The sequence below is a fragment of the Blastochloris tepida genome (assembly GCF_003966715.1).
Lineage (GTDB): Bacteria > Pseudomonadota > Alphaproteobacteria > Rhizobiales > Xanthobacteraceae > Blastochloris > Blastochloris tepida.
In genome coordinates, this window is the sequence record NZ_AP018907.1 from 2824735 (window position 1) to 2882405 (window position 57671).

At 69.3% G+C, this 57671-nt stretch carries 41 protein-coding genes and 1 CRISPR repeat array (1 of these 42 running past the window's edge); of the genes, 25 read left to right on the top strand and 16 right to left on the bottom strand.

Going from position 1 to position 57671, the window contains the following annotated elements; genetic code table 11:
- Positions 1–2665, bottom strand: partial view of a bifunctional diguanylate cyclase/phosphodiesterase gene (locus tag BLTE_RS12845; protein ID WP_126401075.1) — the 5' portion only. Its footprint begins 2 nt before the window's first position; 2665 of the gene's 2667 nt are visible here — the first part of the coding sequence; its start codon is at positions 2663–2665; its stop codon straddles the left edge of the window (only 1 of its three bases is visible, at position 1).
- Positions 2666–3244: 579 nt separating this feature from the next.
- On the opposite strand from BLTE_RS12845, the gene BLTE_RS12850 reads away from it, so the two are divergent.
- The 5 genes from BLTE_RS12850 (at position 3245) to msrP (ending at position 10067) form a co-directional block, all read left to right on the top strand.
- Complete coding sequence (locus BLTE_RS12850) at positions 3245–4447, top strand: pyridoxal phosphate-dependent aminotransferase (protein WP_126401076.1); 1203 nt, start codon at positions 3245–3247, stop codon at positions 4445–4447.
- A 100-nt stretch (positions 4448–4547) separates the two neighbouring features.
- On the top strand, positions 4548–5036 hold the full coding sequence (locus tag BLTE_RS12855) for a DUF992 domain-containing protein (protein WP_126401077.1): 489 nt from the start codon (positions 4548–4550) through the stop codon (positions 5034–5036).
- 273 nt (positions 5037–5309) lie between these two features.
- On the top strand, positions 5310–7367 hold the full coding sequence (locus tag BLTE_RS12860) for an elongation factor G (protein ID WP_126401078.1): 2058 nt from the start codon (positions 5310–5312) through the stop codon (positions 7365–7367).
- A 351-nt stretch (positions 7368–7718) separates the two neighbouring features.
- The gene (locus tag BLTE_RS12865; RefSeq protein ID WP_126399672.1) at positions 7719–8687 is read left to right on the top strand and encodes an IS110 family RNA-guided transposase; all 969 of its coding nucleotides are present in this window, start codon (positions 7719–7721) and stop codon (positions 8685–8687) included.
- A 372-nt stretch (positions 8688–9059) separates the two neighbouring features.
- A complete protein-coding gene (msrP, locus tag BLTE_RS12870) occupies positions 9060–10067 on the top strand; it encodes a protein-methionine-sulfoxide reductase catalytic subunit MsrP (RefSeq protein WP_126401079.1) in 1008 nt (335 codons plus the stop codon).
- A gap of 200 nt (positions 10068–10267) precedes the next feature.
- On the opposite strand, the gene BLTE_RS12875 is transcribed toward msrP, so the two are convergent.
- The 3 genes from BLTE_RS12875 to BLTE_RS12885 form a co-directional block, all read right to left on the bottom strand.
- Complete coding sequence (locus BLTE_RS12875; RefSeq protein ID WP_126401080.1) at positions 10268–11155, bottom strand: LysR family transcriptional regulator; 888 nt, start codon at positions 11153–11155, stop codon at positions 10268–10270.
- 190 nt (positions 11156–11345) lie between these two features.
- Positions 11346–12308, bottom strand: coding sequence for a thioredoxin-disulfide reductase (gene trxB, locus BLTE_RS12880; RefSeq protein ID WP_126401081.1), 963 nt, complete (start codon positions 12306–12308; stop codon positions 11346–11348).
- On the bottom strand, positions 12305–13414 hold the full coding sequence (locus BLTE_RS12885) for a mitochondrial fission ELM1 family protein (RefSeq protein ID WP_126401082.1): 1110 nt from the start codon (positions 13412–13414) through the stop codon (positions 12305–12307). Before BLTE_RS12885 ends, trxB begins: the two co-directional genes overlap by 4 nt.
- A 259-nt stretch (positions 13415–13673) precedes the next feature.
- On the opposite strand from BLTE_RS12885, the gene BLTE_RS12890 reads away from it, so the two are divergent.
- On the top strand, positions 13674–14156 hold the full coding sequence (locus BLTE_RS12890; protein WP_126401083.1) for an Lrp/AsnC family transcriptional regulator: 483 nt from the start codon (positions 13674–13676) through the stop codon (positions 14154–14156).
- A 112-nt stretch (positions 14157–14268) separates the two neighbouring features.
- Here BLTE_RS12890 and BLTE_RS12895 read toward each other — a convergent pair whose 3' ends face one another.
- A complete protein-coding gene (locus BLTE_RS12895) occupies positions 14269–14793 on the bottom strand; it encodes a GtrA family protein (protein WP_244599990.1) in 525 nt (174 codons plus the stop codon).
- Positions 14794–14835: 42 nt separating this feature from the next.
- Between BLTE_RS12895 and carB the strand changes: the two genes are divergently transcribed.
- The 5 genes from carB to BLTE_RS12920 all read left to right on the top strand — a co-directional run bounded on the left by carB (position 14836) and on the right by BLTE_RS12920 (position 22918).
- Positions 14836–18300, top strand: a complete 3465-nt coding sequence (gene carB / locus BLTE_RS12900; protein ID WP_126401084.1) for a carbamoyl-phosphate synthase large subunit — start codon at positions 14836–14838, stop codon at positions 18298–18300.
- Positions 18301–18552: 252 nt separating this feature from the next.
- Positions 18553–19029 carry a transcription elongation factor GreA gene (greA, locus tag BLTE_RS12905; RefSeq protein ID WP_126401085.1) on the top strand — a complete coding sequence of 159 codons (477 nt, stop codon included), beginning with the start codon at positions 18553–18555 and terminating at the stop codon, positions 19027–19029.
- Between the two features lie 62 nt (positions 19030–19091).
- Positions 19092–19604 carry a hypothetical protein gene (locus BLTE_RS12910; protein ID WP_126401086.1) on the top strand — a complete coding sequence of 171 codons (513 nt, stop codon included), beginning with the start codon at positions 19092–19094 and terminating at the stop codon, positions 19602–19604.
- Positions 19605–20001: 397 nt separating this feature from the next.
- On the top strand, positions 20002–21261 hold the full coding sequence (locus tag BLTE_RS12915) for a cyclopropane fatty acid synthase (RefSeq protein WP_126401087.1): 1260 nt from the start codon (positions 20002–20004) through the stop codon (positions 21259–21261).
- A gap of 166 nt (positions 21262–21427) precedes the next feature.
- A complete protein-coding gene (locus BLTE_RS12920; RefSeq protein ID WP_126401088.1) occupies positions 21428–22918 on the top strand; it encodes a replicative DNA helicase in 1491 nt (496 codons plus the stop codon).
- A 126-nt stretch (positions 22919–23044) separates the two neighbouring features.
- Here BLTE_RS12920 and BLTE_RS12925 read toward each other — a convergent pair whose 3' ends face one another.
- The gene (locus tag BLTE_RS12925; protein WP_126401089.1) at positions 23045–24145 is read right to left on the bottom strand and encodes an AI-2E family transporter; all 1101 of its coding nucleotides are present in this window, start codon (positions 24143–24145) and stop codon (positions 23045–23047) included.
- Positions 24146–24403: 258 nt separating this feature from the next.
- Here BLTE_RS12925 and BLTE_RS12930 point away from each other — a divergent pair, with 258 nt between their 5' ends.
- The 11 genes from BLTE_RS12930 (at position 24404) to BLTE_RS12980 (ending at position 37240) form a co-directional block, all read left to right on the top strand.
- Positions 24404–24868 carry a Na+/H+ antiporter subunit E gene (locus BLTE_RS12930; protein ID WP_160140609.1) on the top strand — a complete coding sequence of 155 codons (465 nt, stop codon included), beginning with the start codon at positions 24404–24406 and terminating at the stop codon, positions 24866–24868.
- A complete protein-coding gene (locus tag BLTE_RS12935) occupies positions 24861–25130 on the top strand; it encodes an MrpF/PhaF family protein (protein WP_126401091.1) in 270 nt (89 codons plus the stop codon). Before BLTE_RS12930 ends, BLTE_RS12935 begins: the two co-directional genes overlap by 8 nt.
- On the top strand, positions 25127–25447 hold the full coding sequence (locus BLTE_RS12940) for a monovalent cation/H(+) antiporter subunit G (RefSeq protein WP_126401092.1): 321 nt from the start codon (positions 25127–25129) through the stop codon (positions 25445–25447). Before BLTE_RS12935 ends, BLTE_RS12940 begins: the two co-directional genes overlap by 4 nt.
- Positions 25444–26406 carry a hydrogenase subunit MbhD domain-containing protein gene (locus BLTE_RS12945; protein WP_126401093.1) on the top strand — a complete coding sequence of 321 codons (963 nt, stop codon included), beginning with the start codon at positions 25444–25446 and terminating at the stop codon, positions 26404–26406. Before BLTE_RS12940 ends, BLTE_RS12945 begins: the two co-directional genes overlap by 4 nt.
- Positions 26403–26705, top strand: coding sequence for an NADH-quinone oxidoreductase subunit K (locus tag BLTE_RS12950; protein WP_126401094.1), 303 nt, complete (start codon positions 26403–26405; stop codon positions 26703–26705). The genes BLTE_RS12945 and BLTE_RS12950 overlap by 4 nt, the downstream gene beginning before the upstream one ends.
- On the top strand, positions 26705–28219 hold the full coding sequence (locus BLTE_RS12955) for a complex I subunit 5 family protein (protein ID WP_126401095.1): 1515 nt from the start codon (positions 26705–26707) through the stop codon (positions 28217–28219). Before BLTE_RS12950 ends, BLTE_RS12955 begins: the two co-directional genes overlap by 1 nt.
- The gene (locus BLTE_RS12960; protein WP_126401096.1) at positions 28216–29838 is read left to right on the top strand and encodes a complex I subunit 5 family protein; all 1623 of its coding nucleotides are present in this window, start codon (positions 28216–28218) and stop codon (positions 29836–29838) included. The genes BLTE_RS12955 and BLTE_RS12960 overlap by 4 nt, the downstream gene beginning before the upstream one ends.
- A gap of 709 nt (positions 29839–30547) precedes the next feature.
- The gene (locus BLTE_RS12965) at positions 30548–31066 is read left to right on the top strand and encodes a DUF1269 domain-containing protein (protein ID WP_126401097.1); all 519 of its coding nucleotides are present in this window, start codon (positions 30548–30550) and stop codon (positions 31064–31066) included.
- Between the two features lie 221 nt (positions 31067–31287).
- Positions 31288–32322 (top strand): efflux RND transporter periplasmic adaptor subunit, encoded by a 1035-nt coding sequence (locus BLTE_RS12970; RefSeq protein WP_244600231.1) that lies wholly within the window; start codon positions 31288–31290, stop codon positions 32320–32322.
- Positions 32319–35390, top strand: a complete 3072-nt coding sequence (locus tag BLTE_RS12975; RefSeq protein WP_280177353.1) for an efflux RND transporter permease subunit — start codon at positions 32319–32321, stop codon at positions 35388–35390. The genes BLTE_RS12970 and BLTE_RS12975 overlap by 4 nt, the downstream gene beginning before the upstream one ends.
- 179 nt (positions 35391–35569) lie before the next feature.
- A complete protein-coding gene (locus BLTE_RS12980) occupies positions 35570–37240 on the top strand; it encodes a DUF3300 domain-containing protein (protein WP_126401099.1) in 1671 nt (556 codons plus the stop codon).
- Between the two features lie 267 nt (positions 37241–37507).
- Here the strand turns inward: BLTE_RS12980 and BLTE_RS12985 are convergent, their stop codons facing one another.
- Positions 37508–37984, bottom strand: a complete 477-nt coding sequence (locus tag BLTE_RS12985; RefSeq protein ID WP_126401100.1) for a hypothetical protein — start codon at positions 37982–37984, stop codon at positions 37508–37510.
- 266 nt (positions 37985–38250) lie between these two features.
- Here BLTE_RS12985 and BLTE_RS12990 point away from each other — a divergent pair, with 266 nt between their 5' ends.
- On the top strand, positions 38251–38673 hold the full coding sequence (locus tag BLTE_RS12990; protein WP_342211493.1) for a winged helix-turn-helix domain-containing protein: 423 nt from the start codon (positions 38251–38253) through the stop codon (positions 38671–38673).
- A 136-nt stretch (positions 38674–38809) separates the two neighbouring features.
- Positions 38810–39418 carry a LysE family translocator gene (locus BLTE_RS12995; RefSeq protein ID WP_126401101.1) on the top strand — a complete coding sequence of 203 codons (609 nt, stop codon included), beginning with the start codon at positions 38810–38812 and terminating at the stop codon, positions 39416–39418.
- A 58-nt stretch (positions 39419–39476) separates the two neighbouring features.
- Here BLTE_RS12995 and BLTE_RS13000 read toward each other — a convergent pair whose 3' ends face one another.
- Positions 39477–40445 (bottom strand): IS110 family RNA-guided transposase, encoded by a 969-nt coding sequence (locus tag BLTE_RS13000; protein WP_126400477.1) that lies wholly within the window; start codon positions 40443–40445, stop codon positions 39477–39479.
- 275 nt (positions 40446–40720) lie between these two features.
- Complete coding sequence (bluB, locus tag BLTE_RS13005) at positions 40721–41443, bottom strand: 5,6-dimethylbenzimidazole synthase (RefSeq protein ID WP_244599991.1); 723 nt, start codon at positions 41441–41443, stop codon at positions 40721–40723.
- A gap of 653 nt (positions 41444–42096) precedes the next feature.
- Here bluB and BLTE_RS13010 point away from each other — a divergent pair.
- The gene (locus BLTE_RS13010) at positions 42097–42660 is read left to right on the top strand and encodes a type II toxin-antitoxin system HicB family antitoxin (RefSeq protein WP_160140610.1); all 564 of its coding nucleotides are present in this window, start codon (positions 42097–42099) and stop codon (positions 42658–42660) included.
- A 94-nt stretch (positions 42661–42754) separates the two neighbouring features.
- Positions 42755–46648: direct repeats of the CRISPR family, unit length 37 nt; unit sequence GCTTCAATGAGGCCCGAGCGTGAAGCTCGGGAGTGGC.
- 575 nt (positions 46649–47223) lie between these two features.
- Here the strand turns inward: BLTE_RS13010 and cas2 are convergent.
- The 7 genes from cas2 to BLTE_RS13045 all read right to left on the bottom strand — a co-directional run bounded on the left by cas2 (position 47224) and on the right by BLTE_RS13045 (position 57463).
- Positions 47224–47529: a CRISPR-associated endonuclease Cas2 gene (gene cas2 / locus BLTE_RS13015; protein WP_126401103.1), complete on the bottom strand. Its 306-nt coding sequence runs from the start codon at positions 47527–47529 to the stop codon at positions 47224–47226.
- A gap of 6 nt (positions 47530–47535) precedes the next feature.
- A complete protein-coding gene (gene cas4g/cas1g, locus BLTE_RS13020; RefSeq protein WP_126401104.1) occupies positions 47536–49320 on the bottom strand; it encodes a CRISPR-associated endonuclease Cas4g/Cas1g in 1785 nt (594 codons plus the stop codon).
- Between the two features lie 89 nt (positions 49321–49409).
- Entirely contained in the window at positions 49410–50417 is a 1008-nt protein-coding gene (locus tag BLTE_RS13025; protein ID WP_126401105.1) for a type I-G CRISPR-associated protein, Cas3-extension family, read from the bottom strand.
- Positions 50414–53509: a type I-G CRISPR-associated helicase/endonuclease Cas3g gene (gene cas3g / locus BLTE_RS13030; RefSeq protein WP_126401106.1), complete on the bottom strand. Its 3096-nt coding sequence runs from the start codon at positions 53507–53509 to the stop codon at positions 50414–50416. Before cas3g ends, BLTE_RS13025 begins: the two co-directional genes overlap by 4 nt.
- The gene (gene csb2 / locus BLTE_RS13035) at positions 53506–55008 is read right to left on the bottom strand and encodes a type I-G CRISPR-associated protein Csb2 (RefSeq protein ID WP_126401107.1); all 1503 of its coding nucleotides are present in this window, start codon (positions 55006–55008) and stop codon (positions 53506–53508) included. Before csb2 ends, cas3g begins: the two co-directional genes overlap by 4 nt.
- Positions 55005–56231: a type I-G CRISPR-associated RAMP protein Csb1/Cas7g gene (gene cas7g, locus BLTE_RS13040; RefSeq protein WP_126401108.1), complete on the bottom strand. Its 1227-nt coding sequence runs from the start codon at positions 56229–56231 to the stop codon at positions 55005–55007. Before cas7g ends, csb2 begins: the two co-directional genes overlap by 4 nt.
- 251 nt (positions 56232–56482) lie before the next feature.
- A complete protein-coding gene (locus BLTE_RS13045) occupies positions 56483–57463 on the bottom strand; it encodes a helix-turn-helix transcriptional regulator (protein WP_126401109.1) in 981 nt (326 codons plus the stop codon).
- Positions 57464–57671 lie beyond the last annotated feature (208 nt).

The window sequence follows — 57671 nt, forward strand, 5'->3', positions numbered from 1 at the left end:
ATCCGCCCGCCGCCTTCGACAGGCCCCATTTCTCGATGATGCCGGCGATCTCGTCGGCCGGCACGGCGCCGGAGAACAGGAAGCCCTGCGCCTCGTCGCAGCCCAGCGCCGCCAGGAACTCGCACTGATAGTCGGACTCGACGCCCTCGGCGGTGGTGGTCATGCCGAGCGCGCGGGCGATCGACACCACCGCCTGCACGATGACCACGCGGTCGGTGCCGTGCACCAGATCGGCGACGAAGGAGCGGTCGATCTTCACCTTGTCGAAGGGGAAGGTGCGCAGATAGCTCAGGGACGAATAGCCGGTCCCGAAATCGTCCATGGCGATGCGCACGCCGAGCGCCTTCAGCCGGCGCAGGGTGGCGATGGTGTTCTCATTGTCCTCGAGCACGATCTGCTCGGTGATTTCGAGCTCCAGGCGGTGCGGCGCCAGCCCGGTTGCGGCCAGCAGGTGCTCGATCCGCTCGCCGAGATCGGGGGCGAGCAGCTGCACCGGCGACAGGTTGACGGCGATCTTGAGCTCGCCGGGCCAGCGGGCGGCCTCGCGGCAGGCGGCGTCGAGCGCCCATTCGCCGATCGGCATGATCAGTCCGGTGTCCTCGGCGACCGGGATGAACAGGCCCGGCGGGATGAGGCCCTTGACCGGGTGGCGCCAGCGGGCCAGCGCCTCGAAGCCGGCCACGCAATCGTCCTGCAGATCGATGATCGGCTGGTAGTGCAGCTCCAGCTCGCCGCGCTCGATGGCGGTGCGCAGATCGGTCTCGATCTCGCGCCGGTCGTTGAGCTCGGTGCTCATGGCGTGGCTGTAGAAGCGGAAGGTGCCGCGGCTGTCGGCCTTCACCGCATAGAGCGCGAGATCGGCGGCCACCAGCAGATCGTCGACATTGCGCCCGTCGCCGGGGCCCATGGCGATGCCGATGCTGGCGCCGGTGCGCACCTTGTAGCCGTCGATGTCGAAGGGCGGGCCGATGCAGTCGAGCAGGCGCTGCGCCATATCGCCGACCTCGGCGCGCGAACCGGCCGCGGGCACCAGGATCGAGAACTCGTCGCCGCCGAGCCGCGCCAGCAGCACGCCGGGCTCGACCACCTGCTTCAGCCGGCCGCCGACCTCCTGCAGCAGCAGATCGCCGATGCGGTGGCCGAGCGTGTCGTTGATCACCTTGAAGCGGTCGAGATCGAGGAACATCACGGCGAAGCCCGGCGCCTCGGGATCGTCGCGCAGCGTGGCGTAGGCGCTGCAGATCTCCTCCAGCCGGGCGCGGAAGACGCGGCGGTTGGGCAGGTTGGTCAGCGGGTCTTCCGAGGCGAGGCGGGCGACGTGGGTTTCCGCCTCGCGCCGCTTGGTGATGTCGGTGAAGGTCTGCACGAGGCCGCCATCCGGCAGCGGCGCGCTGCGGATCTCGATGACCGTGCCGTTGGCCATCCGCCGCTCGGAGATCGCGCAATGGGGCGACGCCCAAGGCTGGCCGCCCTCGCCTGCCTCCAGGCCGCCATGCGCGGCCGCCGGATGCAGGGCGCTGTTGCGGGCCTGATAGGCCATCAGCTCGTCGAAGCGCGGCGGCGTCTTGATGAACTGCGGCGGCAGATCGAGCAGCTCGCCGCACTTGGCGTTGATGATCGGGATCTCGAGATCCTTGGTGATCAGCATGATGCCCTGGCTCATGTTCTCCAGGGTCAGATGCAGCTGCTCGGCCTTCTGGCGGGCCTTGGCCTCGGCCTGCAGGATGTTCCGCACGGCGATGAGGATCAGCACCGTCAGCACGAGGCCGACAATGGCGTTCAGCCGCAGATTGGCGGCCGAGCCGGCATAGACGGCGCGCAGATCGGTGCTGACGCTCATCCACAGCGGCTGGCCGCGGACGTGGCGGAAGGTGACGAGGCGCCGGTTGCCGGAGGCGGAATCGGTCTCCTCGAAGGTGACCATCCCGGCGCTGCGGGCGAGAGACACGAACCGGGTGCCGTTCAGATCCTCGCCGAGCGCGAACCCGTCGGCGCTGCCGCCGGAGGAGCGCACGATGCCGTCATTGCCCACCAGCGCGATCGACACCGACGAGCCGAAATCGATCTTGTTGTAGAAATTGGTCAGATGCTCCGGCTTCAGCGAGGCCACGACCACGCCGCCGAGCGAGCCGTCGCTGTTGAGAAAGCGCCGCGTGACTTGGACCGACCACTGCCGGCTGACGCGGCCGACGACCGGCTTGCTGATGAACAGCCGGTCCTCGGGACTGTTGAGGTGGACGCGGTAATGCTCGCGGTCGCTGAGATCGAGCGGCGGCGCGGGCTGCGGTCCGGCATTGGAGGCGCGCATGATGCCGTTGGCATCGATGATCGCAACCTGAACGATGATCTCGCTCAGTACGTCGGTGGTGCTGACGATGGTGTGGAAATCGGTGGTGTCCTTGCGGGTCTCGATGGTGCGGCGGAGGTAAAGGAGCGCCTTGTCGATCTCGCCGATCGAGCGCAGCACGTTCTCCTCGAACACCATCGAGAAGTTTTCGTTGGTGCGGACGGCCTCGCGCAGATCGCTGCGCAGGTCGTCGGAATATTTCAGGAAGATGCCGGCCCACAGCATGACGATGAGCGCCAGGCCGAAGACGGCCGAACTGCGCCAGTTGGCCAGTCGTTTGGCTACAAGCCGCGGCAGATGTTTGAGGCGCCGTCTCATCAGCGAATGCCGTGTCATGCTCCCGTGCAGCGGCATGATCCGCCCCGGCGCTTAACATCGAGTACATGATCATATTATTCGGAAATTAATGTAAACGAGAAATTAATGGCATGAATAGTTTTTATTCGCGGAAATACAACCTCGCGCGGCCGGCAGTTCGCCGGGCCGGCGATACACAAAATTGCCATGAATGCCTGATCCTGCCGGTAGCATCCAACGGCACGGGTCGAGTCTCGACACGTCTTGCCGCGAAAGACCGGCAATTCCGTCAACCGTCCGGACTGGTTTTACAACCAACGCGAGCGGATTCCGGGGCGCAGACGGCGCCGGTGGTCCGCCGCCGGACCAGTTGATTTCCCCGGCATTCCGGCCCACCCCCCTGCCCAGCCTCACCCTGCCCGGTCGTCCCGGCCCGCCACCTCGACCGGGATCGTTTCGGCGCCGGCCGGCGGATTTGGTGAGGGTTTTCCTTGCCTGCCCCTGCGGCTGAGACTAGGGATGCTGGTTCGCGCCGGTTGCGGTGAAGCACCGGACGGGCGTCGCCAAATCCCTTTCCCCCAGCCTTGCAGGAGTGCCGCCATGGGCTTCCTCGCCGACAGTCTGTCGCGCATCAAGCCGTCCGCCACCATCATGCTGACCCAGATGGCGCGGGAGCTGAAGGCAAAGGGCAAGGACGTCATCTCGCTGTCGGTCGGCGAGCCGGATTTCGACACGCCCGACAACATCAAGGAGGCGGCGATCGCCGCCATCCGCCGCGGCGAGACCAAGTATTCGCCGGTGCCGGGCATTCCCGAGCTGCGCGAGGCGGTGTCGCAGAAGTTCAAGCGCGAGAACGGGCTCGACTACAAGCCGAGCCAGGTCATCGTCGGCACCGGCGGCAAGCACGTCATCTTCAACGCCCTGATGGCGACGCTGAACCCCGGCGACGAGGTGATCTGCGTCGCGCCCTATTGGGTGAGCTATCCCGAGATGGTGGCGCTGTGCGGCGGCACCCCGGTGATCGTGTCGGCGACGCAGGCGCACGATTTCCGCCTCCAGCCCGAGGATCTCGAGCGCGTCATCACCCCGCGCACCAAGTGGATCATCCTGAATTCGCCGTCGAACCCGTCCGGCGCCGCCTACAGCCGCGCCGAGCTGAAGGCGCTCACCGACGTGCTGATGCGCCACCCGCAGGTGTGGGTGCTGTCGGACGACATCTACGAGCACCTGACCTACGGCGATTTCGAGTTCGTCACCGCCGCCCAGGTCGAGCCCGGCCTCTACGACCGGACGCTGACCATGAACGGCGTCTCCAAGACCTATGCGATGACCGGCTGGCGCATCGGCTATGCCGGCGCGCCCGAGCGGCTGATCAAGGCGATGGACCTGATCCAGGGCCAGCAGACCTCGGGTACCTCGACCATCTCGCAATGGGCGGCGGTCGAGGCCCTGTCCGGCCCGCAGGACTGCATTCCGCGGTTCAAGACCGCCTTCCAGCGCCGCCGCGACCTCGCAGTGTCGATGCTGAACCAGGCCACCGGCCTCAAGTGCCCGACCCCGGAGGGCGCGTTCTACGTCTATCCGTCCTGCGCCGGGCTGATCGGCAAGAAGACTCCCGGCGGCAAGGTGATCGCCACGGACGAGGACTTCGTGATGGAGCTTCTCGCCACCGAGGGCGTGGCCACCGTGCACGGCTCCTCGTTCGGGCTCGGGCCGAACTTCCGGGTGTCGTACGCCACCTCCGACGAGAAGCTGGAGGAGGCCTGCCGGCGCATCCAGCGCTTCGCGGCGTCGCTGACGTAACAGGCCGGCGGCGCGGGCTTGACCGCAGCCGCCGAATGGCGAAAGTCCAACCCTGCCGCGCATTCATCCACCCAGCGGCGCCGTTTTCAGGAGGCTTCCCATGCTGCGTCGTCTCACCCCTGCCGCCGTGGCGGGCGCGGTTCTCGCTCTGTCCCAGCTTGCCGCGCCGTCGGCCGCGCTCGCCCAGTCGCGGGCCGAGGTCGGCGTGCTCGAATGCGTCTCCACCGGCGCGACCGGCTTCATCGTCGGCTCGATTCGCGACGTCACCTGCACCTTCCGGCCGAACCCGAGGGTCAAGGCGCAGCCCGAGAAGTATGTCGGCACCATCCGCCGGTTCGGGCTCGACCTGGGCGTCACCGAGCGGACGGTGATGGTGTGGAGCGTGTTCGCGCCCACCGTCAATATCGGCCGCGGCGACCTCGTGGGCGACTATGCCGGCGTCTCCGGTCAGGCGACGGTCGGCGCCGGCGTCGGCGCCAATGTGCTGCTCGGCGGCTCCAACAAGACGATCTCGCTGCAGCCGCTCAGCGTCGAGGGCTCGCTCGGCCTCAACATCGCGCTCGGCGTCGCCGACCTCGAGCTGCGTTGACCGGCCCGGCGCCAGTCTTCCGCAAGACGCCACGATTCGAGGAACCCGCCGCAAGGCGGGTTCTTTGCTTTCGGCACGGAGCCGACTCCGGTCCCCTTCGACCTCCGGCATGGCCGGTTCTGGTGCGCGACTAAGTGTTTGCCCGCCGCCACGGTGCGGAGAGGTCCGCTTGCACCGGCCGCGACAGCCTGAAACGATAGCACCCCCCGACGCAGTTTTAGGCGCCTAGCCCGCCGCTTCATCGGTTCCTGGCGGGCAGCGGAGGTGGTTCACATGTCGAACAATGGCAACAACGGAACGAAGAGCCCCAGATGCATTGCAGTGGTGGGGCCGTTCCAGAGCGGCAAGACGACGCTGCTCGAAGCGATCCTGGCCCGAACCGGCGCCATCCAGCGCCAGGGCTCGGTCGACACCGGCTCAACCGTCGGTGACGGCTCCAAGGAATCCCGCCTCCACAAGATGAGCGTGGAGGTCAGCGTCGCCTCCACCGCCTTCCTGAACGAGAGCTACACCTTCATCGACTGTCCCGGGTCGGTGGAGTTCCTGCACGACATGCGCGCCGCCCTGCCGGCGGTCGATGCGGCGATCGTGGTGTGCGAGGCCGACGAGCGCAAGCTGCCGCAACTCTCCATGGTGCTGCGCGAGATCGAGGAACTCGGCGTGCCGCACATGCTGTTCCTCAACAAGATCGACAAGGCGGACAAGCGCGTCCAGGAGACGCTCGCGGTGCTGCAGCCGGCGAGCCGCCTGCCGCTGCTGCTGCGCCAGATCCCGATCTGGCGGGACGGCATCGTCGTCGGCTATGTCGACCTCGCGCTGGAGCGGGCGTTCGTCTATCGCGAGCATTCGGCCTCGCAGGTGGTGCCGCTCGAAGGCGACGACCTGATGCGCGAGAAGGAAGCGCGCTTCCAGATGCTGGAGACGCTGGCCGACCACGACGACGCGCTGATGGAGCAGTTGCTCGAGGAGATCGAGCCGCCGCGCGACCGCGTGTTCGACGACCTCGCCAAGGAGCTGCGCGAGGGACAGGTGACGCCGGTGCTGCTGGGCTCGGCCCTGCACGGCAACGGCATCCAGCGCCTGCTGAAGGCGCTGCGCCACGAGGTCTGCGGCCTCGACGACACGCTGAAGCGGCTCGGCGCCCCCGCCAATGGCAGCGACGCGGTCGGCTATGTGCAGAAGACGCTGCACACCAGCCATGGCGGCAAGATGTCGATCGTGCGCGTGCTCAGCGGCCAGGTCGCCGACGGCACCATGCTGATGGGCGCCAAGGGCGAGGCCGCCCGCGTCTCCGGCGTGTTCAAGCTGCACGGCCAGCATATCGAGAAGCGCGGGCCGGCCACCGCCGGCGAGACCGTGGCGCTCGGCAAGCTCGACCCGGTGGTGACCGGCGACACAATCACCTCGGGCAAGGCGCCGCTGGCGCCGCTGGTCGAGATCGCGCCGGTGCCGCCGGTGCTGGCCATCGCCATCGCCGCGCGCGACCGCAAGGACGACGTCAAGCTCGGTCAGGCGTTGCACAAGCTGCTGGAGGAGGATCCTTCGCTGGTGCTGGTGCACAATGCCGAGCAAAGCGAGATCGTGCTGCACGGCCAGGGCGAGATGCAGCTGCGCGTCGCCATCGAGCGGCTGCAGGACCGCTTCCAGATCCAGATTGCGACCCATCCGCCGCGGGTCGGCTATCGCGAGACCATCCGCAAGGGCGTGGTGCAGCGCGGCCGCCACAAGAAGCAGTCGGGCGGCCACGGCCAGTTCGGCGACTGCGTGCTCGACATCCAGCCGCTGCCGCGCTCCTCGGGCTTCCAGTTCGCCGAGAAGATCACCGGCGGCGTGGTGCCGCGCCAGTACATCCCCTCGATCGAGGAGGGCGTGAAGGACGGCCTTAAGGAAGGCCCGCTCGGCTTCCCGGTGGTCGACGTGTCGGTGACGCTGATCGACGGCTCCTACCACACCGTCGATTCGTCCGACATGGCGTTCCGCACCGCCGGCCGCATCGGCATCCATGAGGCGCTGCCCAACTGCCAGCCGGTGCTGCTGGAGCCGATCCACCACGTCGACGTGTTCTGCCCCAGCGACGCCACCGCCAAGGTCAACGCCATCCTGTCCGGACGGCGCGGCCAGATCCTCGGCTTCGAGGCGCGCGACGGCTGGCCGGGCTGGGACGTGGTGCGGGCCGAAATGCCGGAAGCCGAGATCGGCGACCTGATCGTCGAGCTGCGCTCGGCCACCGCCGGTGTCGGCACCTTCATCACCCGCTTCGACCATATGGCCGAGCTGGTGGGCCGCGCCGCCGATCAGGTGATCGCGGCGAAGAAGGCCGCCGCAGCGTGAGACCGTAAGGGCGATGGGCGGCCGTCGTCGCGGCCGTCCGTCTCTCGGCGTTCCTGACGACCGGCAACAAGAGCCGGAAGCGTCTTTTTGGGCCTCGTCGTCCCGGACGAGGCGATAGCCGAGACCCGGGAGCGTCATCCGGAAAAGCCCCGTCCTGAAAGCGATCCCGGGTTGGAACGGCGAACTGTGCTTTGATGGGTGCACCGGCTCGGGGTGGCCACCCCGAGCCGGTGCGGGCGGCACGCCGTATCCCGGGTGAGCCTTCGAGGCCGTCGCGAGCAGAAGCGGCCGTCCGTCCCAAGCCAACCCGAACAGTTGCACGGGGCTTTTGACCCCGCTTCCAAGCCTGGGATGCTTGCCATGCTGCCACACCCGACGCCGTTTGCCACCCACCTTGTGGGCATCGATGTCTCCAAGGACTGGCTCGACATCGCCTTCGACGACACCAAGGTCGAGCGCGTCGATAACACCCCCGCGGCTCTCCAGCGCTTGGCCAGGCGCCTGGTGAAGGCCGGGCTCACCACCGCCGGCCTGGAGCCGACCGGCGGCTATGAACGCCTGGCGGTCGCGGTGCTGCGCGAGGCCGGCCTCACCGTGCTGCAGGTCGACAGCTGGCGCTGCCGCCAGTTCGCCAAGGCCTGCGGCCAGCGCGCCAAGAGCGATCCGCTCGACGCCCGCATCATCCGCGCCTTCATGCTGCATCACCCCTGCCGGCCGTTCCCGGAGCCCTCGCAAGCGCAGAGCGACCTGACCGCCTGGGTGCGCGAAATCACCCGCGCCGAGGCCGACATCCGCCGCCTCGAGAACCGCAAGGCCCACCCCACCCTGGCGGCCATCACCGCCCGGCTCGATGCCGAAATCGCCGCCCTGCGCGAGACCGTCGCCGCGGCCGAACAGGCCATCGAGGCGTTGATCGCCGCCGATCCGGCGATGGACGCCAAGGCCAAGATCATCACCTCGGTGCCGGGGATCGCCAACAAGACGGCCCGCGTCCTGCTCGCAGAAGCTCCCGAACTCGGCCAGTTCAGCCCCCGCCAAGCCGGTGCCATCGGCGGCTGCGCACCCTATCGCAACGACAGCGGCAAAGCGCGGCGGCCGGCCCATATCGAGGCCGGACGCCGCGCGCTCAAGCGCGCCTGCTATCTCGCCGCCTTCGCCGCCATCCACTGGAACCCGTGGGCCAAACAGCTCTACGCCGACCTCAAAGCCCGCGGAAAACCCGCCAAGGTCGCCCTCATCGCCATCGCCCGAAAGCTCCTGACCATCCTCAACGCCATGATTCGAGACAACAAACCCTGGCGAGACCCCAAAACCGCATGACAGTTGCTCGCGCGGCTGACGCCGCTTGCCCGGGATGACAGAGGATGTACGGAAACCACGCCGGTCGTCCCCGGCGAGCGCGGCTTGGCCGCGCGAGGGAAGGGGACCCACGGGACGCGGCGCCGCATTCGCCTTCATACGGTTTCCGGTATTCCGAAGAGATCAACCGGAAACCGTATCGCCCACCCGCCATCCATTTCGGCGGAAACGGTTATGGGTTCCCTTCCCGACCGCCTGACGGCGGTCGCCGGGAACGACCGGCGGCATCGCCGATGTTCACTCACCGCCGTACTTCTCCATCGCCCATTCGTGACTTGCCTCGGCCGGCATTTCGGGCGGAATGGAGCGGTCCTCTTCCCCCCGGGAGGCACCATGGCGAATTCCATCGGCCGGCCGGCGATCCACCGCAGGCGCGGTTGGGCGTTGCCCGACAGCGCGGCGGCGCCCGAACACGTCTATCTCAACCGACGCGCCATCCTGGCCGGGCTTTCCGGCGCGGCGATCGCCACGCCGGCGGCGGCCGACTGGCTCGACGTGTTCCGCAGCGAGCCGCCACCCCCGCACGCCGCCGACCCCACCGCCGATCTCTACCCGGTGGCGCGCAACCCCGCCTACACGCTCGACCGGCCGCTGACGCCCGAGCCGCTGGTGGTCGGCAACGTCAATTACTACGAGTTCTCCTCCGACAAGCCGACGGCCTCGCGCCTCGCTCAGCGCCTCGACATCCGGCCGTGGACGGTGACGATCGACGGACTGGTCGAGGCCGAGACGACCGTCGACATCGACACGCTGATCCGCCGCTTCGCGCTGGAGGAGCGCACCTATCGCCACCGCTGCGTCGAGGCGTGGTGGATCGCCGTGCCGTGGACCGGCTTTCCGATGGCCAAGCTGATCGCGTTCGCCAAGCCGCTGTCGTCGGCGCGCTATGTGCGCTTCGAGACCTTCGGCAATTCGCCGGTGGCGCCGGGCCATCGCCAGAGCTGGTATCCGTGGCCCTATACCGACGCCTTCACCATCGAGGAGTGCGTGAACGAACTGGCGCTGATCGGCACCGGCGCCTATGGCAAACCGCTCGACCGCGCCAATGGCGCACCCTTGCGGGCGATCCTGCCGTGGAAGTACGGCTTCAAGCAGGCCAAGGGCATCGTGCGCGTGACCTTCCTCGATAAGCGGCCCAAGGGCTTCTGGGAGACGGTGCAGGGGTTCGAATACGGTTTCTGGGCCAATGTGAACCCGGACGTCCCGCACCCGCGCTGGAGCCAGGCGACCGAGCGCGACCTCGCCACCGGCGAGCGGCGGCCGACGCAGATCTTCAACGGCTATGGCGAATTCGTCGCCCACCTCTATGAGGGCAAGGCGGGCGAGCGGCTGTTCATGTAGGACCGCGCCTTCGTCATCCCGGGCAGGCAGCGAAGCTGCGCGAGCAACCCGGGATCGTCATCAGAAAAGGCGAAAACTCCCCGCACGGTCCCGGGTCTCGCTGACGCTCGCCCGGGACGACGCGAGATGGCAAACGGTCCCGGCTCGGCGCCGGATGCTGCGCATCCCGCGCCGTCCGGGACGACAGCCGCCCCGCGCGCTCAGAAACTCCAGCGGCTGGCCTTGGAGACCAGGAAGTCGCGGAACGCTTGCACGCGGGCCACCGACTTCAGCTCCTGCGGATAGACGAAATAGGCCTCAAGCCCCGGCGAATTGTCGGGGAAGAGCTGCACCAGCCCCGAGCCGTCCTCGACCATGTAGTCGGGCAGCATGCCGATGCCGAGCCCGCGCTCGACCGCCTGCTTGAGCGCCAGGATGTTGTTGACCCGGATCCAGGAGCGCCGCGGCTCGCGGCCCTCGCGCCCGGCGATCTCCAGCCAGTTGGTGTTCTGCAGATAGCTCGGGATCGACCCGCCGAACGAGATCAGCCGGTGGCGCTCGAGGTCGTCATAGGTGCGCGGCTGGCCGTGATGCTTCAGATAGTCGGCGCTGGCATAGGCGTGGAAATGCACGGTGAACAGCTTGCGCTGCACCAGATCGGCCTGCACCGGCTGGCGCATGCGCAGCGCCACGTCGGCCTCGCGCATGGCGAGGTCGAGTTCCTCGTCGGTCAGGATCAGGGTCAGGCGGATGTCGGGGAACTTCTCGGCGAACTCGCCGAGCCGCGGCGTCAGCCAATGGGTGCCGAGCCCGACGGTGGTGGTGACCTTGAGCTCGCCATTGGGGCGGTCGCGGCTGTCGGTCAGCTCGCTGCGCGCCGCCTCCAGCTTGACGAACACGTCGTGGGCGGTGCGGTAGAGCAGTTCGCCCTGCTCGGTGAGGATCAGGCCGCGGGCGTGGCGGTGGAACAGCGGAACGTGCAGTTCCTGCTCCAGCGCCGACACCTGCCGGCTGACCGCCGACTGCGACAGGCCGAGCGCCTCGCCGGCATGGGTGAACGATCCGGCCTCGGCGGCCGCGTGAAAGATTTTCAGCTTGTCCCAGTCCATTGTCGCGGCCTCAGCCCGCGCAGCGACCATTTTCCGCAGATCCTGCTGCGGCATGCCGTGCCTGCCAGAATGATGGCACAGCTTTGCATAAACTGCACAACAGCAAAAGTGGGATGCAAAAATGTGTCTTGACCGATCGCCTTCCGTGATGACCGGCCTGTGAAACGATGTCGCAGCTCGTCCGCTGGATTTACTCCGCCGCCGCCGAGGCCGGCGCGGCTTCGGCCGCCAGGAAGCGCTCGGCCTCCAGCGCCGCCATGCAGCCCATGCCCGCCGCCGTCACCGCCTGACGGTAGACGTCGTCGGCGACATCGCCGGCCGCGAACACGCCGGGCACGCTGGTGGCGGTGGAATAGGGCGCGACCCACAGATAGCCGTTGGGCTTCATCTTCAGCTGGCCCTCGAACAGCGCGGTGGCCGGGGCGTGGCCGATGGCCACGAACAGCCCGTCGACGGCGCGCTCGCTGACCTCGCCGGTCAGCACGTTCTTCAGCCGCACGGCGGTCACCCTGGACGGCGACGCCTCACCCAGGATGTCCTCGACCGCGTGGTTCCACACCACCTCGACCTTGGGATTGGCGAACAGCCGCTCCTGCAGGATCTTCTCGGCGCGGAAAGCGTCGCGGCGGTGCACCACCGTCACCTTGGCGGCGAAATGGGTGAGGAACAGCGCCTCCTCCACCGCCGAATTGCCGCCGCCGACCACCATCACGTTCCTGCCGCGGAAGAAGAAGCCGTCGCAGGTGGCGCAGGCCGACACGCCGAAGCCGCGGAAGGCGGTCTCCGACGGCAGGCCCAGCCACTTGGCCTGGGCGCCAGTGGCGATGATCAGCGATTCGGCGAGCCACACCTCGCCCGACTCGCACACCAGCCGAAACGGCCGGGCCGAGAGGTCCACGCTCTCAACCAGATCGGTGACGATGCGGGTGCCGACGCGCTCGGCCTGCAGCCGCATCTGCTCCATCAGCTCCGGGCCCTGAATCGGCTCGGCGAAGCCCGGATAGTTCTCGACCTCGGTTGTCACCGTGAGCTGGCCGCCGGGCTGCAGGCCCTGGATCAGCACCGGCTGCAGCAGCGCGCGCGCCGCATAGATGGCGGCGGTGTAGCCGGCCGGGCCGGAACCGATGATGACGAGCTTGGCGTGGGTGGTCATCCGGCGCTCCTCGGGGGTTCGGGGTCGGGGGCAGGATCGCGAACGGTCTCGGCCGCCGTCTCAGGCTCCGGCGCCGGCTCCGATTCGGGCACCGGCTCCGGCTCGGGTTCCGGCTGGGGCGGCGGGGCCAGAGCGGCGCAGTGCGCCTCAAAGCGCCGGGCGATCTCGGCGGCGATCTCCGGCGTCGCGTCCAGGGGTTGGTAGGGGGTGCCGTCGAGCATGCCGGCGAACGGCTTCAGCGCGCCGTGGCGGGCGAGACCGTCGAGGAAGCGGCGGATCTTGCGGCTGCCGCCGGTCGGCGTGAACACGAAGATCGGCGCGCCGGTGGCCGCCGCCTCGCTGATCATGTTGACCGAATCGGCGGTGGCGACCACCGCGTCGGCCGCCGCCAGGAAGGCGAGGTAGGGATTGTCGCCCTGCCCATCATAGAGCAGGTGCGGGAACGGCGCGAGCTGGGCGCGGACGATTGCCGTAACGGCCGGCGGTGTGCGGCGCGAGGTCGTCACCATCAGCGAGGCGCCGCTGCGGGCGAGCCGGCCGAGGTCGCCGCCGAGCCGGGCCGAATCGGCGTCGCTATAGCGGTAATCCTTGCTCGGGCCGCCGATCAGCACCGCCACCCTTGGTCCCGGCAAGGCTGCGATCTCCGGGCGCAGGGCGGCGCGCTCGGCCGCCAGCGCCGCCGCCGAGACCCGGTGCGGCGAGGTGAGCGTGACCATGACGTTCTTGCCGCGCAGCCGGTCGTGCGCCGGCACCCACAGGAAGTCGGCGGCGCGGCGGCCGCGGCGCGGATCCTTCAGGATCACCGTGAAGGTGCGGCCGCCCGACGCCTGCTTGACCGCCTGGACATAGGGGGCGGCGCGGCGGCCCGAGGCGATGACGAGATCGGGAAAGGGCGGGGCGATCGGGCTTCCCGCCCGGTCGGGCCGGTCGGCCGGCGGCACCGGGGCGAAGGGGCCGAGCCACACCCAGGGCGCGCGCGGCCGAACCCGGCGAATCTGCGGCTCGACGTCCAGGGCCGCGGCCACCCCCAGGCACTGCACCTCGTCGCCGGCCTTGCCGTCGGTGAGGATCCAGACCGTGGTGTCGCGAGGGATGCCGGGCGCCATATGCCGGCCTTGCCGGATCGCGCGCGCCCGCGCAAGGGGAAACCGCTCCGGAGGAGCGGTTCGGCGGGGGACAACCGGGCATCGGCCCGCGCGGATCTTGCCCGCAGGTGGAGCGCCACGCAATTTTGTTTCGCGCGGCGTCCGGCTCTGCTAGAAGCGGAACCATCGGTGTGCGCGCTCCGCGCCGCCCGCCGGGATGGGGCGCTATGGCCCCTGCCCCGATGGTCTTCCCCCGAAGCATTCGACTTGCGAGGTTGCCGTGCCGATCCGTCTCGACGCCATCGACCGCAGGATCCTGGCCGAGCTGCAGGCGGACGGCCGGATGACCAATGTCGAGCTGGCGCGCCGGGTCGGCATCTCGGCGCCGCCCTGCCTGCGGCGGGTGCGGGCGCTGGAGGAGGCGGGCTTCATCCGCGGCTACCGCGCGCTGCTCGACGAGAAGCTGCTCGACTTCGAGGTGGTGTGCTTCGCCATGGTGCATCTGGCAAGCCAGGCCGACGCCGACCTCAAGGCGTTCGAGGCGTTCGTGCGCAGCGCGCCTTTGGTGCGTGAATGCTGGATGCTGTCGGGCGAGATCGACTTCGTGCTGAAGTGTGTGGCGCCGGACCTCGCCACCTTCCAGGCGTTCGTCGCGGAACTGACGGCGGCGCCGGCGGTGAAGAACGTCAAGACCTCGCTGACGCTGCGCTGCTCCAAGGACGCGGCGCTGGTGCCGCTGGAGCTGCCGCCGGCCGAGGAGTGAGCGCGTCTTCCGCCGTTCTGGGATCGCTGTCCGGACGATGCCCCCTTTTGCGGAAAACGGTCCCGGGCCTTCGGCCCTTGCCCGAGAGGACAGGGCTCCCCCTCCCCCAACGTCAGGCTGCGTCGCGGAAGGTCCAGAAGCGGTTGCCTAGGAAGGTCCACACCAGCACGATGCCGGTGGTGATGACCTGTGCCACGAGCCAGTGCAGCCCGGCGCGGGTGGTCAGCACCTCCATCAGCAGGCCGGTGAGCACGAAGGCCACCCCCGCCACCACCGCGAAGCGCGGCACGGCGGCGGCATGGCTGCGCGCGCTGTCGAAGGTGAAGCGCCGGTTGAGCACGTAGGACACCACGCCGCCGACCGTGAAGCCAATGAGCGCGGCGAGGCTCGCCCGCAGGCTGGCCGCCTCCACCAGCAGGGCCAGCACGGCATAGTGGGCGGCGGTGGCGACGGCGCCGACCCCAGCGAAGGCGGCGAACTGGCGGGCGAGGCGCTTGAGCATGGGGCCGGCATAGCCGGTGGGCAGCGCGCTGTCGACGGCAGCGGCCGGCTTCCCTCCCCGGCAATTCTCCTCTAAAGGAGAGGCAGGGTTGCCGGCCTTTCGGCAATAGATCGCCCACCGGTGAGGGCGCGCCATGGGGCGCTGCCCTTTTTTCGTGTGCGCCAACAGCACTCTGCCATGCCCAAACGGACTGACATCTCCACGATTCTGATCATCGGCGCGGGGCCGATCGTCATCGGCCAGGCCTGCGAGTTCGACTATTCCGGCACGCAGGCGGTGAAGGCGCTCAAGGAGGAGGGGTACCGGGTCGTCCTGGTCAACTCCAACCCCGCCACCATCATGACCGATCCGGATCTCGCCGACGCCACCTATATCGAGCCGATCACGCCGGAGATCGTGCGCCGGATCATCGCCAAGGAGCGTGGCGACCGCACCAAGGGCTTCGCGCTGCTGCCCACCATGGGCGGGCAGACCGCGCTCAACTGCGCGCTGTCGCTCGAAAAGATGGGCGTGCTGGAGGAGTTCGACGTCGAGATGATCGGCGCCAAGGCCCAGGCCATCGACAAGGCCGAGGACCGCCAGCTGTTCCGCGAGGCGATGAACCGCATCGGGCTGGAGACGCCGCGCTCGCGTCTCGCCAACGCCTCCGACCTCAAGAAGGCCAACCGCGACGCCTACAAGGCCGAGATCGCCCGCATCAGCGCGCAGGACATTCCCGACGCTGATAAGGCCGAGCAGATCAAGGCGTTCGAGAAGACGTGGCTCAAGGGCGAGGTCGAGCGGCGCAAGCGCTACCAGGACAAGGCGCTGATCGAGGCACTGGAGGCGCTGGACTATGTCGGGCTGCCGGCCATCATCCGCCCGTCCTTCACGCTGGGCGGCACCGGCGGCGGCATCGCCTACAACAAGGCCGAGTTCCTGGAGATCGTCGAGCGCGGGCTCGACGCCTCGCCCACCCACGAGGTGCTGATCGAGGAATCGGTGCTGGGGTGGAAGGAGTTCGAGATGGAGGTGGTCCGCGACCGGGCGGACAACTGCATCATCATCTGCTCGATCGAGAACGTCGATCCGATGGGCGTGCACACCGGCGATTCGATCACCATCGCGCCGGCGCTGACGCTCACGGATAAGGAATACCAGATCATGCGCGACGCCTCGATCGCGGTGCTGCGCGAGATCGGGGTGGAGACCGGCGGCTCCAACGTGCAGTTCGCGGTCAATCCCAAGGACGGGCGGCTCGTCGTCATCGAGATGAACCCGCGCGTGTCGCGCTCCTCGGCGCTGGCGTCGAAGGCCACCGGCTTCCCGATCGCCAAGGTCGCCGCCAAGCTCGCCGTCGGCTACACGCTGGACGAGATCGCCAACGACATCACCGGCGGCGCCACGCCCGCCTCGTTCGAACCGACGATCGACTACATCGTCACCAAGATTCCGCGCTTCGCCTTCGAGAAGTTCTCTTCCTCCGATCCGACGTTCAACGTGTTGACCACGGCGATGAAGTCGGTCGGCGAGGCGATGGCGATCGGCCGCACCTTCGAGGAGAGCCTGCAGAAGGCGCTGCGCTCGCTGGAGACCGGCCTCACGGGCCTCGACGAGATCGAGATCGAGGGGCTCGGCCAGGGCGACGACAAGAACGCCATCCGCGCGGCGCTCGGCACGCCGACGCCTGGGCGGCTGCTGCAGGTCGCGCAGGCGATGCGGCTCGGCTGGAGCGACGACCAGATCCACGAAAGCTGCAAGATCGACCGCTGGTTCCTGGAGCGCATCCGCGCCATCGTCGAGATGGAGGCGGAGATCCGCGCCAAGGGCCTGCCCGGCAGCGCGGCCTCGATGCGCCGGCTGAAGGCGATGGGCTTCTCGGATGCGCGCCTCGCCAAGCTCACCGGCAAGAGCGAGGCCGAAGTGCGCTCCGCCCGCCACGCGCTGGATGTGCGCCCGGTCTACAAGCGCATCGACACCTGCGCCGCCGAGTTCGCCTCGCCCACCGCCTACATGTACTCGACCTACGAGACGCCGTTCGCGGGCGCGCCGGCCGACGAGGCGCGGCCCTCCAACCGCGCCAAGGTGGCGATCCTCGGCGGCGGGCCGAACCGCATCGGCCAGGGCATCGAGTTCGACTATTGCTGCTGCCACGCCTCGTTCGCCCTGCGCGATGCCGGGTTTGAAACGATCATGATCAACTGCAATCCGGAGACGGTGTCGACCGACTACGACACCTCGGACCGGCTCTATTTCGAGCCGCTCACCACCGAGGACGTCACCGAGATCCTCGCGCGTGAACAAACGAATGGCCGCCTGCACGGGGCCATCGTGCAGTTCGGCGGCCAGACGCCGCTGAAGCTCGCCCAGTCGCTGGAAGAGGCGAACATCCCGATCCTCGGCACCTCGCCCGACGCCATCGACCTCGCCGAGGACCGCGACCGCTTCAAGCAGCTTCTCGACAGGCTCGGCCTGAAGCAGCCGCAGAACGCCATCGCCGTGAGCCCGGAGGATGCGCGCGCCAAGGCCGCCGGTATGGGCTATCCCATCGTCATCCGCCCCTCCTACGTGCTGGGCGGCCGGGCGATGGAGATCGTGTTCGACCCCGGCCATCTCGACCGCTACCTGGAGCGGCTGACGCGCGACCTCGCCCGTCCCGGCGAGCTGGTGGTCTCCGACAAGCGGCCGCTGCTGCTCGACCGCTACCTCGCCGACGCCATCGAGATCGACGTCGACTGCCTGTCCGACGGCAAGGACACCTTCGTCGCCGGCGTGATGGAGCACATCGAGGAGGCCGGCATCCATTCCGGCGATTCGGCCTGCTCGCTGCCGCCGCACTCGCTGACGGAGGAAACGATCGCCGAGCTGGAGCGCCAGACCCGCGCCATGGCGCTGGCGCTCAATGTCGGCGGGCTGATGAACGTGCAGTACGCGCTGAAGAACGGCGACATCTACGTGCTGGAGGTCAATCCGCGCGCCTCGCGCACCGTGCCGTTCGTGGCCAAGGTGATCGGCCTGCCGATCGCCAAGATCGCCTCGCGCATCATGGCCGGCGAGACGCTGGCGAGCTTCGGCCTCAAGCCGCGCAAGCTCAACCATATCGGCGTCAAGGAGGCGGTGTTCCCGTTCGCGCGCTTCCCCGGCGTCGACACTGTGCTCGGCCCGGAGATGCGCTCGACCGGCGAGGTGATGGGGCTCGACCGCAGCTATCCGGCGGCCTTCGCCAAGTCGCAACTCGGCTCCGGCACCAAGGTGCCGCGCACCGGCACGGTGTTCGTGTCGGTGAAGGAGGCGGACAAGCCGCGCGTGCTGCCGGTGGCCCGGCTGCTGCACGAGCTCGGCTTCAAGCTCATCGCCACCTCGGGCACCCAGCGCTTCCTGATGGAGAACGGTGTGCCGGCAACCAAGATCAACAAGGTGCTGGAAGGCCGGCCGCACATCGTCGACGCCATCAAGAACGGCGAGGTGCAGCTGGTGTTCAACACCACCGACGGCGCCCAGGCGCTGTCCGACAGCCGTTCGCTCCGGCGGGCCGCCCTCTTGCACAAGGTGCCCTATTACACCACCCTCTCCGGAGCGGTGGCGGCGGCGGAGGGAATCAAGGCCTATCTCGGCGGCGATTTCGAGGTCCAGGCGCTGCAGGCCTATTTCGACGCCGCGTGATACCCTTTCTCCGGAGCCGCGGCGCGGTCGCAGGACAGCGAAGAGGCCGGGGCAGTGAGGTGTTGACGTTCGGGCGATCACGCCGTGATCCCCGAGCGGGTGTGATGCGGGTCACAATGGGCGGCGGCACGGCCGCCGATCGCGTGCCAGCGTCAATATGCGTGAATGCCCCGGGCCGAGGATGATTCGGCCGCGGGCGTTTGAGGATTTGTTCGAGCCGCGCCGAAACGGTTGCGCGGCCGCAGGGGGAAAATGATGGAACGTGTTCCGATGACGGTGGCGGGCTTCAGCGCACTGGAGGCGGAGCTGAAGCACCGCCAGGCGGTGGAGCGGCCCCGGATCATCGAGGCGATCGCCGAGGCGCGCGCACACGGCGACCTGTCGGAGAACGCCGAGTACCACGCCGCCAAGGAAGCCCAGAGCCACAATGAGGGCCGCATCGCCGAGCTCGAATCGATCATTTCTCGCGCCGAGGTGATCGACGTCTCCAAGCTGTCGGGCGAGGTCGTCAAGTTCGGCGCCACCGTCAAGCTGATCGACGAGGACAGCGAGGAGGAGAAGGTGTGGCAGATCGTCGGCGAGCAGGAAGCCGACGCCAAGAAGGGCCGCATCTCCATCACCTCGCCGCTCGCCCGCGCTCTGGTCGGCAAGAAGGTCGGCGCCTCGGTCGAGGTGAACGCGCCGGGCGGCGCCAAGAGCTACGAGATCGTCGAGGTGCGCTGGGTCTGATACGCTTCTCCGGCCCTTTGGGCCGCAGAGCCGTTCCCGGCCGCCGAACTGCGGAGGATGCCATGGTGAATGCCGCTGATCCCCTCACCCGCCGGGCCGCGCTGGCCGCGCTCGGCGGCGCGCTGGCCGCGCTGCCGGCGCTCGGCCGGCCGGCCGCCGCCCAGACCGGCGCGACGTTCCGCGCCATCAACATCGACACCACGCAACTGGTCGGCCGCGACGCCGTGCTGGTCCGCCGCAACCTCGCCCGCGACCTGCCGGCGGCGTTCGCCGGGCGGATCACCGGGGCGCGCGGCGCGCCCACTTTGCTGGTGCGGATCACCTCGCTGTCGCTGGGCTCCTACACCGGCTCGGCCTCCGGCGGCGGCAGCGGCGGCTCCACGGTCGATACCGACTATATGGAGGGCGAGGCGCTGATCGTGCCGGCCGGCAGCAGGACGCCGACTGCCCGCGTGCCGATGCTCGCGGCCGTGCCCTCCGCCAGTGCCGGCGCCTGGTACCTGCCGGACAATGAGGAACGCCGCATCGCCTATATCAGCTCGTTCTTCGCCAGCTGGCTGACCAAGCGCGTGTGATTGGCCGGCGCGATCGGCGGCCTGAGGCGGTTTCCGGCCGATCCAGCCGGAAACCCCATTCCGATCGCCGAGAAAACCGTTTTAAATCAAAGATTTTGACAAGATCGATTCCGGGATTCCTTTGGGATCGTCCGGCCCTCGCTCACGCGTTCGTTAATTGCCCGAAGGTCAATGCGGCGGTTGAATGATGCCGCAGCCTGCCCGTTCTCCGCGAGGCGGCCGGTTCCGGCCCGCCTGCGAGGAAGCAGGCATGGCTGTGTGGCGCGTCCCGCGTCGCCTGCGCGGGCCGGCCGCGCTGGTGGCTCGGCCCATGACGGCTTGAAACCGCATGACGACTTGAAACCGCATGACGACCCGGAAACCGTAGGACACGACTCGCGATTCGACGGAGGTGCCGATGGACGGCCTGCTCCGGCGCATGTTCGAGGCAATGGTCACGACCGGCCAGCTCACGGTGGTGACCGCGCGGGGGCGGCGCTATCGCTTCGGGGACGGCACGCCCCCGGAGGTGGCGATCCGCTTCACCAGCCCCGGCTGGCAGCTTGCGGTGCTGGCCGATCCCGAGCTCAAGCTCGGCGAAGCCTTCATGGAGGGCGGCCTCGTCGTCGAGACCGGCTCGATCGCCGATCTCCTGGCGCTGACCATGGCGCGCTCGGTTGCCGGCGAGCGGCGGCTGCCGCTGGCGCCGCTTCTGGCCGTGGCGCGCCGTGCGGTGCGCCGGCTGGGACAAGCCAATTGGCGGCGGCGGGCGCGGGCCAATGTCCACCATCATTACGATCTCGACGACCGGCTCTACAGCCTGTTCCTCGATCCCGACCGGCAATATTCCTGCGCCTATTTCGAGATGCCCGGACAGAGCCTGGAGGCGGCCCAGCTCGCCAAGAAGCGCCACATCGCCGCGAAGCTGCTGGTCGAGCCCGGCCAGTGGGTGCTCGACATCGGCTCGGGCTGGGGCTGGCTTGCGCTCTATCTCGCAAGCGTCGCCGGGGCCAGGGTGCGCGGTATCACGCTGTCCGACCACCAGTTCGCCATCGCCCGCCAGCGCGCCGCCGACAGCGGGCTCGGCGAGCGGATCGAATTCGCGCTCGAAGACTATCGCGATACCAGAGGCCGGTTCGACCGCATCGTCTCGGTCGGGATGCTGGAGCATGTCGGCATCGGCTACCTTCCGGCGTTCTTCGCCAAGGCGTTCGAGCTCTTGGCCGAGGACGGCGTCTGCCTCGTCCACGCCATCGGCCGCTCGGAGGGGCCGGGCGTCACCAATCCCTGGATCGCCAAACACATCTTCCCCGGCGTCTATGTGCCGGCGCTGTCGGAGCTGATGCCGGCGGTGGAGCGCGCGGGCTTCCTCGTCGCCGACATCGAGATCCTGCGGCTGCACTATGCCGACACTTTGAAGGCGTGGCGCGAGCGCTTCCTCGCCCGCCGCGACGAGGCGCGCCGCCTCTATGACGAGCGCTTCTGCCGGATGTGGGAGTTCTACCTCGCCTCGTGCGAGATGGCCTTCCGCCACCACGGGATGATGGTGTTCCAAATCCAGTTGGTCAAACGCGAGGGCGTGGTGCCGCCCACCCGCCGCTACATCGCCGATCGCGAGGCCCGCCTCAGCGCCGCCGAGCGCGAGGGCCGGCCGCAACTGCGGCTGGCGGGGACCTGATCGATTCGGCTCCGAATCGATCGCGGGCGGCCGCGCGACAGTCAAGCGCGGCCGGCCCCGCTTTGCGTGATTCCGGTGCGCATGTGGATTGCGGGGCGTTGCGCAGGATGATTCCCTGACGACCGCGGCGGCGTGCTAAGCCATGATCCCAGCGTTGGATGATGGCATGGCTGTCGAATCGTTTGCCCGCAAAACGCAAGGCCCCGATCCGCTCTACCGGGCGGCGCCGCACAATGTCGAGGTCGAGCAGGCGCTGCTCGGCGCGGTGCTGGTGAACAACGAGGCGTTCTATCGCGTCTCGGACTTCCTGGAGCCGAAGCACTTCTTCGAGCCGCTGCACCAGTCGATCTTCGAGGTGTGCGCCCAGCTCATCCGCGCCGGCAAGGTGGCGACCCCGGTCACCGTCAAGACCTTCCTGCCGGCCGATGCCGACATCGGCGGGCTGACGGTGGCGCAGTATCTGTCGCGCCTGGCCGCGGAAGCCACCACCGTCATCAATGCGGCCGATTACGGCCGGGTGATCTACGACCTCGCCACGCGGCGCGAACTGATCCGCATCGGCGAGGACATGGTCAACATCGCCTATGACGCGCCGGTGGACATGCCGCCCAACGACCAGATCGAGGACGCCGAGCGGCGCCTCTACGAGCTGGCCGAGACCGGGCGCTATGACGGCGGCTTCCTGCGCTTCTCGGACGCTCTGAAGGAGGCGATCGACATGGCCGGCCGCGCCTATCAGCGCGACGGTCACCTCTCCGGTCTCGCCTCCGGGCTCGACGATCTCGATTCGCTGATGGGCGGGCTGCAGCCGTCCGACCTCGTCATCCTCGCCGGCCGCCCCGGCATGGGCAAGACGGCGCTTGCCACCAACATCGCCTACAATGTCGCCGCCAATTATCACGGCCGGCCGCGGCCCGACGGCTCGATCGAGACGGTAGCCGGCGGCATCGTCGGCTTCTTCTCGCTGGAAATGTCGGCCGAGCAGCTCGCCACCCGCGTGCTCGCCGAGCAGTCGGCGATCCCGTCCTCGAAGATCCGCCGCGGCGACATCTCGGATGCCGATTTCGGCAAGCTCGCCGCCGCCGCCCAGGTGATGCAGGCGATCCCGCTCTATATCGACGACACCGGCGGCATCTCGATCGCCCAGCTCACCGCGCGCGCACGGCGGCTCAAGCGCCAGCGCGGGCTCGATTTGATGATCGTCGACTATCTGCAGCTGCTGTCGGGCTCCTCGAAGCGCGCCAGCGAAGGCCGCGTGCAGGAGGTGACCGAGATCACCACCGGCCTCAAGGCGCTGGCCAAGGAGCTCGCCGTGCCGATCGTCGCGCTGTCGCAGCTGTCGCGTCAGGTCGAGAACCGCGAGGACAAGCGGCCGCAGCTTTCGGACCTGCGTGAATCCGGCTCGATCGAGCAGGACGCCGACGTCGTGCTGTTCGTGTTCCGCGAGGAATATTACCTCAAGGGCAAGGAGCCGCGGCAGGGCACCGAGGAATGGTTCAAGTGGGAGCAGGATCTCGCCGCGGTGAAGGGCACCGCCGAGGTGATCATCGGCAAGCAGCGCCACGGCCCCACCGGTACGGTGAAGCTGCACTTCGAGTCCGAGTACACGCGCTTCTCCACCCTCGCGCGCACCGACCATCTGCCCGACCGGCGCTGAGCGGGGCCGCGGGCGTCAGACGGTTTCGGGGGAAGGTGGCGGTTCTTCCCTCTCCCCTTGCGGGAGAAGGAAAGAGCGCGGCTCCCGGCCCGCCAACGGTTTCGAGCCGATCAAACGGAAACCGTATCACCCCTCGCTCTTGCTGCCGGCGAGCAGGCCCGCGACCCATTGGCTCGCCGGGTACTGCTCGCACACGGTGATCAGCGCGATCACGATCGGCACGCCGATGAAGGCGCCGGCGATGCCCCACAGGAAGCTCCACAGGAACACCGCGAGCAGCACGATGAACGGCGAGATCGACAGTGCGCTGCCGGCCACCCGCGGCTCCAGATAGCTGCCGACGACGAACTGGATGATGTTGAGCCCGGCGAACACGCCGAGCGCCACCTGCCACGATTCGAAATGCACCAGCGCGAACAGCGTCGGCGCCAGCGTGGCGATGAACGAGCCGATGAACGGAATGTAGTTCAGCGCGAACGCGATCACGCCCCATTCGGCGGCGAGCGGCAGGCCGATGAGCGAGCTGAACGCCCACACCAGCGCGCCGGTCATCACGCTCATCGCCGTGCGCACCAGCATGTATTTCTGCAGCTTGGCGGCGGTCTTGGCTGCGGCCGCCACCACGGCCTCGCCGGCCGCGCGGTTCCTCATCGCCCGCAGCTTCGCGGCGGTCTCCTCCACCTCCAGCAGCCCGAGAATGAGGAACACCGCCACCACCACCGAGAAGCTGACGATGCTCTGCAGCCGCGCGCCGATGCTCTGCACCGTGCGCACCATCCACGACACGCTGAACACGTCGGAGAAGACGCCGGCCACCGCGAAGCCATGGCCTTCGAGCCATTCGACGCCCTGCAGATAGAGCGCCTGGAAGCGCGCCGAATCCGCCAGCAGCCAGCGCGCCGCGCGGCCGAACCCCCAGCCGATCAGCGTGCCGAGCACGGCGAGCACCACCACCACCACCACCACGGTGACGGCCATCGCCGCGAGCCTGGGGATGCGCGCCTGCAGGCCCGACTGCAGCGGCCACACCAGCGCGATGATGAACAGCGCGAACACCACCGGCGCCAGGATCACCTCGCCGTAATAGAGCGCGATCAGCACCAGGATGGCGGTGCAGACGGCAAGCAGCGTGATGGAGCCGCGCCGGCTTGCGTCGCCGCCGGCAGAAGGCGGAACAGGCGTCTGCGTGCTGTCGATCGTCGCGATGGGGCTGTCGGTTGTCTGCATGTCCGGGCCGTGCTTTGGAGGCGAAATTGCGGTCCGCCCAAGCGCGGATCGCGCGGGCGAAGTCGCGGATCGGACCACAAACCGGCGGCGCGTTCAATCGGCGGCATGCGCGCTGGTGAAAGCGGCGCCTGTCGATTAGCATGCTGGGGCCGGCCCGTCCGGCCATGTCTCGTGCGGAACCTTTTCGCGGGCGGCGCAGTGGATCAGTCGGATTCGAGATCGGGCCGCCGCGGGCGGACCGCCGCGGTTCGGGCCGGCGTGCTGGCGCTGCTGTGGATCGCCATCGCCGGCACGGACCCGTTCGACCTCACGGCGGGAGTCCTCGCCGTCGCGCTCGCCACCGTCGCGCTCGCCACCTGGGCAAGCCTTGCGCTGATGCCGCCGAGCGGGCTGCACATGACGCCGCTTGCCACACTCGGCTACGGGCTTCGGCTGTTCGGCCAGTCGATCCTCGCCGGCATCGACGTGGCGCGCCGCGCGCTCGATCCCAGGCCGCTGCCGGCCGCCGGCTTCGTCCTGCACCCGACGTGCCTGCCGGCGGGGAGCGTGCGCAGCGCCTTCTGCACCACCGTCTGCCTCGTGCCCGGCACGCTGCCGGCCGGCACCGATGCTGAGGGCCGCCTCGTCGTCCACTGCCTCGACGTCGCCCAGCCGGTGGCCGAGCAGCTTGCGAGCGAGGAGGCGCGCTTCCGCCGCACCTTCGCCGGAGGCGGCGATGTATAGCTTCATGCTGGGAGCCGCCGGCTTCGTGCTGGTCGTGGTGGCGCTGGGGCTCGCCCGCGTGCTGCGCGGCCCCGGCCGCGCCGACCGCATGATGGCGATGCAGCTGCTCGGCACCGGCGGCATCGCCGTGCTGCTGCTGTTCTCCATCGCCAATTCGCTCTATGCGGTGGTGGACGTGGCGCTGGTGCTGGCGGTGCTGTCGGTGTTCGCCTCGGTCGCGCTGGTCGAGACCGCGCCGCCGGACTCCGGAGACGCGGCGTGACCGGCCTGCTGCTCGACATCGCCTCGGTCGTCGCCATTGCCGGCGGCGCCTTCTTCTTTCTTGCCGGCACCGTGGGGCTGTTGCGCTTTCCCGATACGCTGTCGCGCCTGCACGCACTCACCAAGGCCGATACGCTCGGGCTCGGGCTGATCGTGCTCGGCCTGCTGCCGACAGTCGACAGCGCGGTCACCGGCGCCAAGCTCGTCGCCATCTGGCTCCTGGTGCAACTGGCCGGCGCCAGCGTGGCGCAGCTCATCGCCCGCGCGGCGCGCCAAGACGCGCCACAGGACGTGCGACAGGACGGGCCGCCGTCATGACCGCAGGCCTTTCCGCCGGGATCGCCGTCGATATCGGCCTCGCCGCGCTGGTGGCGGCGATGGCGCTGTGGACCATCACCGTGCGCGACGCCTATGCCGCGGTCATCGGCTTCATCGGCTACGGCCTGCTGCTGGCGCTGGTGTGGGTGCGGCTCGACGCGGTCGATGTGGCGCTGACCGAGGCGGCGATCGGCGGCGGCGTCACCGGCGTGCTGCTGCTGCGCGCGGTCGGCGCGCTGCACCGCGGCGCGGCGCCGCTGGAGGATGGCCCGCCCCCCGGCCCGGCGACGCGGCGCATCGCGGCGCTGGCCTGCGCGGCGGTGGCGGCGGGGCTCGCTCTTGTCGTGCTCGGCGTCTCCGGCCCGGCGCCGACCCTGGCGCCGCTGGCGGCCGAGCACCTGCCGGCGACCGGGCTGGAGAACCCGGTGACCGGCGTGCTGCTCGCCTTTCGCGCGCTCGATACGCTGCTGGAGAAGGTGGTGCTGCTGTTGGCGCTGATCGGCATCTGGTCGCTGGCGCCGGATGGCGTCTGGGGCGGACGCCCCACCCTCGGCCGCCCCGGCCAAGCCAGCGACACGCTGCGCTTCCTGGCCCAGCTTCTGCCGCCGGTCGGCATCGTCGCCGGCATCCATGTGCTGTGGGTGGGCGCCGACGCCCCCGGCGGCGCCTTCCAGGGCGGGGCGGTGCTCGCCGCCATGTGGATCCTGGCGATGATGGCCGGGCTCGCGCCGGTGCCGGCGATCGGCCGGCCGTGGCTGCGGGCAGCACTGGTCGTCGGCCCTCTGGCGTTCCTCGCAGTGGGGGTTGCCGGCATCTTCATTGCCGACGGCTTCCTCGCCTATCCGCCCGCCTTCGCCAAGCCGCTGATCCTGGCCATCGAGGCGGCGATCACGCTGTCGATCGCGGTGACGCTGGCGATGATGGTGGCGGGCCCGCCGCAACGGCCGGACGCGCCATGACGATGACGGTGTTCGGCCTGTGCGGCGCGGCGCTGGTGGGCATCGGCCTCTACGGCCTGATCGTCCAGACCCAGCCGCTGCGCCGCATCCTCGCCTTCAACCTGCTCGGCGGCGGCGTGTTCCTGCTGTTCGGGGTGATCGCCCGGCGCGGCGCGATCGACGGGCTCGGCAGCGATCCGGTGCCGCAGGCCATGGTCATCACCGGCATCGTGGTGGCTTTCTCCGCCACCGCGCTCGCCATCTCCCTGGTGGTGCGGCTGAAGGAGACCGGGCGCGAGGACGACGAGGGGAGCGCGTGATGCCGGCCGCCGTACTCGATCCCGGCCTGCTGCTGGTGCTCGCCGTCATGCTGCCGGCGACCGGCGCGGTGGCGGCGCTGGCGCTGCCCGGCCGCTGGGCCGGGCGCATCGCGTTCGGCCTGTGGCCGCTCGGCCTCGCGGTGGCGGTGGCGGTGGCCTGGACGGTGTGGGTGGGTGGCGCGCCGCTGCATTATGCGGTGGGCGGCTGGGCGCCGCCGCTCGGCCTGATGCTGCGCGCCGACGGCCCCTCGGCGCTGATGCTGCTGATCGCCGCCATCGTCATCGGCGCCGCAGGCCTCTATGCCCGCGCCGATCTGCGGCCTGAGCCCGGCGCCAGCGAGAGCCGGGCGGCAACGGTGTTCTGGACGCTGATGATGTCGCTGTGGAGCGCGCTCAATGCGGTGGCGCTGGGCGGCGACCTGTTCAATCTCTATGTCGCGCTGGAGCTTCTCACCTTCTCGGCGATTCCGCTGGTCTGCCTCGGCGGCAGCGCCAAGACGCTGCAGGCGGCGCTGCGCTACCTCGTGTTCGCGCTGGTCGGCTCGGTGCTCTATCTGCTCGGCACCGCGCTGCTCTACGGCACTTACGGCACGCTCGACATCGTGCTGCTTGCCGGCCGCACCGGGCCGGAGCCGGCGGCGATCCTGGCCTGCGCGCTGATGATCGCCGGGCTCGCCGCCAAGACGGCCCTGTTCCCGCTGCATCTGTGGCTGCCGCCGGCCCATGCCGGCGCGCCGCCGGCGGCGAGCGCGGTGCTGTCCGGCCTCGTCGTCAAGGGATCGTTCTTCCTCATCGCCCGGCTGTGGTTCGACGTCATGCCGGGCCTGTCGACGGCGATGGCGGCGAACCTCATCGGCGCGCTCGGGGCCGGCGCCATCCTCGCCGGCAGCGTGATGGCGCTGCGGCAGGCGCGGCTGAAGCTGATGATCGCCTATTCCACCGTGGCGCAGATCGGCTACCTGTTTTTGATGGTGCCGCTGCTGTTCGGCGTGCCCCAGGCCGAGATCGCCGCCAGCGCCGCCTGGAGCGGCGGCTGGCTGCAGCTCGCCTCGCACGCGCTGGCCAAGGCGGCGATGTTCCTCGCCGCCGGGCTGATCGCCGAGGCCGCAGGCCACGACCGCATCCATGGCCTCGATGGCGTCGGCCGCGCCGTGCCGGTAGCGGTGCTGGCCTTCACGCTCGCCGGCCTGTCGCTGGTCGGCCTGCCGCCGAGCGGCGGCTTCGCCGCCAAATGGCTGCTGCTGTCGGCATCGGTCGCCACCGGACAATGGTGGTGGGCGGCGGTTATGATCGCGGGCGGCCTGCTCGCCGCCTTCTATCTCTTCCCGGTGATCGGCCGCGCCTATGCGGATGGCACGGCCGCCTTCGCACGGCCGCGGGATGCGCGCCTGCGCGAATTCGTGGTGCTGGCCCTGGCGGTGGCGGCGGCGCTGCTCGGCCTGTCGCAGCTTTATCCGCCGGGCCTGCTGCAGATCGGGCTTGGGATCGGGCTTGCGGGAGCGGGCGTGCCATGACCGCCACGCTGCTGCTCGCAACCACGCTCGCTTTGCCGCTCGGGCTGCTGGCGGCGCTGGCGCTGCCGGCCCTGCGTCCCCGCGTTCCCGGGCTTCTGGCGCTGGCGCCGCTGCCGGCGCTCGGCGTCGCGCTCGCCGCCACGCCGCTGGGGCTCGATCCCCTGCTCGATGCCGCAAGCGCCATGCTGCTCGGCGCCGTGGCGTTCCTGTGGATCGCGGCCGGCGCCTGCGCGCCGATGATCCTGCGCGGCGCGGCCGATGCGCCGCGCCTGGCCGGCTGGTGGCTGCTGACGCTCGCCGGCAATCTCGGCGTCTTCGTCGCTGCCGACCTCGCGAGCTTCTATCTCGTTTATGCCATGGTCAGCCTGTCGGCCTATGGCCTCGTGGTGCATGACGGCACGCCGCGGGCGCGAGCGGCCGGCTTCGCCTATCTGGCGCTCGGCATGCTTGGCGAGGCGCTGTTGTTGATGGGCTTCGTGCTGGCGGCAGCCGCCGTGCCGGACGGCAGCCTCGCCATCCGCGACGCGGTGGCGGCGCTCCCCGGCTCGCCCTGGCGCGATGCCACGCTGATCTTCCTGCTCGCCGGCTTCGGCCTCAAGATCGGCCTCGTGCCGCTGCATGTGTGGATTCCGCTGGCGCACTCGGCGGCACCGCTGCCGGTGTCGGTGGTGCTGAGCGGCGCGGTGGTGAAGGCCGGCGTCATCGGCTTGCTCCGCTTCCTGCCGTTCGACGCGGCGATGGCGGATTTGGGCGCGAACCTGGGGATGGCGTTCGCGATCATCGGCCTCGTCACCGCCTATTACGGCGTGCTGGTCGGCATCACCCAGTCCAATCCCAAGACGGTGCTGGCCTATTCGACACTGAGCCAGATGGGGCTAGTTGCCGCCGTGGTCGGCATGGGGCTCGCGGCCGGGGATGCCGGCGCCGTGACGGCGGCGAGCCTCTATGCCGTCCACCACGTGCTGGCCAAGGGCGCATTGTTCCTGGCGGTCGGGCTCGCCGCCGCCCGCCGCGCGTGGCTGGTGCTCGGACTCACCGCCATCGTCGGCCTCGGGCTCGCCGGCCTGCCCCTGACCGGCGGCATGATCGCCAAGAGCATCATCAAGGTGCCGTTGGGGGATGGCGTCATCGCCACGCTGGCGGGCCTCTCCAGCATCGGCACCACGCTGCTGATCCTGCATTTCATCGGCCGGCTGGCGGCGAAGGCGCCGGGCGATGCGCCCATGCCGCTGGCGCTTCGCAGCGCCTGGATCGCGGCTGCGCTCGCCGCGCTCGCCGTGCCCTGGGCGCTGGCGCCGGGCGATGCCGTCGCCAAGGCGCTGACGGCCGAAGCCATGTGGCAGGCCGCTTGGCCGATCCTCATCGGCGCCGCGCTGGCGCTGGCCCTGCACCGCTTCGGCCATCGCCTGCCGGCGGTGCCGGAGGGCGACGTTGCAGCAGGCGGCCCGGCGCTCTCGCGCCTGATGCAGCAGGGCAGCGACGCCATCGCGTGGCTCGAGGCGCACCTGCGAACGTGGCCGGTGGCCGGCCTGTCGCTGCTGGCGCTGGCCCTGGCGCTGGCCCTGGTGCTGTCCTTGGCGCTCGGCGCGGCGATGACATTCCAGTTTTCGCCGATTTGAGTGGATCGAATCTGTTCCGACGTTTGGTGCCGTTGGCATGCGCCCGCGATCTGCTGCGCAGCGGCTCAAGGCATGTTGGCGAGGCGTCTCCGGTTTGCGCCGAAAATCCCAATCCGATGGCACAAAGGATCGCCGCGCGCAGCCGCCATCGCCAAAGGATCAAAATGTCCCGTAGCTGGTCACCTTGCGTCGAATGCCGGTCGGGAAATGCCTTGATGCGTTCGCAAACCGTGGCATATGATCCGACGAAATTCCTTCTGGTGCCCCGCCAGATCGCGATGGATCGCATGCGGCAACACAGCGGCGCGACGGATTTCAAGCGTGACAGTCGCGCGCCAATGCCGCGTTTTCGACGCGGCATTTTTTTTGCTGCGCCCTGCGGAACCAAGCCGCGATCACAGCCGTTTCATGTCTTAACGTCTTCAGTCGGCGGGGGTCATCGCACGGTGCGGTCATGACCGGTTGGACACCGGTCTTGCGGGCGAGACTGCGACCACGCAAAGAGAACGAGCGAGTTGAAGAGAGTGTCGGAGCGCCGAACCGACTTCGTCGGATCGGATCGCGCTCGAGTGTGACCGCCGGGCGTGGCCGCGCAGGCCGGCGCGGCGGCTTGATGTGTCGATAGTCTGCACGCGAAATTGTCTGCACGCGAACACGCGTGAGCCGAAAATTCAGCACGCCATAAAGACCTCAGCAAGCGAGAGAAACGATGAGCACATTGGTCGTATTCGGGTTCGACGGTCTGCACACTGCGGACGAGGTTCTCAACAAGCTGCGCTCCCTGCAGAAGGAGTATCTGGTCGACCTTGAGGATGCCGTCGTCGTCGAGCGCGACGCTGCCGGCAAGGTGCACATGAAGCAGGCCGTCAATCTCACCGCGGTCGGCGCCGCCACCGGCGGCAGCAGCGGCGCGCTGTGGGGCGCGCTGGTGGGCCTGCTGTTCCTCAATCCGCTGGCCGGCATGGCGGTGGGCGCGCTCACCGGCGCCGGCGCCGGCGCGCTCGCCGGCTCGCTCACCGATTACGGCATCAATGATGATTTCGTGAAGCGGCTGGGCGCGACGATCCCCTCGGGCTCCTCGGCGCTGTTCGTGCTGTTCAAGAGCGTCAACACCGACAAGGTGCTGCCCGAGATCGAATCCTTCAAGCCGCGGGTGCTGCAAACCTCGCTGAGCACCGAGGACGAACAGAAGCTCAAGGCCGAACTGGCCAAGCTGGTCAGCGCTTGACCGCGACGGTTTCGCCGGACGGCGCGGCTGCCGTGCCGTCCGGCATTCAGGCTTCAAGCATCAAACAAGATTCAAGCATCAAGAACGGATGAGACGCATTTCCGTCGCCGGGCCGGTCCCGGCCGTCGCGGAGAATGCGCTGGGGACGGTGGCACGTGCGTCAGCGGCGATGGGGGCGGCTCCGATTGGATAGAATCATTGTCGGCATCGGCGCGGCGCTGATGCTCGCAGCCTGTGCGCCGGAGCCGGAGCCGCCGGTCGCCGATGCGCGGCCGGTGCGCACGATCACCGTTGCCAAGCGCGAGGCCGGCACGGCCGTCACCTTCGCCGGCCGCATCGAGGCCGAGGACGAGGTGGCGCTGGGCTTCCGCATCGGCGGCCGGCTGGCCGAGCGCGCGGTGTCGGTCGGCGAACGGGTCGGCCCCGGCCAGACGCTCGCCCGGCTGGAACCGCAGAACGAGATGAACGCGCTGCGCTCGGCCCAGGCCAATCTCGCCGCCGCTCAGGCGGCGCTGGTGCAGGCCGGCAATCATTTCTCCCGTCAGCAGACGCTGCTCGCCCAGGGCTGGACGACGCGAGCGCTGTTCGACGAGGCGCAGAAGGGGCGCGACACCGCCCGCGCCCAGGTCGATTCCGCCGAGGCTCAGCTCAAGGCTGCGCGCGACCTCGTCAGCTTCACCGAGCTTGAGGCCGACGCCTCCGGCGTGGTGACGGCGGTGGGCGCCGAGCCCGGTGAGGTGGTCCAGGCCGGGCGGATGATCGTGACGCTGGCCCGCCAGGGCGGGCGCGACGCGGTGTTCGACATTCCGGCCCAGGTGCTGCGCTCGGCGCCGAGCGAGCCGGTGATCGCCGTCAATCTCACCGACGATTCCAACGTCACCGCCACCGGGCGGGTGCGCGAGGTCGCCGAGCAGGCCGATCCGGTCACCCGCACCTTCCAGGTCAAGGTCGGGCTGGAGGCGCCGCCCGAGGCGATGCGGCTCGGCGCGGCGGTGACCGGCCGGCTGCAGATGGAGGCGGTGCCGATCCTCGAGATCCCGGCCTCGGCGCTGACCCGCATCAACCGCCAGCCCGCGGTGTGGGTGGTCGATCCGGCGAGCCGCACGGTGACGCTGCGCAATGTCGAGGTGCTGCGGTTCGATCCGGCCAGCGTCGTGGTGTCGGGCGGGCTCGACACCGGCGAGGTGGTGGTGACAGCCGGCGTGCAGGCGCTGCATCCCGGCCAGAAGGTCCGCCTGCTCGGCGGGGAGCCATGATGCGGTTCAATCTGTCGGAATGGGCGCTCGGACACCGCTCGCTCGTCGTCTATTTCATGATCGTGGCGGTGGTCGCCGGCATCCTCTCCTACAACCGGCTGGGCCGCAGCGAGGATCCGACCTTCATCATCAAGACCATGGTGGTGCAGGCGGCCTGGCCCGGCGCCACCGTGCAGGACATGCTGGAGCAGGTGACCGAGCGGATCGAGCGCAAGCTGCAGGAGACGCCGCACCTCGACTTCATCCGCTCCTACACCAATGCCGGCGTCACCACGGTGTTCGTCAATCTCGATGGCAGCACCTCGGCGCAGCAGGTGGCGGATACTTGGTACCATGTGCGCAAGTCGATCGGCGACATCCGCCACACTCTGCCGGCCGGCGTGGTGGGGCCGGGCTTCAATGACGAGTTCGGCGACACCTTCGGCATCATCTACGGCTTCACCGCCGACGGCTTCACCCACCGCGAGCTGCGCGACCATGTCGAGGACGTGCGCTCCAAGCTGCTGCGCCTGCCCGACGTCTCCAAGATCGAGATCCTCGGCGCCCAGGACGAGGTGATCTTCGTCGAGTTCTCGGTGAAAGAGCTGGCGAGCCTCGGCATCGACCGCTCGGCGCTGATCAATGCGCTGCAGACCCAGAACATCGTGCGCCCGGCCGGCGTCATCCAGACCGGCAATGAGGCGATCTCGCTGCGGGTGTCGGGCGCCTTCCGCACCGAGCAGGACGTCGCCGACGTCAATTTCGCGGTCGGCGGCCGCATGCTGCGCCTGAGCGACATCGCTCGCGTCCACCGCGCCTATGCCGACCCGCCGCAGCCGCAGTTCCGCGTCAACGGCCAGCCGGCGATCGGGCTGGCCATCGCCATGCGCGAGGGCGGCGACATCCTGGCGCTCGGCCAGCGCATCGACCGCGCCATGGCCCAGATCAAGGCCGACCTGCCGGTGGGCATCGAGCCCGCGCTGGTCGCCGATCAGGCGGTGACGGTGGAGAGCGCGATCGCCGAGTTCATGTCGTCGCTGTGGCAGGCGGTGGCGATCATCCTGGCGGTGAGCTTCGTCAGCCTCGGCGTGCGGGCCGGGCTGGTGGTGGCGCTGTCGATCCCGCTGACGCTCGCCGCGGTGTTCGCGGTGATGGACCTGAGCGGCATCGACATGCAGCGCATCTCGCTCGGCGCGCTGATCATCGCGCTGGCGCTCCTCGTCGACGACGCGATGACCACCACCGACGCCATGCTGAACCGGCTGGCCCGCGGCGAAAGCAAGGTGGAGGCGGCGACCTTCGCCTTTCGCACCTACGCGTTCGCCATGCTGGCCGGCACGCTGGTCACCATCGCCGGCTTCGTGCCGGTGGGCTTTGCCGCCAGTTCGGCCGGCGAATACACGTTCTCGCTCTTCGCCGTCGTCGCCATCGCGCTCGTGGTGTCGTGGCTGGTCGCGGTGGTGTTCGCCCCGCTCTTGGGCCTCGCCATCCTCGCCCCGCCCAAAGAGGGGGCGGACGCGAAGCCCGGCCCGGTGTTCCGTTTCTATCGCGGCCTGCTCGGGCTGGCGCTGCGCCTGCGCTATCTCACCATCGCGCTCACCGTCGGCCTGTTCGCGGCGGCGATCGCGGCCCTGCCGCTGATCCCCAACCAGTTCTTCCCCTCCTCCGACCGGCCCGAGCTGCTGGTCGATCTGCGGCTGCCGCAGAACGCCTCGATCTATGCCAGCGAATCCACGGTCGAGCGTTTCGACGCGGTGCTGAAGGACGATCCGGACGTGGCGCGCTGGAGCACCTATGTCGGGCGCGGCGCCATCCGCTTCTATCTGCCGCTCGACGTGCAGCTGCCCAACGACTTCTTCGCCCAGGCGGTGATCGTCGCCAAGGACGTGGCGGCGCGCGAGCGGCTGCGCCAGAAGCTGGAGAAGGTGCTGGCCGAGGACTTCCCCAGCGTGGTGTCGCGCATCTCGCCGCTGGAGCTCGGGCCGCCGGTCGGCTGGCCGGTGCAGTACCGGGTGAGCGGCCCGGACCTGTCCAAGGTGCGCGAGATCGCCTTCCGGCTGGCCGAGATCGTGGCGCAGGACAAGCGGGCGCGCACTGTCAATTTCGACTGGATCGAGCCGGCCCGCGAGGTGCGCATCCGCATCGATCAGGACGAGGCGCGCCGCCTCGGCCTCAGCTCCCAGGCCATCGCCAGCGTGCTCAACACCGTGGTGTCCGGTCAGGCGATCTCGCAGGTGCGCGACAGCATCTATCTCGTCGATATCGTGGTACGCGCCACCGACGAGCAGCGGGTGTCGCTCGCCACGCTCAGCACCCTGCAGGTGGCGCTGCCCAATGGCCGCACCGTGCCGCTCAGCCAGTTCGCCACCTTCGAGGAGACGCAGGACTATCCGGTGGTGTGGCGGCGCGACCGCGTGCCCACCCTCACCGTGCAAGCCGACGTGCGCCAGGGCGCGCTGCCCGAGAGCGTCACCGACGCGCTGGAGCCGGCGGTGAAGGCGCTGCAGAGCAGCCTGCCGCCGGGCTATCACGTCGTGGTCGGCGGCACGGTGGAGGAGAGCGCCAAGTCGCAGGCCTCGGTGATCGCCGTGGTGCCGCTGATGCTGCTCTTGATGGTCACCGTGCTGATGGTGCAGCTTCAGAGCTTCCAGCGGCTGTTCATCGCGCTCACCGTCGGGCCGCTCGGGCTCATCGGCGTGGTGGCCGCGCTGCTCCTGTCCGGCCGGCCGCTCGGCTTCGTAGCGATCCTCGGCATCCTGGCGCTGCTCGGCATGATCACCAAGAACGCCGTCATCCTGATTGGCCAGATCGAGGCCGAGCGCGCAGCCGGAAAAAACGTGCGCGACGCGGTGATGGACGCAAGTTCGACCCGTTTCCGGCCGATCATGCTGACGGCGGTCTCCACCGTGCTCGGCATGATCCCGATCGCGCCCACCGTGTTCTGGGGGCCGATGGCGTTCTCGATCATGGGCGGGCTCTTGGTGGCGACGCTGCTGACCTTGATCTTTCTGCCGGCGCTCTATGTGGCTTGGTTCGGTAGCCGTGAGGATGACAGCGTGAAGCGGCAGGCCGCGGCGGCGGCGTCCTGAGGACGACAGGGCCCGCACACGCAGCCGCTCGAAGATTTGTTGCAGCAGGACGACGTGCGGCTTGGCAAGATGCGGTTTGGCATGATGCGGCTTCGGAAGATGCGGTTTGGAAGGATGCGGCGGAAGCGGTGTGAGCGCCGGCCCGGCATTGCCGGGCGGCATTCCAGGGAGGGCTGCCAGTGAGCAGAAACAAATACGACGCCCGGTACTGGACCGGCAAACGCGCCCGCGTTGCCGTGGCGGCGATGTTCGGCTGGGTGACGGTCATCCAGCCGGCCTTCGCGCAAAGCCCGCCGGCCGAGCCGGCGCAGGCGCCGACCCCGCTGCCGCTGCCGGCGGCGCCGGGATCGCCGGCAGCGCCCGATCAGACGGCGCCGGCGGAGAAGGTCTATACGCTCTCCGATCTCGAATATCTGCTCGGGCCGATCGCCCTTTACCCCGATCCGCTGGTGGCGCTGATCCTGCCGGCCACCACCTATCCGGTGCAGATCATCCAGGCCGACCGCTGGCTCGACGCCAACCGCGACGCGATCGCCAAGGGCGACTTCAGCGGCGTCGACGCCCAGACCTGGGACAATTCGGTGAAGGCGCTGGCGCGCTTTCCCGACGTACTGAAGATGCTGGCCGACAATCTGGACTGGACCCAGGCGCTGGGCGCGGCGTTCGCGCTGCAGCCGGCCGACGTCGCCTCGGTCATCCAGGTGCTGCGCGCGCGCGCCGAGAAGGCCGGCAACCTCGCCTCGACGCCGCAGCAGGTGGTGACGACGCGCGAGGACAGCGGCACACGCACGATCTATATCTCGCCGGCCGACCCGGAACGGATCTACGTGCCGGTCTATGATTCCTCGGTGGTGTTCGACACCTTCGCCACCGGCGCGCTGCTGTTCGGCACCGCGGTGCTGGTCGGCTCGGCGTGGTACGGCGGCTGGTGGGGCCGCAACAACTGGAACAATTGGCGCTGGAACAACATCTGGGTCGACCGGCCGGCATGGCGTCCCGGCCGTCCCGGTGGCCCGCCGCCCGGCGCATGGCGGCCCGGCCGGCCCGGCGGCCCGCCGCCGCGCCCGCCCTTCCGGCCCGACCGTCCCGGTGGGCCCGGCGGTCCCGGCTTCCGTCCCGATCGCCCGGGCGGCCCCGGCGGTCCGGGTGGCCCCGGCGGTCCTGGCGGTCCCGACCGGCCCGGTCTCCTTCCCGACCGTCCCGGCGCCGGACCGGGTGGTCCTGGTGGCCCCGGCGACCGACCCGGCGGCGGACCCGACCGTCCCGGCCTTCGTCCTGATCGTCCTGGCGGCCCCGGTGGTCCGGGTGGCCCTGGTGGTCCTGGCCGTCCCGACCGTCCCGGTCTCCTTCCCGACCGTCCTGGTGGCGGTCCCGGCGACCGACCCGGCGGCGGACCCGACCGTCCCGGCGTTCGTCCGGATCGTCCAGGCGGTCCTGGCGGCCCGGGTGGTCCTGGCGGCCGTCCCGATCTTCCGGCTAGGCCGGATCGCCCCGCCGCGCGTCCCGACCGTCCCGCCGATCGTCCTGCCACCCGGCCGGATCGACCGGCGGCGCGGCCCGACCGCCCCGCGGCGCGTCCCGACCGTCCCGCAGCCCGGCCGCAACAGCGTCCGGCGGCGCGTCCGCAGCAGCGTCAAGCGCGCCCGCAGCAGCGTCAGGCGCGTCCGCAGCAGCGTCAGGCGCGTCCGCAGCAGCGTCAGGCGCGTCCGCAGCAGCGTCCGGCAGCCCGCCAGCAGCGTCCCTCGGCACGGCCTGCGGCCCGTCCACGACCGGCCGCCCGCGCCCAGCCGCGTGCCAGCGGTCGGGCGGCAGGCCGTGGTGGCGGCGGACGGGGTGGTGGACGGCGCTGAGCCCGGTGTGGTCCGCGCGGGGCGGCAATCGCGCCGCGCGGCCACCGCGAAGCGCATCCTGATTGCAACATGTCAGCGCCGGCCCGATGGGCCGGCGTTTCGTTTGGGCGCTGGAGTTCTTGAGTGCCGGCCGGCGATGCCGGGCGAAGCCGTTTCCGGTATCCGCAGGGATCAACCGGAAACAGTCTCGCCGAAAACCCCTTGTTCGATAACGGGATTTTCGGCGAACGGAATACGAAACTCCGGCTTGATCAGCCGGATTTCGTATCAGTGGTCGCCGTTGCGGGACAGGTGGTGCGGGCGGCGCTTCACGGCGAACACCGAGGTCGCCTCCGCCGTGCCGGCCTCGCCCCTGCTCGCGCCGTTCTTTCCAGGAGCATCCTTGCCAGGAACATCCTTGCCAGCGGCATCCTTGCCGGCGCTCTCCTTGGCCGGCTCGTCGCCCAGCATGGTGGCGTTGGGCTTGGGCTTGCGCTCGAACTCGAACCGGCCGGTGGAGCGCAGTTCCAGCACGAACCGGCAGAATTGCAGGCTGGACAGGAACTCGGTGCGGCCCGCGGTGTCCACCACCCGGAAGCGCGACCGGTCCGGCGCCATGAACACCTCGGCGGTGACCGGACCGCGCCGCAGCCCGGCATTGGTCTTCAACAGCACCTGCCCCCAGCGCACCGGCGTCTCCGCGTCCATGGCGGCGAGATCGCCGAGAACCAGGGGCTCGGACACCCGTTCCGTCGCAGCGCTCATGCGTTCCCCTCCGCAGCCGCAGGTGGCCCGCGTGGATGTCATCCGGCCCGCGCCCACCGCGGGGCGGCTCCCGAGGCCGCCACACGGTGAAAATAGCGGCAGAGCGCTTAGGATTCCCTTGCCGGATTGCCGGCAAATCGCGGCATCCGCCGCCGGGCGGGCATGCCTGAGGAAGCCCCTGCCGCAGGCCCCCCCGGCTGCAGGCAGCCCCGGCGGGTTTGCGCTATACTGATTTGAAATTTGGGAGGCGGACCTCGGGAGGGATCATGCCGGTCAGGTCGATGGCGAAGACCGAGAGGGTGCGCGCGGCGACGGGACCGCTGGCCCGCGCGGTACCGCGGCTGCGCATCGTGCTGGTCGGCGACAAGCGCATCGGCCCGGGCAAGATGGACCTCCTGGAGGCGATCGGCCGCACCGGCTCGATCTCGGCCGCCGGGCGGACGATGGGCATGTCCTACCGGCGGGCGTGGCTGCTGGTCGATGAGGTCAACAGCATGTTCACCCGGCCGCTGGTGGTCGCCTCGGCCGGCGGCGTCCATGGTGGCGGCGCCCAGCTCACCGATCTCGGCCGGGCGGTGGTGGCCGCCTATCGCCGCATCGAGGCGCGCACCCGCGCCGCCATTCTCGACGAGTTCGCCCCGTTCGAAAACGACATCGTGTCGGACACCGATCCCCTCCCCCCGGCCTGATCCCGCTGGAGCATTCTCCGCAAAAGTGGGAACCGGTTTTGCGAAAGAGAATGCGACAAATCGAGGACTTAAGCCGCGTCTGCTTGGTTCAATCAGATCGGCGGATGCTCTAGCCGCCTGAGAAACGAGCCCATCCATGTCGCCGGAATTCCTCATCACCGCGCTGATCATCGTCGCCTCGCCCGGCACCGGCGTGCTCTACACGCTGGCCTATGGCTTGGCGCGCGGCCGGCGCGCCGCCGTCATCGCCGCGTTTGCCGGCACGCTCGGCATCGTGCCGCACATCGCCGCGGCCATCGCCGGCCTCGCGGCGCTGCTGCATGCCAGCGCCGTCGCCTTCGAGGCCGTGAAATATGCCGGCGTCGCCTATCTCCTGTGGATGGCGTGGCAGACGCTGAAGGAGAGCGGGGCGCTGGCGGTGGATGCGGCCGAGGATCTGCCGGCCCGCCGCATCATCGTGCGCGGCGTGCTGATCAACCTCTTGAACCCCAAGCTGTCGATCTTCTTCCTTGCCTTCCTGCCGCAGTTCGTCGCGGCCGGCGAGCCGCACCCGGTCGCCCGCATGCTGGAACTGTCGGGCGCGTTCATGGCGATGACGTTCGCGGTGTTCGTGCTCTACGGCTTCGCCGCGGCGGCGGCCCGAACCTACGTCGTCGGCCGGCCGAGCGTGATGGCGTGGCTGCGCCGCTCGTTCGCCGCGGCCTTCGTGGCGCTCGGCGCCAGGCTGGCGCTGGCGGAGCGGTGAGGCGTGATCGGCGGTATTCCATGACTCGTCGTCCCGGGCGAGCGTGAGCGAGCAACTGTCATGCGGTTTTGGGGTCTCGCCAGGGTTTGTTGTCTCGAATCATGGCGTTGAGGATGGTCAGGAGCTTTCGAGCGATGGCGATGAGGGCGACCTTGGCGGGTTTTCCGCGGGCTTTGAGGTCGGCGTAGAGCTGTTTGGCCCACGGGTTCCAGTGGATGGCGGCGAAGGCGGCGAGATAGCAGGCGCGCTTGAGCGCGCGGCGTCCGGCCTCGATATGGGCCGGCCGCCGCGCTTTGCCGCTGTCGTTGCGATAGGGTGCGCAGCCGCCGATGGCACCGGCTTGGCGGGGGGTGAACCGGCCGAGTTCGGGAGCTTCTGCGAGCAGGACGCGGGCCGTCTTGTTGGCGATCCCCGGCACCGAGGTGATGATCTTGGCCTTGGCGTCCATCGCCGGATCGGCGGCGATCAACGCCTCGATGGCCTGTTCGGCCGCGGCGACGGTCTCGCGCAGGGCGGCGATTTCGGCATCGAGCCGGGCGGTGATGGCCGCCAGGGTGGGGTGGGCCTTGCGGTTCTCCAGGCGGCGGATGTCGGCCTCGGCGCGGGTGATTTCGCGCACCCAGGCGGTCAGGTCGCTCTGCGCTTGCGAGGGCTCCGGGAACGGCCGGCAGGGGTGATGCAGCATGAAGGCGCGGATGATGCGGGCGTCGAGCGGATCGCTCTTGGCGCGCTGGCCGCAGGCCTTGGCGAACTGGCGGCAGCGCCAGCTGTCGACCTGCAGCACGGTGAGGCCGGCCTCGCGCAGCACCGCGACCGCCAGGCGTTCATAGCCGCCGGTCGGCTCCAGGCCGGCGGTGGTGAGCCCGGCCTTCACCAGGCGCCTGGCCAAGCGCTGGAGAGCCGCGGGGGTGTTATCGACGCGCTCGACCTTGGTGTCGTCGAAGGCGATGTCGAGCCAGTCCTTGGAGACATCGATGCCCACAAGGTGGGTGGCAAACGGCGTCGGGTGTGGCAGCATGGCAAGCATCCCAGGCTTGGAAGCGGGGTCAAAAGCCCCGTGCAACTGTTCGGGTTGGCTTGGGACGGACGGCCGCTTCTGCTCGCGACGGCCTCGAAGGCTCACCCGGGATACGGCGTGCCGCCCGCACCGGCTCGGGGTGGCCACCCCGAGCCGGTGCACCCATCAAAGCACAGTTCGCCGTTCCAAGACCCGGGATCGTCTTCAGGACAAGGGCCTCTATCCGCAAACGGTCCCGGGTCGCGCGGCTCGCGCCGCTTGCCCGGGACGACGCCGGCTCCCGCTCACCCGATGGCGTCGAGCAGCGGCTCCTTGCCGGTGCGCTTGTGCCAGCCGTCGAACCAGACGAGGTCGTGCAGCGGCAGCCGCCGCCGCCAGCCCGTCACCTCCAGTTCCGGCTTGGCGTAGAAGTGGGTGACGGCGCCGACGCACAGATAGGCGATCGGCTGGATCTCGGGCGGGATGCCCAGCGCCTGCCGCAGCGCGTCATAATCAAGAATCGACACCCACCCCACCCCGAGATTCTCGGCACGGGCGGCGAGCCACAGATTCTCCACCGCGCACACCGCGCTGTAGAGGTCCATTTCCGGCTGGTGGGTGCGGCCGAGCACCACCTTGCCGGCGCGGGCGCGGTCGCAGGTGACGCAGATGCCGACCGGCGCGTCGAGAATGCCTTCGAGCTTGAGCCGGCGGTAGCGCTCGCGCTGCTCGTCCTCGAACATCTCGGCGGCCTCGGCGTGGGCTTGGGCGAAGGCGGCGTGCACCTTCCGCTTCACCGCCGGGTCGCGCACGATGATGAAGTCCCACGGCTGCATGAAGCCGACCGAGGGGGCATGGTGTGCGGCCTCCAGCAGGCGGGCCAGCACCTCGTCCGGCACCGGGTCGGGCCGGAACTGGCCGCGCACGTCGCGCCGCGTGTGGATGCAGCGATAGACCGCGACGCGCTCATCGAGCGTGAAGGCCGGGTCGTACTGGATCGGCATGTCGTTGGCGTCGCGCGTGCTCATGTCTCCCCCTCGCGGGCGGGCGCTCCGGCGGCGGCCGGAGCGGTCTTTACGTGCGGTTCGGTCCTGGCGTCCGGTTCGCCCGTCTCCGGGCCGGACGCTCCGCGTCGTATCCGGGCCGGACGCTCCGCGTGATGGCTTTAGAGCATGCGGCGCAAAAGTGGAAACCGCTCCGGTGCCGCCGGTCACGCGGTTTCCGGTCTATCCCACGGAGCCACGGCGCCGCCCGACCGGACACGCCTGATATGACGGGGATTTCGGCCGGAGACCCGCGACGAATACGCATCCCGCATCCGCAACGGCCGGCAGCCAAGCCGGAGCAGCCGCGCCGCAGGACGCGGCCTTCCGGCGGCCCGCCAGCGGGCATTCGACGCAGGCCTGGGAAGGGCCGCGCCGGGAACCGCCGGCGGCCCGCGTCATTGTGTCGTCAACCAATTGCTAATGGGACTGATCCGCCACCCGATTGCCCTCGTAATGGCCAAGTGCCCTCGTAATAGTCAGGTGAATCGGGCGCGGCACTCTGTACTTCGGCTTTGACGGGTCTCAAGCCATGGTTTGGTCGTACCGAAAGGCTGGCAATCCCGAACGGAGTACATATCTGTTCATCACGAGTGTTTGCCACCCCCGGAATTACCCCCGAAAATAGGATGGTTGTCATGATGCGGGAAATGGTTGGTCGAGAACGAAGGCGTTGGACCGGCGCGGCGGCCGGAGACGGCCATTACGACGCCCTGCCGGTCGAGTTGAGCCCGGGCCGCTACGGCGCACGCCGGCGTTCGGCCGCCCACCGACCGTCCGGCTATGTCGCCATCGTCGCCGGCCGCCCCGGCGGCTATCGCGTGGTGCTGCCGGACCTGCCGGCCTGCACCGCCGGCGGCGAGACCATCGACGCAGCCCTGGCCGATGCCGCGCAGGCGGTGCGCCACTGGTGCGAGGCGGCGATCGACCGCGGCGAGTCGCTGCCCGAGCCGCGGTCCGCCGAGGAGGCGGCGCACGGCGATCCGGAACTGATGAAGCTGCTGCGCCAGGACAGCGCGCTGGCGCTGGTGCCGCTGCTGCCGGACGCGCCGCTGAGCAAGACCATCGAGCTGACCCTCGACGCCGACCTGATGGCGGCGGTCGACGAGGTGGTGGTGGCCAGCGGGCTCGACCGCGCGGCCTTCATCGAGGATGCCCTCAAGGCGGCGCTGGCGCGCCAGATCGACGAGAGCGTCGAATGAGCCGGACCGACACCGCCCGGTGCCGCCTGCGCGGCCCGGGCGGCCGGACGTGTCGGTCTGCGCAAGTGACGCTGCAAGCCAGGCGTCACGTCAGGCGTGAATGAGGCCCGAGCGTGACGCTCGGGAGTGGCTTGGCCGCAGCGGCCGCCGTCTACGCCGAGTACGCCAAGCTTCAATGAGGCCCGAGCGTGAAGCTCGGGAGTGGCATCCGCGATGTCGGCCTCGCACTCTGCGAGATTGAGGCGCTTCAATGAGGCCCGAGCGTGAAGCTCGGGAGTGGCAGGCGCGGCAGCTGCTGCGCGCGGCGGAAGTCGGCCTCGCTTCAATGAGGCCCGAGCGTGAAGCTCGGGAGTGGCGGGAAGAGCACGACATCATCCGCCCGCTGTTTGCGTGGCTTCAATGAGGCCCGAGCGTGAAGCTCGGGAGTGGCATGATCGGCGTTCGATGAGCCGACATTGCTCGTCCCGCTTCAATGAGGCCCGAGCGTGAAGCTCGGGAGTGGCATGCTGAGGCGTGGGAGGCGCGATATGGGGATTTTGCGGCTTCAATGAGGCCCGAGCGTGAAGCTCGGGAGTGGCGGCCGCGCTGCCCCCAGTTTGCCGGGACGGGATCGCCGCTTCAATGAGGCCCGAGCGTGAAGCTCGGGAGTGGCCAGCGTCCGCATCGCCGCCGGCGGCGCCCTGACGCGGCTTCAATGAGGCCCGAGCGTGAAGCTCGGGAGTGGCGAGGAGCTGCGCGGCCTGCAGTTCACCGACGTCTACCTGCTTCAATGAGGCCCGAGCGTGAAGCTCGGGAGTGGCCTGATGGAGTCTGGTCCGTAGCAATCTCAGCGAGGCCGCTTCAATGAGGCCCGAGCGTGAAGCTCGGGAGTGGCGGCGGCGGAGAGCTCGGCAAAGACCTGGGCTGTATCGCTTCAATGAGGCCCGAGCGTGAAGCTCGGGAGTGGCGACGACGACGTTGCGGCCCTGGACGCCCCACAGCTTGCTTCAATGAGGCCCGAGCGTGAAGCTCGGGAGTGGCTCGCCGAGGTGTCGCGGACCCGTGACGGGGTGAAGATGCTTCAATGAGGCCCGAGCGTGAAGCTCGGGAGTGGCGAAGGTCTCGGAGATCGTGCGCCGAACCTTGGTCCAGCTTCAATGAGGCCCGAGCGTGAAGCTCGGGAGTGGCGGACCGCATTAATCAATACTGCATTCACAAATTCGGCGCTTCAATGAGGCCCGAGCGTGAAGCTCGGGAGTGGCAATTGCGTGCCATTTCTACTCAGCCTCGGTATTTGGGCTTCAATGAGGCCCGAGCGTGAAGCTCGGGAGTGGCTATCTCGCCTACCTGACACCGGAGGAGGCGGATAGGGCTTCAATGAGGCCCGAGCGTGAAGCTCGGGAGTGGCGTACGTTCACGAGGGATCGGCGGTTGATATTTCCGGCTTCAATGAGGCCCGAGCGTGAAGCTCGGGAGTGGCCGCTTGGTCTTGTGCCCGGCGCCATTCGAGTCGAAAAGCTTCAATGAGGCCCGAGCGTGAAGCTCGGGAGTGGCCTTTTCCAGTCGGTCAGCTCCCAGTGCGCCCAGTCGTAGCTTCAATGAGGCCCGAGCGTGAAGCTCGGGAGTGGCGGCGCACCGGGGCCGGCGGGCGCTGACGGGATCGACGGCGCTTCAATGAGGCCCGAGCGTGAAGCTCGGGAGTGGCCGGGCTCAGGTACCTGGGCTCTACATCTTCCATCGTGATGCTTCAATGAGGCCCGAGCGTGAAGCTCGGGAGTGGCGGAAAAGCCGGCCCTTTATTCCTTGGTGTAAGTAGTCGCTTCAATGAGGCCCGAGCGTGAAGCTCGGGAGTGGCAGAGGCCCGGAGCGCGTCGGCGCTGCCGTCACCATTATCGCTTCAATGAGGCCCGAGCGTGAAGCTCGGGAGTGGCGCGGGTTGACGCCGATTCTCCGCAGCCAGTCGGTCCGGCTTCAATGAGGCCCGAGCGTGAAGCTCGGGAGTGGCGGCCAATGCCGAAGCGGCACAGCGCATCGCTGCCGAGCTTCAATGAGGCCCGAGCGTGAAGCTCGGGAGTGGCCCGGGCGGTACATCGTCAGGCGGCCAGGATGGCGTTGCTTCAATGAGGCCCGAGCGTGAAGCTCGGGAGTGGCGCGTCGCTCGCCGTCCAGTACGGCTGCCCGCCGGAGGCTTCAATGAGGCCCGAGCGTGAAGCTCGGGAGTGGCCCGTTCCTCGGCTCGACGGCAAGATACAGCTCGAAAGGCTTCAATGAGGCCCGAGCGTGAAGCTCGGGAGTGGCACGTATACTCATGAACAGAGTGCATAACAGCATCATAGCTTCAATGAGGCCCGAGCGTGAAGCTCGGGAGTGGCGCGCGTTAGTCGAGAACGATTGTGCGGGTTTCCGTATGCTTCAATGAGGCCCGAGCGTGAAGCTCGGGAGTGGCGTTGGCGCTTCGTCGCTCACCACGACTTGGGCGAGCGCGCTTCAATGAGGCCCGAGCGTGAAGCTCGGGAGTGGCCCATGGCCGCCTTGAGCAGCTCGCCCGCGTCATCATGGCTTCAATGAGGCCCGAGCGTGAAGCTCGGGAGTGGCGAGGACACCGGCCAGCAGTCGGCCATCGAGGTGCGGCCGCTTCAATGAGGCCCGAGCGTGAAGCTCGGGAGTGGCGACCCTGTCGAACGACAGCAACTGGCGCTTCATCAAGCTTCAATGAGGCCCGAGCGTGAAGCTCGGGAGTGGCGACACCGGCATCACCCGCCTGGCGCTGGCGTCCTGCGAGCTTCAATGAGGCCCGAGCGTGAAGCTCGGGAGTGGCCCTACCGCGCCGCGCTGTCGCAGCTTGGCCTCAAGGGGCTTCAATGAGGCCCGAGCGTGAAGCTCGGGAGTGGCGAACAGACCGGAGATCGCCATGTCCAGCGCCTTGTTCGGCTTCAATGAGGCCCGAGCGTGAAGCTCGGGAGTGGCCAGGCCAAGGGCCTGCGCGAGCAGACCTGGTCTGTCACGCTTCAATGAGGCCCGAGCGTGAAGCTCGGGAGTGGCTCGGCCAATCGCCGCAGTATAGACGGGTCATCTTTTGCGCTTCAATGAGGCCCGAGCGTGAAGCTCGGGAGTGGCGACGCCTACGGCAATATGCCCGGCCCGCAGATCGAGCGCTTCAATGAGGCCCGAGCGTGAAGCTCGGGAGTGGCTATGATCCAGGGCGCGACAGTGCCTCTGGGGACGCAGCTTCAATGAGGCCCGAGCGTGAAGCTCGGGAGTGGCTCCAGAACCCGCACCCGCGGGACGACCTTCTCCTTGCTTCAATGAGGCCCGAGCGTGAAGCTCGGGAGTGGCCCCACACATCCCCGGACAGATAACCCCACAGATGACGCTTCAATGAGGCCCGAGCGTGAAGCTCGGGAGTGGCATTCTTCGAAATCCCACACAATGACGGGCGCGGTTTCCGGCTTCAATGAGGCCCGAGCGTGAAGCTCGGGAGTGGCGGGAAGATGAACCGATTTTCGCGCTGTCCGTTGCCCAGCTTCAATGAGGCCCGAGCGTGAAGCTCGGGAGTGGCGACGAAAGCAAAGCAATGGGCGCAGCTTGCCTTGTATATGCTTCAATGAGGCCCGAGCGTGAAGCTCGGGAGTGGCCAAGCACTTCGGAGAAGAGGTGTACCTGAAAGAGTCGCTTCAATGAGGCCCGAGCGTGAAGCTCGGGAGTGGCGCACGCAAGCCACGGACTGCCAAGACTGTGAACACTGAGCTTCAATGAGGCCCGAGCGTGAAGCTCGGGAGTGGCAGTTCGGCGACCGTTATTCGCAAATCGCTGTGTGGGGCTTCAATGAGGCCCGAGCGTGAAGCTCGGGAGTGGCCTGTCTTGCTGATGGTTCGTGGGTTCGTGCAAAGAACCTAGCTTCAATGAGGCCCGAGCGTGAAGCTCGGGAGTGGCCGTCTGGATCAGACAATTGAGCATACTTTCGTAGAGGCTGCTTCAATGAGGCCCGAGCGTGAAGCTCGGGAGTGGCAGCCCCCGCCATTTCCGAAGTCCGGGCCGGGGCTTGCCGCGCGGGATGCGAGCGGTGCCGCCGGCACGTCCGCCGGATGGCATCGAAGTCTGCTGGAACGTCCTCACGATGTCAAATAGCCTCGCGTCTGCCGCGACTTGCATCGATGCGAGCGCTGCCCGGAAAATCTGCCTCACCGCAGCGCTCGCGTCCAGGCGGCCGAACGGCGGGCCGCGGCCCTCCTGAACCGAACGTATCCGGGCCACCCCATGCCAGCGGCTGCCGGCAGCGGGGCGCCTCATCGCCGGTGGGGCGATTTCCGGCGCCCAACTGACCCGAACTCCGGCCGATCAGGGCGGAGCCTCGTCGTCCGCTCGCGGGAAATCCCGGTTCCGAACAGGGACAAGGCCGCGTCCGGCATCCCGACAGGAGCCGCCGGACGCCGCGTAAAACCAACGGCGCCAGATGCTGACGCGTGGGGCCGTCGCGTCTTGCGCATTCGCCTTATGGAACTCGGAGATTTCGCGAGAATTCACAGGCGGAGCCAACGGCCGGATATCGCCGCCGCAGGCCCGACGCGCATGCCGCGGCGCGCGTCAGATCACCACCGCGCGCCGCTCGATCGGCTGAAAGCTCTTGCCGAGGCTTTCGACCGCAAGCTCGACATCCTCGGCCGGGCCGAGATCGAGAATGATGACGTGGTCGGTGTCGCGGTCGATCAGGTCTTCGAGCATCGAGGCCATCTCGGCGCGGCGGCCGCCATCGAGCCGGCAGTGGAACACCGAGAGCTGCAGCCAGCGGCCGTAGCCCTTCATGGTCTTGAACACGCGCCGCCAGCGCTTGGGGTCGGAGATGTCGTAGGCGACGACATAGGCGTGCTCGGCATTGGAACGGCGGGCCATGTGATTTCACCGGGGCACGTAATGCGGATAGCGCGGGATTTCGCCCGAGACGAAGCGCGCGAACAGCCGGGCCTGGATCTGGATCAGCCGGCGCATCGACACCTGGTAGCCGAACGCCGGATGCGTGGTCTCCTGGTCGAGCCGGCGCTCGTAGGCGGCGATCAGCGCGCGCCGCGCCTTGGGCTTCAGATTGCAGCCGCCGGCGGCGGAGACGAAATCGTCCGGCGCCAGTTCGCCATTGTTGAGCGCCATCAGCACGGCGGAATCGGCCAGCACCGGCCGGAACGGCTCGATGAGGTCGAGCGCCAGCGCGGGGCGCCCCGGCCGCTCGACATGATAGACGCCCTTCCATGGATCGAGCCCGGCGACCGAGATTGCCGAGGCGAACGTGCGCGTCAGCACCGCATAGAGCAGCGACAGGCAGGCGTTGACCGGATCGGCGGGCGGGCGGCGGTTGCGCCGCTCGAAGGCAAACGCCGGCAGCGCCGCAACACCCTCGGTGAACAGCTTCGGCAGCGCGCGGAAATAGAGCGCCGCCGCCTCGCCCTCAATGCCGAGCAGCGCGGCTGCGGTCTCGGCGCGCGCGGTGCGGTCGGCGAGCAGGGCCAAGCGGTCGAGCAGCGGGCCGCGCTCGCCATCCTCGCCGCGCCAGTTGCGTCGCAAAATGGTGCGCGAATTGCGAATCTTGGCAGCGACAAGCTCACGCGCGAACACAAGCCGGCGCGCCTCGTCGGCGGCGAACGCATATTGCGCGGTGCGCACGGCGGCGCTCCGCGGCCCCTGCGGGCCGGTGGAGCCGAGATACCAGAAGCCCGACGACATCCACGCCACCGGCACGTCGCGGCGCAGCAGCTCGTGCACGGCCGGCGTGGTGAGCGAGACGGGCCCGGCCAGCACCAGTTCCGACACCTCGTCGAGCGGCACCGCGCGGTCGGCCTCGCCCTCGACCTGCACGACCAGGGCGAAGTCCTTCTTGGTCACCCGCGCGCCCGGCGTCTGGACGTAGAGCGGCAAAGCGGGCGTCGCGGCCGGCGGCGGCGTGCGGGCGATCGCGCCCTTGCGAAACCAGTTGACCTCGTCGGGCAGGCAGATCGGCAGCAGCGAGCAGCGCACGCATTTGGGCGAATGATCGAGCGGCGGCGGCAGACGGCCCGACGCCACCGTCAACCGCAGGTCGGAGGCGGCGCGCAGCGCCGTGGCGATCAGCTCGTCGGTCAGCTCCACGCGCACCCGCTCGCGGCTGTCGGCGAACCACAGCGCGCCCTCATCGCACACATAGCCCGCCTCGCGCAGCAGCAGCGCCTGCACGCACACCTGCACGCGCTCGGGCAGATACGCGCCCTCGGCGACGTGCGGCCGCTTGCCGGTCTTGATGTCGACCGGCACCACGCAGCCGTCGTCGGCCTCGATGACATCAAGTTCGGCGGTGAGGCCCAGCCGCTCGGAGGCGAGCAGAAGCCGGCGGGTCTTGAGCGTGCGGTCGTCGGGCAGCGCCTCGGGTTCGGGCAGCGCGGGGGCGGCGCCGGTCTCGGTCGCCTTGTGGGCGCGGCGGCCGGCGGCGGTGTCGGCATTGCCGGCCCACTCGCCGCGGCCCCATTCCAGCACGGCGAGGCGCGGGCAGTAGGTCCATTCATTGACCATGCGCGCCGGCACCAGCATCTCGTCGGTGGCGGCCGGCGGCGCAAACAACGCCAGCTCGCCCTGACGGGCGGCGGGACGAGACGGCTTGGCGACATCATCGCCGGGCGTGGACCCCGCCGGCGGATCGGAGCGCGTATCGGACGGAGACATGGCCACCTCCTGCACGCATTAGGTGCAGGAGGCGAATGTCGGTCAAGCGACTTCGAGACGTGTTGGGCACCTGAGGTTGTCGCTGACGCTCACCCTTCCTCCGCCCGCGCCCGCGTGAAATTCATGAACTTGCCGACCGAGATGCGCCGCGCCACCAGCACGTGATCGACGCCGAGGTGGGCGAGCGCGTCGGGTCGGCGCAGGCCCGGGTGGCCGAGCAGTGCGCGGATGGCGGCGAGCGTGGCGGGCGCGCGCCACACCGGCCAAGCGAAGGAGAAGCCGCGCTCGTCGGACATGCCGCCGAGGATCGTCGGCCGCACCCGCCCGGCGCGCGGCTCGGGCGCCAGCGTCAGCGCTGCGATGCCGACCGCCGCCAGCCGGTTGGCGCCGTGCTGGGTGCCGGCCTTGTAGGCGGGATCGGTGGGATCGCCTGCCAAGAGCGCGTAGCGCACATCCTCGGCCGGATCCCAGCGGAACGCGAAAGTCGGATCGTCGCGATGCCAGGGCTTGAACAGCGCCTCGTTCAGGCAGTCCGCTGCCGACAGCGTCACCGCCGCCTTGCCGCGGCCGCGCGGCGGCGGCGCCGCGGTGCGCGGCACGCTGGCGAGCCGGTCGAGAAAATGCTGGTGGCCCTGGCCGAACAACAGGCACAGCGGCGTCGGATCGACCGGAGCCGTTGCGGGGTCCTTGGCGTCCTTCACCGCCGCATCGCTCATCAAGGCGGCGAGGAGGTCGGCGCGCTCGCGCCCCTCGGGGCTGGCGGCGGCGGCTTCGAGCAGGCCGCGCGCCACGTCACGCGGATGGTCGAGATCGGCCCGGCCGTCGAACTCGTGCGCCGACGCCAGCGTCGCGACACCGGCGGCAGCGGCCTCGGCCACTTCGGTTTGCGTCAGGGGGCGGGCGAGGTGCAGCACCGGGCGCAGCGGCGGGCGCTCGACGTCCCAGGCCGCGCGCGGGCGCAGCTCTGCAGCGCCGCCAGCACGGTCGACAGCCTCCAGCGCCCGCAGCAGGCCGAGCAGCGCCAGAAAGGCGAGCAAATTGTCCGGCTCCAGCCCGTCGAGCCGGTGGATCGTCGTGGGCTCGGCCGGGGCGATCATGTCGCGTCTCCCTCGGTGGCGGCGCGGGCCGCGGCCTCCGAGGCGCGGTGGTCGGCGAGGCGCAGCACCGCCTCGAAGCGCGCCAGTTCCCACACGCCGTAGCGGGCCTTCAGCCGCTCATAGAGGCCGGCCCAGTCGAGCCCGTCATGCTCGAAGGCCAGCGACTGCGGGCCGGGGCCGGCCGGCAATGTGATGGTGTTGCCGGCCAGCGGCAGAGTCCGCGCCGTCGCATCGCGTTCGTCGGCGTGGGGGAACAGCGGTCGGCCATGGCCGTGGTGGGTGCCGATCAGCCACAGCACGAGGTCGGGGTCCCGCGCCTCGGCGAAGCGCGGGTGATGCGGCGCCAGCCGCACCGACAGCGCCTCGTGCCGCCAGCGCGGCGGCAGGTCCACCCGCTCGGCGGTGCCGCGCGGCGCCTGCCGCGCCGACTTGGCGAGAAGGTGGGCCGGATCGCCGCCGAGCGGATCGTCGAAGGCGAGCAGCGCCTGGAAGCGCGGATCGGCCTTGCCGAGGTCGTGCAGCAGGGCTGCGAGCGTGACATCGGCGATGCGGTCCTCAGCGAGGCCGGCGCCGCGGGCGAAACGTTCGGCGAAGTCCGAAACCTGCCGGCAATGGTCATCGAGCACTTGCGTGAAGCCGGGCATCGAGCCGGCGACGTCGTCCTCGGTGGCGGCGGGGTGGCTGTCGTCCGTGCCGGTCTCCGGCTTCTCGTCCTTCAGCCCGAACGGCGCGACGAGCACCACGCCGCGCGGCCGGCCGTTGTCGTCCTCGCCGTAGAGGTCGACATAGACCTCGACCTTGCCGCGCTTGCGTCCGCGGGCGTCCTCGAGGCGTTTCAGCGCCGCCTTGATGTCTTCGGGCAGGTCGAGCGTGGCAAGTGCATCGCGGACGGCCTCCCACGGCTGGCCCAAAGTTTCGGCGAGGGCGTCGGCGAGGGCATCTTCGCGGGCCTTGTCCTCTTTGCGCTGGCGGGCTTCGGCTGCGGCCTCGGTCTCGCCGTCCTCCCGATCGACCGGAATGGACAGCAGGCCGGGCGCGATGCGCACGGCAAACCGCCGGCCGGCGAACGGCTTTGCCGCTTGCGCCGCGACGTCGCGGGCCGGACCCGGTGCCGCCGGGTTCCAGCCGAATTCGTCGACGCCACCATGCTCTGCCGGCACCACGATGGTGTCGCCGGGGCGGATGTCGCGCGGCGCGATCCAGGCCGAGCGGTCGTCGTCGCCGGCCCAGCGGAAGGCGACCGGAGATGCCGCCGCGCGCTCCGGCTCATCCTCTCCCGCCCGCGCCGCAACGTCGGCAAGCTCCCGGTCCATCCGAAGCCGCGCCTGCCGCGCCACCGCGTCGAGCCAGCGGCGCACCGCGGAGACCGGCAGTTCGATCGCCTCGGCGGCGCGCGGCGGCACCAGCGTCAGCAGCCGGCGCGTCTCGTCCGGCAGATCGGGATCGAGATCGGCCCGCCACGCCACCGTCACCGTGGCGCTCTCGCGATCGGCGCCGTGCAGATAAAGCCCGATTTCGGGGCCGGTGCGCGGCACCGGCGCGGTCCAGCTGAAGAGGTCGAGGTGCGCCGGCATCAGCACCGGCGCGTCGGGGCGCGGCGACAGCGCCGCCGCCGGAACCTGCGTCTCGGCCGCATGCACCTCGAACGCGGAAACGCCCATGTCGATAACGGGCGCCTCGCCTTTTCGGGCAGGACCCGCCAGACCCGTCAGATAGTCCCAGGCGGCGCGGATGGCCGGGCCGTACACCGGATCGTCGGCACGGGGCGACAGATCGCGCTTGGCCGCGACGATCGCCGCGAACGGCTCGATCGCGCGGCCGGCGCGGTTGAGCCGGCCGAAGCGCTGACGCAGCGCGTCGAGCGGCGCCGCCTCGGTGACCAGGCCGTCGAAATCGACATCGACGCCGGCCTCGATGCACTGCGTCGCCACCACCACCAGCGGCCTTTCGAGCGTGCGCGGATCGCCGGTGCGGATCGGCTTCAAGGCGTCGGCGGCGATCGCTTCACGCTCCACCGGCCGCGCCGGGCCGATCAGCAGCACCGGCTCGATGCCGTCTTGCTTCAGGTCTGCGCGCAGCCGCTCGAACAGCGATCGCGCCCGCGCGACGCGATTGACCACCACCCCGATCGCCGGGGCGCTGATGCCGCGCTCCGTCAATGTCTTGAGCGCATCCTGGACCGCCGTGGCGAGCGTGGCGATGCGCCGCGTGCTCTCGGCCTCCTCCGTGTCGGCGGTCTCGTCGTCGGTCGCCTCGTCTTCGCCCGCGGCCTTGGCCTTGGCGGGGCCGATCAGCGCCGCCGGCTTGGGGGCCTCGATGCGGCGTTTCAGAACCTCATGAACTCTGTCGTCGTCGCCGAGCCTGAAAGGAGTCGGGCCGCTCTCGCCGGCGGTCGCCGAGAGCTGCACCACGCCGAACGGCGCCGGACCACCAAGATCGGCGTCAAACCAGCCGTCAGCACGATAGCGTGACACATGGCCGAGCGTCTGCCGGAACGGCTCGGCGAGATGGGCTTCGTCGAGCAGGATCAGGCAGTCTGACCCGAGCAGGCCGGCATGGACCGGCTTCATGCTGTCGCTCACCCCATAGCCGCGGAACAACAGGCGCGAGCCGACCTGATCGACGGTGGAGCACAGCACCGTCGGCTGCATCGGGGTGCGCGCCCAGTCGTCCTCGCGCGGCACGCCGCCGCGCAGGCGCGCCACCTGCAGCGGCGGGCGGTCCTCGCCGGCAATGCGCTTCAGGCGCGCGGCAACGCGGGCGACCGTCTCCGTCTGCGGCTGCGCCAGCGCCTCGGCGATGCGGCGCGCGCGGCCATGAACATCGTCGACGATCAGCCTGCGGTCGACCACGAAGGCGATGCGCAGCGGCGCACGGCGTGTGGCGCCCTCGTCGGCCTCCAGCGCGAGGTGAAACACCGCGACGTCGAGCGCCGCGGTCTTGCCGCTGCCGGTCGGCAGATCGAGCAACGCCGGCCAATGCCCATCGCGAGCAACCTGCCGGAGCAGGCTCACCTGCCACGGAAACGGCGGGGAACCGTGGATATCGCCGAAGAAGGTCGCAAAATCGTCGGCGCCGAGGGTCGCGGTCACGGCTCGACCTCCTCCTCCAGGACGCGCAGCAGCCCGAGGCCGACGAACCGTCCGGCCCCGAGGATCACCGGCCCCGCGACCGGCTCGGCAAAGCGGATCACGGCGTGAACCAGCGACCGGCTGGCGAGGGACGCCGGCAGGCGCCAGCGCGTCCAGGATGGCGCGTTGCCGGATGGCCACGCGGACACCGCGCCCTCGAATGCGGAATGCTTGTCCGGGACCACCGCCGCGAGGGTGGCCCCGTCCGCAGTGATGATCTCAGGGTCCGGCAGGCCGGTGTTGCGGCAGGCGGCGACGATCTGCTCGACGATTTCGGCGCGGCGCGCCGGCCCGCGCGCCTTGAGGTGACGGTCGAGCACGATCGGCGTCACCGTGGCGAAGGTCCGCGCCGGGCCGAGATAGGGCGCAGGCTCCAGCGAGGCGCGCTCGGCGCGCAAGGTCGGCGACAGCTCAATGCGGAATGCCCGGTCCCGCGGCGTGCCCTCCGGCGATGCGACCTCCATGATGCGCCGACCGCGCTCTTCGATCAGCTCGGCCTTGCTCCGCAAGGCGGCGAGAAATTCCGGATCGTCGAGGAGGCCGCTGCCGCGCGGCGGCACCAGCGCGAAGCCGAGGACGCGGCCATCGGCATGGCGGGCGCCGACGAAGGCCAGCGGTACGATGGCGAGGTGGGGGACGCGGGTCGGCGCACCGTCCGGCATATGGCCCGAGACGATCTCCGGAATGCGCTCGCGCGGAACCCCGAGGCTGCCATAGCCGTCGAGCAGCGTGTCGCGGATCGCCTTGGCCACCAGCGCCGCGGCGCGGATATCCCGCATCTTGCCATCGACATCCTCGAGCAGCAGCCAGCGGCTGTCGAACACGCTTTGGCGCGGCGGCGCCCCGACCACGGGCACGGGCGCAACCCGAGCGCCTTGCGAAGGCCGCCGACCAGCCTCGAACGCGGCCGTCAGCTCGGCCAGCCGCCCGTCATAAACACGGCGCTGAGCCGGGCGCGCGTCGGCAAACGCGTCGGGTTCGATCTCCCGCCGGAACCGGCAGCGGGTGAGGCTGGCCGAATGCCCGACATAGGCGGTATCCATCGCGAGCGCGTCGAGCGCGGCAAGAGTGGCATGGTCGGGATCGGCATCGGCCCACACGAAGCGCACGATTGGATCGTGCGGCCGCGCCGCCGGGAAACGCCGCGGCTGGCGCGCCCGGAAGCCGGGCAGTACGGCGACGTTCCCCTTTCGGCCGGTCTCGGGATCATTCGGCGGCACAAAGCTGGCCGGCGCCGACCGCGCCGCCGCCGGCGAAGCGACGATGCGCGGTGCCGGCCGCGCTTCCAGCCAGCGCAACGCCTCGGCCTCGTCCGCACGCGCGCCGCGCGCGGCCCACGACGCCACCAGCGCCGAGAACACCCGGTCGGGCTGCGGCGGCCAGTCGGGCCGGTCGCTGTCTGGACCCACGGCTGCGAAAGCGACGCCCGCGAGAAACTCGACCTCGAGGACGAGGGTCATTTGCCCTCGTCCTCCGCCTCGCCGCCCTCCCCGACCAGCGCGAGGCGCTGGCTCTCGCGCACGACGGCGACGAGCTTGGGCTGAGGCACGAGACGGATCGGGGCCGGTGGAAACGTGAAGCCGGCGCGCTCGGCCGCCGCGAAGGCCTCCGCATAGAGCGCGCGGGCGCCGGCCTGGTCGATCCCGAACGGCTCCGCAGTGCCGTCCGAGCGCACCAACTCCAGGCCGGCGGCCCCCTCCGGCGCCAGTTCGCAGCGCGACCGCAGCGCATAGCCGCGCCGGTCCTGCTCCAGCACCGCGAGGATGCCGAGCGCGGCGAGCAGCGTCCGCCCGGCAACATCGCGTTCCGGCGTGCCGAACCGCAGGCGGCGGAGCGCCGCGAAGCCGAGCACCATCGTGTGCTCGACGCGGTCGCAGGTGACGCCGAGCGGCTGGACAGAGGGCGCGATGTTGCCGTGGTTGATCTCCGAGGGCCGAACCTTCTTGGCCTTCTTGCCGGCGCCGGCCTCGGTGACGTCCCAGCCGCTCTCGCCCTTGAACACCTCGACCTTGCGCAGGATGCCGAGCGGATCGATGCGGCTGCCGGTCCGCCGGCCGGCGGTGCGGGCTTCGAATTCGCCCGACCGCCGGTCAGCGATCTCGTCCGCCGGCGCATTCACCGCCACCAATTCCGAGGTCAGGCAGCGTGCGAACTTGGCGCCGAGCCCGCCGCCCTCGCCGGTCGAATGCCACGCCCCGAACAGCAGCGCATTCGGCGAGGCCTCCAGCAGCGCCGTCGCATTCTCCGGCTTGGCCTTGGCGAGGCGTTCGCCGAGCGGGCTCTTCATGAACGGCAATTCGTCGAGCAGGCTGTCGCGCAGGATGGCGTCGTAGACCCGGTGCGGCGCGTCGAGGGACGTGATCTCCTCGAGCCCCTCGATCCCGGTGCCGCGGAAGTCGACGACGACGTAGGGCAGCTTCACCACACCCTCGCGCGCCGCCGCAAGCAGGCTCTCCTCGAGCCTGTTGGCCTGCGATTGGACACTGTCGACCAGGACGCACCACACTTCGGCGCCGTCGATCCGGCGGCGTTCGAAAACGTGGCGGGGCGGAGCGTTGCGGCCTTCGCCTGGATAGGTCGGTGGGAAAATCTTGTCCCCACGCCCGCCGACCGGCTGCAGACTTTGCCGCCGCCGCAGAGCCGCGTGATCGGATATCAGTCTTCCGAGCGTTGCAGCGTCCATTCCCAACCCCGACTCGTCTTTTGAGTTGAACACAGATTGCTACCGGTAGTATCCATCCTCACCTACCGATAGGCAATCCTCGGACGGGTTGCGGCCTCCTCGTCCCCAGATTTCGGCAACTCGTGACGAGGATGCGCAAGGCACAGTTCCACATCGAAACGGCCCTGTTCGGACCGGCTTTCCATCCGGTTCGACGACCTGCTTGAGGTGAGCGGGCCCTTGGGCGAGGAGCCGATTGGAACATTTCTCAATCAGCATTCACGGTGATGCTCGAAGGCCGTCCGCAGTCTGTCGCACATCATCTGCCTGAGTTCCGCCGGCGCGATGACAGTGACGGTGCTGCCCCACGTGAACAGGTGGTTGACTATTTCGAGGAGGCCGCCGGCCCGGAAGCGAACGACCGTGCTGCCGTCGAGATCGTCCGTGACCGACTGTGTCGGATGGAAGACGAAGGTCTTCGCATCCGGCGCGGCTTCCGGTGAGAAGCGGAGCACGATGTCAACCGGCTCTTCCTGATAGGTTCCGAATGAAATGTTGGCGAACGCATCAAGATCAAAGTCTTCGGGTGGCCGGGCGACCTGATCGGTGAGTTCCATCGCGGACACACGGTCGAGGCGCCACAGAACTGGCTTCGTCTTCTTGATGCTCGCCCCGACAAGATAGGCATGCTGTCCAAAGAGCAGGCCGTATGGAACGACGGTATGCCGTCGCCGGTTCGAGGTCTCGCCGCCGTAACTGAAGCGCACGGCGCGCTCTCGGAGCAGCGCATCTCGCAAAGCGGACAGCAGCGTTTCTTCGATCCGCGGTCGCGGCCCGACCTGACGCGCCAGGGCCTCGGCCCGCATCAGCGCTTCGACATCCGTTTCGAGACGGAATCTCTCGTGCGAGCGCAGCCGGGTCGCGATTTTCTCATAGAGAGAGCGCAGATGCGCGGCACGATCGGGGGCATTCATCCCGATCAGTTTGGCAGCATGTTTCAACTCGGCCATCTCTACCGCCGTGGGGGCTGTCAGGAAACGGTCGAGCCCGCCGGCCAGGCGGAACCGGCGCATGCGGCCATCGTCGCGCTCCTCCAGGGCTCCGAAAATCAAGCTGACACCATCACGCATGCGCTCGGCGGTTCGACGCGAGACGCCGAGTTCCATTGCCATCTCGTCGAGGGTCAACCCTTCCGCACTGCCAGCCAAGAGGCGGGCGAGGCGAACCAAATCCGCGGCCTTTTCCCACCGCATTTGAACCCCTTCGAATACGACCGAATCTGACGTCCCGAAACGATAAACTAGTCAAACGAAATGAGCGAGGATAGGCACCAAGTGTTCAATGGGTCACAAAGTCATTGCGGGCCCGCGCCGGCATGAGATTCCGGAGGGCCCGAGATCGCGGGAATCCCGATTTGTACGCGGGGTTAAAGCCACCCGGCCGAAGGGTTTGAGCGATCCG

Excerpts from the sequence above, each read along its gene's own strand:
- BLTE_RS12850 (WP_126401076.1), top strand. The coding sequence starts at position 3,245 with ATGGGCTTCCTCGCCGACAGTCTGTCGCGCATCAAGCCGTCCGCCACC.
- BLTE_RS12855 (WP_126401077.1), top strand. The coding sequence starts at position 4,548 with ATGCTGCGTCGTCTCACCCCTGCCGCCGTGGCGGGCGCGGTTCTCGCT.
- BLTE_RS12860 (WP_126401078.1), top strand. The coding sequence starts at position 5,310 with ATGTCGAACAATGGCAACAACGGAACGAAGAGCCCCAGATGCATTGCA.
- BLTE_RS12865 (WP_126399672.1), top strand. The coding sequence starts at position 7,719 with ATGCTTGCCATGCTGCCACACCCGACGCCGTTTGCCACCCACCTTGTG.
- msrP (WP_126401079.1), top strand. The coding sequence starts at position 9,060 with ATGGCGAATTCCATCGGCCGGCCGGCGATCCACCGCAGGCGCGGTTGG.
- BLTE_RS12875 (WP_126401080.1), bottom strand. The coding sequence starts at position 11,155 with ATGGACTGGGACAAGCTGAAAATCTTTCACGCGGCCGCCGAGGCCGGA.
- trxB (WP_126401081.1), bottom strand. The coding sequence starts at position 12,308 with ATGACCACCCACGCCAAGCTCGTCATCATCGGTTCCGGCCCGGCCGGC.
- BLTE_RS12885 (WP_126401082.1), bottom strand. The coding sequence starts at position 13,414 with ATGGCGCCCGGCATCCCTCGCGACACCACGGTCTGGATCCTCACCGAC.
- BLTE_RS12895 (WP_244599990.1), bottom strand. The coding sequence starts at position 14,793 with ATGGCGCGCCCTCACCGGTGGGCGATCTATTGCCGAAAGGCCGGCAAC.
- carB (WP_126401084.1), top strand. The coding sequence starts at position 14,836 with ATGCCCAAACGGACTGACATCTCCACGATTCTGATCATCGGCGCGGGG.
- greA (WP_126401085.1), top strand. The coding sequence starts at position 18,553 with ATGATGGAACGTGTTCCGATGACGGTGGCGGGCTTCAGCGCACTGGAG.
- BLTE_RS12910 (WP_126401086.1), top strand. The coding sequence starts at position 19,092 with ATGGTGAATGCCGCTGATCCCCTCACCCGCCGGGCCGCGCTGGCCGCG.
- BLTE_RS12915 (WP_126401087.1), top strand. The coding sequence starts at position 20,002 with ATGGACGGCCTGCTCCGGCGCATGTTCGAGGCAATGGTCACGACCGGC.
- BLTE_RS12920 (WP_126401088.1), top strand. The coding sequence starts at position 21,428 with ATGGCTGTCGAATCGTTTGCCCGCAAAACGCAAGGCCCCGATCCGCTC.
- BLTE_RS12925 (WP_126401089.1), bottom strand. The coding sequence starts at position 24,145 with ATGCAGACAACCGACAGCCCCATCGCGACGATCGACAGCACGCAGACG.
- BLTE_RS12935 (WP_126401091.1), top strand. The coding sequence starts at position 24,861 with ATGTATAGCTTCATGCTGGGAGCCGCCGGCTTCGTGCTGGTCGTGGTG.
- BLTE_RS12945 (WP_126401093.1), top strand. The coding sequence starts at position 25,444 with ATGACCGCAGGCCTTTCCGCCGGGATCGCCGTCGATATCGGCCTCGCC.
- BLTE_RS12950 (WP_126401094.1), top strand. The coding sequence starts at position 26,403 with ATGACGATGACGGTGTTCGGCCTGTGCGGCGCGGCGCTGGTGGGCATC.
- BLTE_RS12955 (WP_126401095.1), top strand. The coding sequence starts at position 26,705 with ATGCCGGCCGCCGTACTCGATCCCGGCCTGCTGCTGGTGCTCGCCGTC.
- BLTE_RS12960 (WP_126401096.1), top strand. The coding sequence starts at position 28,216 with ATGACCGCCACGCTGCTGCTCGCAACCACGCTCGCTTTGCCGCTCGGG.
- BLTE_RS12965 (WP_126401097.1), top strand. The coding sequence starts at position 30,548 with ATGAGCACATTGGTCGTATTCGGGTTCGACGGTCTGCACACTGCGGAC.
- BLTE_RS12970 (WP_244600231.1), top strand. The coding sequence starts at position 31,288 with ATGCTCGCAGCCTGTGCGCCGGAGCCGGAGCCGCCGGTCGCCGATGCG.
- BLTE_RS12975 (WP_280177353.1), top strand. The coding sequence starts at position 32,319 with ATGATGCGGTTCAATCTGTCGGAATGGGCGCTCGGACACCGCTCGCTC.
- BLTE_RS12985 (WP_126401100.1), bottom strand. The coding sequence starts at position 37,984 with ATGAGCGCTGCGACGGAACGGGTGTCCGAGCCCCTGGTTCTCGGCGAT.
- BLTE_RS12990 (WP_342211493.1), top strand. The coding sequence starts at position 38,251 with ATGCCGGTCAGGTCGATGGCGAAGACCGAGAGGGTGCGCGCGGCGACG.
- BLTE_RS12995 (WP_126401101.1), top strand. The coding sequence starts at position 38,810 with ATGTCGCCGGAATTCCTCATCACCGCGCTGATCATCGTCGCCTCGCCC.
- BLTE_RS13000 (WP_126400477.1), bottom strand. The coding sequence starts at position 40,445 with ATGCTTGCCATGCTGCCACACCCGACGCCGTTTGCCACCCACCTTGTG.
- bluB (WP_244599991.1), bottom strand. The coding sequence starts at position 41,443 with ATGAGCACGCGCGACGCCAACGACATGCCGATCCAGTACGACCCGGCC.
- BLTE_RS13010 (WP_160140610.1), top strand. The coding sequence starts at position 42,097 with ATGATGCGGGAAATGGTTGGTCGAGAACGAAGGCGTTGGACCGGCGCG.
- cas2 (WP_126401103.1), bottom strand. The coding sequence starts at position 47,529 with ATGGCCCGCCGTTCCAATGCCGAGCACGCCTATGTCGTCGCCTACGAC.
- cas4g/cas1g (WP_126401104.1), bottom strand. The coding sequence starts at position 49,320 with ATGTCTCCGTCCGATACGCGCTCCGATCCGCCGGCGGGGTCCACGCCC.
- BLTE_RS13025 (WP_126401105.1), bottom strand. The coding sequence starts at position 50,417 with ATGATCGCCCCGGCCGAGCCCACGACGATCCACCGGCTCGACGGGCTG.
- csb2 (WP_126401107.1), bottom strand. The coding sequence starts at position 55,008 with ATGACCCTCGTCCTCGAGGTCGAGTTTCTCGCGGGCGTCGCTTTCGCA.
- cas7g (WP_126401108.1), bottom strand. The coding sequence starts at position 56,231 with ATGGACGCTGCAACGCTCGGAAGACTGATATCCGATCACGCGGCTCTG.
- BLTE_RS13045 (WP_126401109.1), bottom strand. The coding sequence starts at position 57,463 with ATGCGGTGGGAAAAGGCCGCGGATTTGGTTCGCCTCGCCCGCCTCTTG.